The organism is Modicisalibacter sp. (genome assembly GCF_055145905.1).
Map to the genome: position 1 here is coordinate 1 of NZ_JBSREH010000010.1, position 56,315 is coordinate 56,315.

General features: G+C 64.2%; 55 protein-coding genes and 1 pseudogene (1 of these 56 running past the window's edge). 26 read left to right on the forward strand and 30 right to left on the reverse strand.

Going from position 1 to position 56,315, the window contains the following annotated elements; genetic code table 11:
• The coding region (gene dctP / locus ACTCB7_RS04300; RefSeq protein ID WP_463005676.1) for a TRAP transporter substrate-binding protein DctP at positions 1–893 on the reverse strand (893 nt) is incomplete at its 3' end.
• Positions 894–1,392: 499 nt separating this feature from the next.
• Here dctP and ACTCB7_RS04305 point away from each other — a divergent pair.
• Together ACTCB7_RS04305 and ACTCB7_RS04310 are read left to right on the forward strand one after the other, a co-directional pair.
• Positions 1,393–2,166, forward strand: a complete 774-nt coding sequence (locus ACTCB7_RS04305) for an EAL domain-containing protein (RefSeq protein WP_463005677.1) — start codon at positions 1,393–1,395, stop codon at positions 2,164–2,166.
• 157 nt (positions 2,167–2,323) lie between these two features.
• Positions 2,324–3,313: a lipid A deacylase LpxR family protein gene (locus tag ACTCB7_RS04310; RefSeq protein WP_463005678.1), complete on the forward strand. Its 990-nt coding sequence runs from the start codon at positions 2,324–2,326 to the stop codon at positions 3,311–3,313.
• On the opposite strand, the gene etfB is transcribed toward ACTCB7_RS04310, so the two are convergent.
• The 6 genes from etfB to ACTCB7_RS04340 form a co-directional block, all read right to left on the reverse strand.
• Entirely contained in the window at positions 3,308–4,126 is an 819-nt protein-coding gene (etfB, locus tag ACTCB7_RS04315) for an electron transfer flavoprotein subunit beta (RefSeq protein WP_463005679.1), read from the reverse strand. The genes ACTCB7_RS04310 and etfB overlap by 6 nt on opposite strands.
• Positions 4,116–5,399: an electron transfer flavoprotein subunit alpha gene (etfA, locus tag ACTCB7_RS04320; RefSeq protein ID WP_463005680.1), complete on the reverse strand. Its 1,284-nt coding sequence runs from the start codon at positions 5,397–5,399 to the stop codon at positions 4,116–4,118. The genes etfB and etfA overlap by 11 nt, the downstream gene beginning before the upstream one ends.
• Positions 5,396–7,366, reverse strand: coding sequence for a (Fe-S)-binding protein (locus ACTCB7_RS04325; RefSeq protein WP_463005681.1), 1,971 nt, complete (start codon positions 7,364–7,366; stop codon positions 5,396–5,398). Before ACTCB7_RS04325 ends, etfA begins: the two co-directional genes overlap by 4 nt.
• A gap of 264 nt (positions 7,367–7,630) precedes the next feature.
• Positions 7,631–9,715: a dimethylglycine demethylation protein DgcA gene (dgcA, locus tag ACTCB7_RS04330; protein WP_463005682.1), complete on the reverse strand. Its 2,085-nt coding sequence runs from the start codon at positions 9,713–9,715 to the stop codon at positions 7,631–7,633.
• A gap of 10 nt (positions 9,716–9,725) precedes the next feature.
• The gene (locus ACTCB7_RS04335) at positions 9,726–10,271 is read right to left on the reverse strand and encodes a DUF5943 domain-containing protein (RefSeq protein ID WP_463005683.1); all 546 of its coding nucleotides are present in this window, start codon (positions 10,269–10,271) and stop codon (positions 9,726–9,728) included.
• A 164-nt stretch (positions 10,272–10,435) separates the two neighbouring features.
• Positions 10,436–11,413 (reverse strand): dipeptidase, encoded by a 978-nt coding sequence (locus ACTCB7_RS04340; RefSeq protein ID WP_463005684.1) that lies wholly within the window; start codon positions 11,411–11,413, stop codon positions 10,436–10,438.
• Positions 11,414–11,701: 288 nt separating this feature from the next.
• On the opposite strand from ACTCB7_RS04340, the gene ACTCB7_RS04345 reads away from it, so the two are divergent.
• From ACTCB7_RS04345 to ACTCB7_RS04365, 5 genes are all read left to right on the forward strand, one after another.
• Entirely contained in the window at positions 11,702–12,229 is a 528-nt protein-coding gene (locus ACTCB7_RS04345; protein WP_224420021.1) for an XRE family transcriptional regulator, read from the forward strand.
• Positions 12,226–12,960, forward strand: a complete 735-nt coding sequence (locus ACTCB7_RS04350) for an AzlC family ABC transporter permease (protein ID WP_224420022.1) — start codon at positions 12,226–12,228, stop codon at positions 12,958–12,960. The genes ACTCB7_RS04345 and ACTCB7_RS04350 overlap by 4 nt, the downstream gene beginning before the upstream one ends.
• Positions 12,957–13,307: an AzlD domain-containing protein gene (locus tag ACTCB7_RS04355; RefSeq protein ID WP_224420023.1), complete on the forward strand. Its 351-nt coding sequence runs from the start codon at positions 12,957–12,959 to the stop codon at positions 13,305–13,307. Before ACTCB7_RS04350 ends, ACTCB7_RS04355 begins: the two co-directional genes overlap by 4 nt.
• A gap of 151 nt (positions 13,308–13,458) precedes the next feature.
• On the forward strand, positions 13,459–13,824 hold the full coding sequence (locus tag ACTCB7_RS04360; protein ID WP_224420024.1) for a hypothetical protein: 366 nt from the start codon (positions 13,459–13,461) through the stop codon (positions 13,822–13,824).
• 11 nt (positions 13,825–13,835) lie between these two features.
• Positions 13,836–14,243 (forward strand): hypothetical protein, encoded by a 408-nt coding sequence (locus ACTCB7_RS04365; protein WP_224420025.1) that lies wholly within the window; start codon positions 13,836–13,838, stop codon positions 14,241–14,243.
• A gap of 25 nt (positions 14,244–14,268) precedes the next feature.
• Here the strand turns inward: ACTCB7_RS04365 and ACTCB7_RS04370 are convergent.
• The 5 genes and pseudogenes from ACTCB7_RS04370 to ACTCB7_RS04390 form a co-directional block, all read right to left on the reverse strand.
• Positions 14,269–15,079, reverse strand: a pseudogene (locus ACTCB7_RS04370) (ISL3 family transposase); the annotation flags it as partial.
• A gap of 128 nt (positions 15,080–15,207) precedes the next feature.
• Positions 15,208–15,729, reverse strand: coding sequence for a signal peptidase II (gene lspA / locus ACTCB7_RS04375; protein WP_008930575.1), 522 nt, complete (start codon positions 15,727–15,729; stop codon positions 15,208–15,210).
• A gap of 53 nt (positions 15,730–15,782) precedes the next feature.
• Entirely contained in the window at positions 15,783–17,222 is a 1,440-nt protein-coding gene (lnt, locus tag ACTCB7_RS04380; protein ID WP_463005685.1) for an apolipoprotein N-acyltransferase, read from the reverse strand.
• Between the two features lie 294 nt (positions 17,223–17,516).
• Positions 17,517–18,278: a ZIP family metal transporter gene (locus tag ACTCB7_RS04385; protein ID WP_009686175.1), complete on the reverse strand. Its 762-nt coding sequence runs from the start codon at positions 18,276–18,278 to the stop codon at positions 17,517–17,519.
• A gap of 142 nt (positions 18,279–18,420) precedes the next feature.
• Complete coding sequence (locus tag ACTCB7_RS04390) at positions 18,421–19,317, reverse strand: cation efflux transmembrane domain-containing protein (RefSeq protein WP_463005686.1); 897 nt, start codon at positions 19,315–19,317, stop codon at positions 18,421–18,423.
• A gap of 98 nt (positions 19,318–19,415) precedes the next feature.
• On the opposite strand from ACTCB7_RS04390, the gene cadR reads away from it, so the two are divergent.
• Positions 19,416–19,850: a Cd(II)/Pb(II)-responsive transcriptional regulator gene (cadR, locus tag ACTCB7_RS04395; protein WP_152478302.1), complete on the forward strand. Its 435-nt coding sequence runs from the start codon at positions 19,416–19,418 to the stop codon at positions 19,848–19,850.
• A 157-nt stretch (positions 19,851–20,007) separates the two neighbouring features.
• On the opposite strand, the gene ACTCB7_RS04400 is transcribed toward cadR, so the two are convergent.
• The gene (locus ACTCB7_RS04400; protein ID WP_224420028.1) at positions 20,008–20,730 is read right to left on the reverse strand and encodes a cytochrome c biogenesis CcdA family protein; all 723 of its coding nucleotides are present in this window, start codon (positions 20,728–20,730) and stop codon (positions 20,008–20,010) included.
• A 221-nt stretch (positions 20,731–20,951) separates the two neighbouring features.
• Between ACTCB7_RS04400 and ACTCB7_RS04405 the strand changes: the two genes are divergently transcribed.
• A complete protein-coding gene (locus ACTCB7_RS04405) occupies positions 20,952–21,584 on the forward strand; it encodes a peroxiredoxin (RefSeq protein ID WP_152478303.1) in 633 nt (210 codons plus the stop codon).
• A gap of 154 nt (positions 21,585–21,738) precedes the next feature.
• Here ACTCB7_RS04405 and ACTCB7_RS04410 read toward each other — a convergent pair whose 3' ends face one another.
• Positions 21,739–23,040 carry an ISL3 family transposase gene (locus ACTCB7_RS04410; protein ID WP_008957405.1) on the reverse strand — a complete coding sequence of 434 codons (1,302 nt, stop codon included), beginning with the start codon at positions 23,038–23,040 and terminating at the stop codon, positions 21,739–21,741.
• 78 nt (positions 23,041–23,118) lie between these two features.
• Positions 23,119–23,565 (reverse strand): Hg(II)-responsive transcriptional regulator, encoded by a 447-nt coding sequence (merR, locus tag ACTCB7_RS04415; protein WP_006911920.1) that lies wholly within the window; start codon positions 23,563–23,565, stop codon positions 23,119–23,121.
• Between the two features lie 73 nt (positions 23,566–23,638).
• Between merR and merT the strand changes: the two genes are divergently transcribed.
• The 6 genes from merT to ACTCB7_RS04445 all read left to right on the forward strand — a co-directional run bounded on the left by merT (position 23,639) and on the right by ACTCB7_RS04445 (position 28,576).
• Positions 23,639–23,989, forward strand: a complete 351-nt coding sequence (merT, locus tag ACTCB7_RS04420) for a mercuric ion transporter MerT (protein ID WP_008957404.1) — start codon at positions 23,639–23,641, stop codon at positions 23,987–23,989.
• A gap of 13 nt (positions 23,990–24,002) precedes the next feature.
• A complete protein-coding gene (merP, locus tag ACTCB7_RS04425) occupies positions 24,003–24,299 on the forward strand; it encodes a mercury resistance system periplasmic binding protein MerP (protein WP_006911918.1) in 297 nt (98 codons plus the stop codon).
• A 2-nt stretch (positions 24,300–24,301) separates the two neighbouring features.
• The gene (gene merF, locus ACTCB7_RS04430; protein WP_008957403.1) at positions 24,302–24,559 is read left to right on the forward strand and encodes a mercury resistance system transport protein MerF; all 258 of its coding nucleotides are present in this window, start codon (positions 24,302–24,304) and stop codon (positions 24,557–24,559) included.
• Between the two features lie 73 nt (positions 24,560–24,632).
• Entirely contained in the window at positions 24,633–24,878 is a 246-nt protein-coding gene (gene merF, locus ACTCB7_RS04435; RefSeq protein ID WP_008957402.1) for a mercury resistance system transport protein MerF, read from the forward strand.
• Positions 24,871–26,520 (forward strand): mercury(II) reductase, encoded by a 1,650-nt coding sequence (gene merA, locus ACTCB7_RS04440; RefSeq protein WP_008957401.1) that lies wholly within the window; start codon positions 24,871–24,873, stop codon positions 26,518–26,520. The genes merF (ACTCB7_RS04435) and merA overlap by 8 nt, the downstream gene beginning before the upstream one ends.
• 316 nt (positions 26,521–26,836) lie before the next feature.
• Complete coding sequence (locus tag ACTCB7_RS04445) at positions 26,837–28,576, forward strand: outer membrane protein assembly factor BamB family protein (protein WP_463005719.1); 1,740 nt, start codon at positions 26,837–26,839, stop codon at positions 28,574–28,576.
• A gap of 58 nt (positions 28,577–28,634) precedes the next feature.
• On the opposite strand, the gene ACTCB7_RS04450 is transcribed toward ACTCB7_RS04445, so the two are convergent.
• The 5 genes from ACTCB7_RS04450 to pcaH all read right to left on the reverse strand — a co-directional run bounded on the left by ACTCB7_RS04450 (position 28,635) and on the right by pcaH (position 33,367).
• Entirely contained in the window at positions 28,635–29,564 is a 930-nt protein-coding gene (locus ACTCB7_RS04450) for a Gfo/Idh/MocA family protein (protein WP_463005687.1), read from the reverse strand.
• A 116-nt stretch (positions 29,565–29,680) separates the two neighbouring features.
• Positions 29,681–30,385, reverse strand: coding sequence for a monofunctional biosynthetic peptidoglycan transglycosylase (gene mtgA, locus ACTCB7_RS04455; RefSeq protein ID WP_463005688.1), 705 nt, complete (start codon positions 30,383–30,385; stop codon positions 29,681–29,683).
• Positions 30,386–30,535: 150 nt separating this feature from the next.
• Complete coding sequence (gene gbdR / locus ACTCB7_RS04460; RefSeq protein ID WP_463005689.1) at positions 30,536–31,675, reverse strand: choline metabolism transcriptional regulator GbdR; 1,140 nt, start codon at positions 31,673–31,675, stop codon at positions 30,536–30,538.
• A gap of 320 nt (positions 31,676–31,995) precedes the next feature.
• Positions 31,996–32,625 (reverse strand): protocatechuate 3,4-dioxygenase subunit alpha, encoded by a 630-nt coding sequence (gene pcaG / locus ACTCB7_RS04465; RefSeq protein WP_463005690.1) that lies wholly within the window; start codon positions 32,623–32,625, stop codon positions 31,996–31,998.
• A gap of 4 nt (positions 32,626–32,629) precedes the next feature.
• Positions 32,630–33,367: a protocatechuate 3,4-dioxygenase subunit beta gene (gene pcaH / locus ACTCB7_RS04470; RefSeq protein ID WP_463005691.1), complete on the reverse strand. Its 738-nt coding sequence runs from the start codon at positions 33,365–33,367 to the stop codon at positions 32,630–32,632.
• A 208-nt stretch (positions 33,368–33,575) separates the two neighbouring features.
• Here pcaH and ACTCB7_RS04475 point away from each other — a divergent pair, with 208 nt between their 5' ends.
• Positions 33,576–33,824: a hypothetical protein gene (locus ACTCB7_RS04475; RefSeq protein ID WP_463005692.1), complete on the forward strand. Its 249-nt coding sequence runs from the start codon at positions 33,576–33,578 to the stop codon at positions 33,822–33,824.
• A gap of 18 nt (positions 33,825–33,842) precedes the next feature.
• On the opposite strand, the gene pcaQ is transcribed toward ACTCB7_RS04475, so the two are convergent.
• From pcaQ to ACTCB7_RS04525, 10 genes are all read right to left on the reverse strand, one after another.
• The gene (gene pcaQ, locus ACTCB7_RS04480) at positions 33,843–34,757 is read right to left on the reverse strand and encodes a pca operon transcription factor PcaQ (protein ID WP_463005693.1); all 915 of its coding nucleotides are present in this window, start codon (positions 34,755–34,757) and stop codon (positions 33,843–33,845) included.
• A gap of 124 nt (positions 34,758–34,881) precedes the next feature.
• Positions 34,882–36,174, reverse strand: a complete 1,293-nt coding sequence (locus ACTCB7_RS04485) for a TRAP transporter large permease (RefSeq protein ID WP_463005694.1) — start codon at positions 36,172–36,174, stop codon at positions 34,882–34,884.
• Positions 36,171–36,689 (reverse strand): TRAP transporter small permease, encoded by a 519-nt coding sequence (locus ACTCB7_RS04490; protein ID WP_463005695.1) that lies wholly within the window; start codon positions 36,687–36,689, stop codon positions 36,171–36,173. Before ACTCB7_RS04490 ends, ACTCB7_RS04485 begins: the two co-directional genes overlap by 4 nt.
• A gap of 14 nt (positions 36,690–36,703) precedes the next feature.
• A complete protein-coding gene (locus tag ACTCB7_RS04495) occupies positions 36,704–37,723 on the reverse strand; it encodes a TRAP transporter substrate-binding protein (RefSeq protein ID WP_463005696.1) in 1,020 nt (339 codons plus the stop codon).
• Between the two features lie 308 nt (positions 37,724–38,031).
• Positions 38,032–39,213, reverse strand: coding sequence for an alpha/beta fold hydrolase (locus ACTCB7_RS04500; RefSeq protein WP_463005697.1), 1,182 nt, complete (start codon positions 39,211–39,213; stop codon positions 38,032–38,034).
• A gap of 24 nt (positions 39,214–39,237) precedes the next feature.
• Positions 39,238–40,554 (reverse strand): short-chain fatty acid transporter, encoded by a 1,317-nt coding sequence (locus ACTCB7_RS04505; protein ID WP_463005698.1) that lies wholly within the window; start codon positions 40,552–40,554, stop codon positions 39,238–39,240.
• 44 nt (positions 40,555–40,598) lie between these two features.
• Positions 40,599–41,804 (reverse strand): 3-oxoadipyl-CoA thiolase, encoded by a 1,206-nt coding sequence (pcaF, locus tag ACTCB7_RS04510; protein ID WP_463005699.1) that lies wholly within the window; start codon positions 41,802–41,804, stop codon positions 40,599–40,601.
• Positions 41,805–41,807: 3 nt separating this feature from the next.
• Positions 41,808–42,581 (reverse strand): CoA-transferase subunit beta, encoded by a 774-nt coding sequence (locus ACTCB7_RS04515; protein WP_463005700.1) that lies wholly within the window; start codon positions 42,579–42,581, stop codon positions 41,808–41,810.
• A complete protein-coding gene (locus tag ACTCB7_RS04520; protein WP_463005701.1) occupies positions 42,581–43,399 on the reverse strand; it encodes a CoA transferase subunit A in 819 nt (272 codons plus the stop codon). The genes ACTCB7_RS04515 and ACTCB7_RS04520 overlap by 1 nt, the downstream gene beginning before the upstream one ends.
• A 162-nt stretch (positions 43,400–43,561) precedes the next feature.
• The gene (locus tag ACTCB7_RS04525) at positions 43,562–44,899 is read right to left on the reverse strand and encodes a class-II fumarase/aspartase family protein (RefSeq protein ID WP_463005702.1); all 1,338 of its coding nucleotides are present in this window, start codon (positions 44,897–44,899) and stop codon (positions 43,562–43,564) included.
• A 137-nt stretch (positions 44,900–45,036) separates the two neighbouring features.
• Here ACTCB7_RS04525 and ACTCB7_RS04530 point away from each other — a divergent pair, with 137 nt between their 5' ends.
• The 10 genes from ACTCB7_RS04530 to ACTCB7_RS04575 all read left to right on the forward strand — a co-directional run.
• Positions 45,037–45,828, forward strand: a complete 792-nt coding sequence (locus ACTCB7_RS04530; protein WP_463005703.1) for an IclR family transcriptional regulator domain-containing protein — start codon at positions 45,037–45,039, stop codon at positions 45,826–45,828.
• A 40-nt stretch (positions 45,829–45,868) separates the two neighbouring features.
• Positions 45,869–46,816: an AEC family transporter gene (locus ACTCB7_RS04535; protein WP_463005704.1), complete on the forward strand. Its 948-nt coding sequence runs from the start codon at positions 45,869–45,871 to the stop codon at positions 46,814–46,816.
• Positions 46,817–47,120: 304 nt separating this feature from the next.
• Entirely contained in the window at positions 47,121–48,071 is a 951-nt protein-coding gene (locus tag ACTCB7_RS04540; RefSeq protein WP_463005705.1) for a PDR/VanB family oxidoreductase, read from the forward strand.
• A 26-nt stretch (positions 48,072–48,097) separates the two neighbouring features.
• Positions 48,098–49,303, forward strand: a complete 1,206-nt coding sequence (locus ACTCB7_RS04545; protein WP_463005706.1) for a Gfo/Idh/MocA family oxidoreductase — start codon at positions 48,098–48,100, stop codon at positions 49,301–49,303.
• A gap of 43 nt (positions 49,304–49,346) precedes the next feature.
• Positions 49,347–49,832: a MarR family winged helix-turn-helix transcriptional regulator gene (locus ACTCB7_RS04550; protein WP_463005707.1), complete on the forward strand. Its 486-nt coding sequence runs from the start codon at positions 49,347–49,349 to the stop codon at positions 49,830–49,832.
• 40 nt (positions 49,833–49,872) lie between these two features.
• Entirely contained in the window at positions 49,873–50,619 is a 747-nt protein-coding gene (locus tag ACTCB7_RS04555; protein WP_463005708.1) for a class II aldolase/adducin family protein, read from the forward strand.
• Positions 50,620–51,160: 541 nt separating this feature from the next.
• Positions 51,161–52,474 carry a Rieske 2Fe-2S domain-containing protein gene (locus tag ACTCB7_RS04560; RefSeq protein WP_463005709.1) on the forward strand — a complete coding sequence of 438 codons (1,314 nt, stop codon included), beginning with the start codon at positions 51,161–51,163 and terminating at the stop codon, positions 52,472–52,474.
• Between the two features lie 39 nt (positions 52,475–52,513).
• Entirely contained in the window at positions 52,514–53,506 is a 993-nt protein-coding gene (locus ACTCB7_RS04565) for an ABC transporter substrate-binding protein (RefSeq protein WP_463005710.1), read from the forward strand.
• 54 nt (positions 53,507–53,560) lie between these two features.
• Positions 53,561–54,556, forward strand: coding sequence for a TAXI family TRAP transporter solute-binding subunit (locus ACTCB7_RS04570; RefSeq protein WP_463005711.1), 996 nt, complete (start codon positions 53,561–53,563; stop codon positions 54,554–54,556).
• A 41-nt stretch (positions 54,557–54,597) separates the two neighbouring features.
• Positions 54,598–56,315, forward strand: partial view of a TRAP transporter permease gene (locus ACTCB7_RS04575; RefSeq protein ID WP_463005712.1) — the 5' portion only. It continues 196 nt past the right edge of the window; 1,718 of the gene's 1,914 nt are visible here — the first part of the coding sequence; it begins with the start codon at positions 54,598–54,600; its stop codon lies beyond the right edge, outside the window.

Genomic DNA, 56,315 nt, shown 5'->3' on the forward strand with positions numbered 1-56,315 from the left:
TCGTGCATGAGGTCCTGGGTCTGCGGCGACATGCGCTCGTAGACGCGCCGGTTGACGGCGATGTCCATCAGGTCGACGGCCTGGTGCAGGCAGGGTGTGGAGGGCGGGCCCATGATGATGTACTTGGCCACCTGCCAGAAGCCCAGCTCATAGTTGACCGCCGCACCGGTGTAGTCGGCGGCGTCGATGGTGCCCTTCTCCAGCGCCGGATAGACCTCGGAACCGGGCAGCAGCGTGGTCCGCGCGCCGATCGAGGCGAAGGTCTCGGCGACGATCCCGCCGGGCATGCGCAGCTTGATGCCCTTGAAGTCGTCGAAGCTTCTCAGCGGCACCTTGGAGTGGATCAAGTTGAGGTCGTGGTGGACGTAGCCCAGCAGTTCCTGCCCCTGCTTGTGATAGAGATCCTTGGCGATGCCGAAGCCGCCGTAGGCACCGAACATGATGTCCCACTGGTGCGGCATCGACAGCCCCATCGGGTAGGCGGTCAGGAACACCCCGGCGGGCATCTTGCCGGGCCAGTAGACGGTGAACCAGTTCTGGCCGTCGAGCACACCGTTGCGCACGGCATCGGCAACCTCGAAGGCCCCGGCGACCGCACCGGCCGGGAACGGCTTGATGGTCACCTCCCCTCCCGTCAGCTCCTGGACACTGTTGGCCCAGGTCTCGAAGGTCTTGTACCCGGTCGTCCCCGGCTGCCAGGAGGACTGCATGCGGATCTGGATTCCCTGCTGGGCCTGGACATTGCCGACCCAGGGGGCCGCGACGGCGGCGGCGGACCCCACGGCGGCGCCTTTCAGGAAGCGGCGGCGTGTGGTGGATTGCGATACCGCCGCGTTCAGGGTATCGGTCGTAGAGGTCTCGGTAGCGGGCGTCTTGGGCGTTTTATCTTGCATGGCAAGGTCTCCTGGGAATCAGGCCACCCTGACTGATGCAGGGTGATATGGCTTGTTGTTCTACCCGTTCTGCCTGGCGCGGCAGTACGTCCCGCTGTTCACAGTAGCCGAGTTGCGTTGGCTGGCCACCGGGGTCGTCAACGCTGAACGCCCCGGCTGACGGGCTCCGCCCCCGTTATCGCGCCGCCGGCCACGCCCCGTGCGGGCTGCTCTGGTCATACCAGTTACCCTGCCAATTCAACCTTTTAGACCAAAGCACGACCTTATCGGGGTTGCCCTTTGCCCCCGCCCCGTCGCCAAGGAGGCAAAACAAGGCGCAAAACCACCCCTTTTATCTCGCCTGCGCCGGTGCGGCCCCGTCAATCGACCACCGTGGGCGCGGCACACCGGCCGGGCGCGGTATACTGCCGCGTATCCGATCTGCCACTATCCACCCTTGCAAAAGCACACGACGAGCGGTCGCCCGACACCGCCTCCGTAGCCACCAGGGAGCGTTACCATGACCCACTGTGCACGCGTCGAGGGCCGCTGCGGTCGCTGCGACCAGCCCCTGCCGTTCGATTTCACCATGGCCTTTCAGCCCATCGTCGATGTCGGCGAGCGCCGCGTCGTGGCCTACGAGGCCCTGGTACGCGGCAACCAGGGCGAATCGGCCTGGCAGGTCCTGCAGCAAGTGAACGACGCGCTGCTCTACCGCTTCGACCAGGCCTGCCGTGTCAAGGCCATCGAACTGGCCAGCCGCCTTAAAATGCAAGCCATGCTGTCGATCAACTTCCTGCCCAACGCCGTCTACGAGCCGGCCGCCTGCATCCAGGCAACCATGGAAGCCGCCCGGCGCCACGCCTGGCCGACCGAGCGAATCAACTTCGAGATCGTCGAGAGCGAGGCCGTTACCGACCGCCAGCACCTCAAGCGCATCGTCGACGACTACCGCCAGATGGGGTTTTCCACCGCGCTGGACGATTTCGGCGCGGGCTACGCCAATCTCGACCTGCTCACCGAACTTCACCCCGACACGCTCAAGCTCGACCGCCAGCTGGTGATGGGTATCGACAGCGATCCACGCCGGCAGGCCCTGGTCGAGACGCTTGTCGCCCTGGCCGACCGCATCGACTGCCGACTGATTGCCGAGGGTGTGGAAACCCCGGCCGAGTCACGCTGGCTCCATCAGGCGGGCATCTCCCGGCAGCAGGGCTACCACTTCGCCCGACCGGCCGTGGAGAGCCTTCCGAACGTCCCCGCCGAACGCTTCAGCGCCGTTCTCGGCGGCTGACGACCGGCGGGGCGCCCGGCGGGTTGCGATGCTCTGGCGGCAAGGCGTCGCAAGACAATGAGCGTTTATATAATTAGCACGCCATGGAAAGTTGCCCGATCAATACATACACTGGTGTAGGTACCAAGAGACCTCCTGGAAAAGAAGCGCCGAAACCATGCTCATGTCACGCTACGTCACGCCGCTCGCCCTGCTGTGTACCGGCCTGCTCGCCTCGCCGTTCGCCGCCGCGACCGACCTCTATTCGCTCAAGGTCAGCAACGACCTGTTCTCGTCCAGCGAGGATGGCCACTACTCCAGCGGAGTCGAGCTCAGCCGCACCACCCTGCCCGAGGCCGACCACTGGTCGCGGCGCTTCGCCGACTGGCTGCCCGGCTGGCAGGCCGACGATGTCGATGCCGTCAGCTATCACCTGGCGCATCAGATCTACACTCCCAACGACATCAGGCGCCGCCATCCACGCGGCGACGATCGCCCCTATGCCGGGGTGCTGCTCGGCGGGGTCTCGTTCTTCGCCGATGAGGAACACGATGGCTGGCGCGAGGCCTCGATGCTCGACCTGCAGCTCGGCTGGGTGGGCCCCGCCGCGGGCGGCGCCGTGCTGCAGGACCGCGTCCACAAGATGACCGGCAGCGACGACCCCAGGGGCTGGAGCCACCAGCTCGACAACGAGCCGCTGCTCGGGGTCGCCGGCAACAAGGCCTGGTGGTGGCAGGACCGGCTGGCCGGGCTGGAGTGGGAGTACGGTCCCAGCACCTCTTTTCAGGTCGGCAACCTCTACGACTACGTGGGCGGCGGTGGGGCGATTCGCTTCGGCGAGGGTCTCGACAAGAGCTTCGGTATCCCCAGCGTCGCCCCGGCCCTGGGCGGACGCCAGGGCTTCCGGGCCGGTGGCGGCTTCGGCTGGTACGGTTTCCTCGGGACCGAGGCACGCTACATGGCCCACAACCTGCTGCTCGACGGCAACTCCTTCAAGGATGGCCCCAGCGTCGACCGGCGCGAGTGGGTGGGCGACCTGAGCGCCGGCCTCGTCGTCAGCTGGGACAACTGGCAGATCGCCCTTACCCACATCTGGCGCACCCGCGAATTCGAGACGCAAACGAGTGCCGACCGCTTCGGGTCGATCACGCTGTCGAAATGGCTATAGCAAGCGCCGCAGCACACCCTCGTCCTGCAGCAGCTTGACGATCGCCTCGGCGCCCTGCTCGGGCGTCGCGTCGGTCAGCACCTGCCCACCACCGCCTTCCGCCTTGGCGGCGGCCGCCTTGAAACGATCCCGCGCCGAGGCGGCCTTGACCACCTTGAGCCGCTTGGGGCGCGGCCGGGCAGGCTCGAGCGTCCAGCCGGCCAGCGCCGCATCGGGCCGCGACACCTGTTCGCTGACGACGAGCCGGCCACGGCGGGCCGGGCCGAACGCGCTCTGGCGGGGCGCCGGCGCCGCCTCGTCGACGGTAATCACCGCCGGCAGGCGAACGCGCAGTCGGCGGCGCTGGCCACGCGGCAGCGCCTGCAGCAACGTGACATGCTCCGGCTCGATGCGCTCGATCTCGGCCAGGCCGGTGACGATCGGCCACCCCAACGACTCGGCCAGCAGATAGGGCAGCAGCCCCGAGCCTTCACCGGTTTCCGCCCGGGTGCCGCAGAGCAACAACCGCGGCGGGGCCTCGCGCAACGTGCTCGTCAACGCCGGCAGCACATCGGCGTCACGCGTCTGCTCGATCAACGTCAGGCCCTCGAAGCCCATACCCAGATAGCCCCGCAGGGCGGTCTCGCTGTCGGTCTCGTGGCGCCCGGCATGAATCAACCGCACGTGGGCCTTGTTCAGGGTCAGCGCCGCCTCCACGGCGCGGGCATCCTGATCGGCCCGCCGGGTCCGCCCGGTCACGGGGTGGCGGCCGACCGAAACCAGCACCGCCACGTCCAGCGCCCCGGCGGCGTTCTTCGTCGTCTCATGCGGCATCACGCTTGCCTCCGTCTTCCTGGCGCGCCTGCTCGACGCGCGTCACCAGTGCCTCGAGAATCGCCGCGCTGTCGCCGATCACGGCCAGATCGGCCCGCTTGATCATGTCGCAGCCGGGGTCGACGTTGACGGCCACCACCTTGTCGCAGCGCTGGATCCCCTGCAGGTGCTGGATGGCGCCGCTGATGCCCACGGCCACGTAGACCCGCGCGGTCACCCAGGTGCCGGTGGCGCCCACCTGGCGGTCGCGCGGCATGAAGCCGTCGTCCACCGCCACCCGCGACGCCCCCTCGGTGGCGCCGAGCGCCGTGGCGGCCCGGTGGTAGCCCTCCCAGTCGCGGATGCCGTTGCCGGCGGCGAGGATGAACTCCGCCTCGCCCAGCGCCACGCTGGCCGGATCGACGGCCACCGCGCCCAGGTCCTCGACCCGCGAGAAGGCCTCCGGCAGGGCCGGCGGCGCGAGCGGTCGCGCCGCATGCACGGTCTCGCTGACCGGCTCGGCACACTCCGCCAGCGCCAGCGCCACCCGCGGCAGGTCGCGCCGGATGTCGAGCGAGCCCGCCGCGCCGCGGCAGGTGGCATGCCAGCCCAGGGCGCTGCCGGCGTCCGGCTCGATCTGCCAGAGTCCGGCGGCCGGTCGCTCGCCCAGCCGCGCCGCCAGACGGCGGCCAAGCTCGCCACCGCCCAGCGCGGAGTCCGGCAGCAGCCAGTGGCGCGGTGACAGCGACTCCTCGATGGCACTCAGCGCCGCGATCCGCGCCTCGGGCGCATAGCCGGCAAGGCGCGGTTCATCGAGGGTGACCAGGCGATCGACCCCGGCCTCGGCGAAGCCGCTCTCGCGGGCCTCGCCGAAGACGATCGCCACCACCGCCCCGGGGGCCTGCGGATCGGCATCGGCCAGCCGGCGGGCCAGCCCCAGCAGGTCGCGGTCGTGGGACGACAGGCGGCCCCCGGCGAGGTCGGGCACCACCGCCACCAGGAACGCCGGCGACTCGATCTCGACACGCTGCCGGGCCGGCTGGCCGTCGCCACGGTCGCCCGCCGACGACCGGCCGGCGCCCTGCTGCACGCCGCTGCGATCGATGCGCTTGATGCCGTTGGGGCCGGTGAAGCCGACGGCATGCGGATCGCGGCGTATCCGGCCGTTGGGGCCCGGCCACTCGCTGGGCGCGGCGCCCTCGCCCAGCTCGGCGAGCACGTCGAGATGCTCGGGGTGCAGACGGTTGCGGGCGATCCACTCCTTGCGGGGATCGCGACGAACGATCTCGCTCATGCGGCCTCCTCCTCGGTGACACGCCGCCGGTCCTTCGCCGGCGCACTCTCGTCCAGCGCATCGGCGACCAGCTCGGCGATATCCTTGACCACGGCGCGGTCCTCGGCCACCACGCCCTCGAGCATGGCGGTGCACTGCGGGCAGCCCACCGCGACCAGATCGGCGCCGGTCTCGCTCACGTCGTTCATGCGCATGTCGGGGATCCGCTGCTTGCCGGGGATGTCGGTGATCGGCGCGCCGCCGCCGCCGCCGCAGCAGCGCGACCGGTAGCCGGAACGCGCCATCTCGACCCGCTCCACGCCAAGGGCGTCGAGCACCGCCCGCGGCGCGGCGTACTCGCCGTTGTAGCGGCCCAGGTAGCAGGGATCGTGGTAGGTCACGCGGCCGAGTCGGCTGGCCTTGAGTGACAGCCAGCCGGCCTCGAGCAGCTCGTTGATGTAGGTGCTGTGGTGGCTGACCTCATAGTTACCGCCCAGCTCGCCATACTCGTTGGCCAGCACATGGAAGCTGTGCGGATCGCAGGTGACGATGCGATCGAAGCGGTACTGGGCCAGGGTGGCGATGTTGCGGCGCGCCAGGCTCTGGAAGGTCGCCTCGTCGCCCAGCCGCCGCGCCACGTCGCCGCTGTCGCGCTCCTCGTTGCCGAGCACCGCGAAATCGACCCCGGCGGCACGCAGCACCTTGACCAGTGCCCGCAGGGTGCGCTGGTTGCGCATGTCGAAGACCCCGTCGCCCAGCCACAGCAGCACCTGGGCCTCGCCGCGCTCGGCCATCAGCGGCAGCTCGAGGTCCGCCGCCCAGTGCAGGCGCGAACCGGGATCGAAGCCGCCGGGATTGTCGGTGGCGATCAGGTTGTCGAGTACCTCGGCGCCCTTGTTCGGCGTGTTGCCGTGTTCCAGGGTCAGAAAGCGGCGCATGTCGACGATGGCATCGACGTGCTCGATCATCATCGGGCACTCCTCGACGCAGGCGCGGCAGGTGGTGCAGGACCACAGCGTCTCGGCGTCGACCAGCGCCGTGCCCTCGCGGGCGACGATCGGCCCGTGGGGGTCGCCGGCGTGCTCGCCGACGGCCTTGCCGGGATACGGCGAACCGGCGTAGGCGGCATCGCTGCCGCCCGCCATGCCCACCACCATGTCCTGGACCAGCTTCTTGGGATTGAGCGGCTGACCGGCGGCGAACGCCGGGCAGACTGCTTCGCAGCGCCCGCACTGCACGCAGGCGTCGAAGCCCAGCAGCTGGTTCCAGGTGAAGTCGGCGGGCGTCTCGACGCCCAGCGGCGCCTCGGCATCGTCGAGATCCAGCGCCTTGAGCCCCGTGGAACGCCGTCCCGGACCGGCCGCGGTGGAGAACCGCTCGGCCCGGCGATGAAAGGCCAGATGCAGGGCGCCGGCGAAGGCATGCTTCATCGGCCCGCCCCAGGTCATGCCGAACACCAGTTCGGCCAGCCCCCAGGCCACCGCCGCGGCAAGCAGCACCGCGACCAGCCAGCCACCGGCGTCGGGGGGCAGCACGCCCACCGCCGGCAGGGTGGCCACGAAGATGCCCAGCGAGAACGCCATCAGGCTCTTGGGCAGGCGCATCCAGGGACCCTTCGACAGCCGCGCCGGCGGGTTGATCCGGCGGCGGGCGACGAACAGGCTGCCCACGAACATCGTCGCGCTGGCCGCCAGCAGCAGCCAGCCCAGCACGCCCTCGGCCAGGCCCAGGCCATGGACGACGATCGCCAGCGCCATGGCGGCGACGAAGCCGCCGGCGGTGGCCACGTGGGTGCTGGACATCACCTTGTCGCGCGCCACCACGTGGTGCAGGTCGACCAGGTAACGGCGCGGCACCGCGGCCAGGCCACCCAGAACGGGCACCGGCGACGGTCGCCCCTGGCGCCACAGGCGAATGCGCCGCACGGCGCCGATCGCCGCCAGCGCCAGAGCGGAGAAGATCAGGATCGGCAGGAGGATATCGAGCATCTCGCTCACCTCGTGTTCGGAACCATAAGCGGAGGAATTCGCTTCGCCACCCTGCATGCCCCTGGGCTGATCCGGCGGCAGGCCTTCGCGAGGGCGCTGTGAACCCGTCCCTGGACGCTACCTTTGCCATCTGACCGCCATGGATGGCGGAAATGCCGGAATGGAAAGGAACACTTTCCGGCCATGGCAAAGGACCCTCGCTACACCCTGCCCCCGGCGCCCATCGGCCTGGGTGGCCAGGACCCTTCCGGCTTCAAGCTCGAGTTAAAAGTCCTTGCAAATCCGCAGGGCATCATAGATCGCCGCATGCGTATTGCGCGGTGCCGTGCAGTCGCCCAGCCGGAACAGCACGAAGCCGGCATTCGGGTCATCGTCCAGCGTGGCCAGCGCGGGCTGCGGCTGGATGGCGTAGAGCGCCTCGAGGTCGACCTGGCCCTTGTTGCGGGACTGCTCCTTGAGCGTGTAGTAGAGCGCCTCGTCGGGCCGCACGCCGTTCTCGACCACCACCTGGTCGACCACCCGCTCCTCCTGGGCGCCGGTGTACTCGTTCTCGAGCACCGCCACCAGCGAGTCGCCCTCGCGATAGACCTTGTGCAGCGCCAGGTCGGAGGTCATGATCACCTCCTTCTCGTAGAGGCTGCGGTAGTACGTCGGGAAGGTGGTGCCCCCCACCGCCGCGCCGGGCTTGATGTCGTCGGTGACGATCTCGACCTTGGCGCCCTTGTCGGCCAGGTAGTCGGCCGCAGAGACCCCGGCAAACTCGCAGATGGAATCGAAGATCAGCACATTCCTGCCGGGCTCCACGGCGCCGCTGAGGATGTCCCAGGTGCTGACCACCAGGCTCTGTTCGCGATCCTCGGCATAGCCCCATTCGGGCACCTGCGACAGGAAGGGCTGACCGCCGGTGGCGAGCACCACGATGTCCGGGCGCAGGTCGCCGATGGTCGCCGCGTCGGCGCGGGTGCCCAGGCGCAGGTCGACTTTGAGGCGTGCCAGCTCGAGCTGATACCAGCGGGTGATGCCGGCGATCTGGTCGCGCTGCGGCGCCCTGGCGGCCAGGGTGATCTGGCCACCGAGCTGGTCGGCGGCCTCGAACAGGGTGACATCGTGGCCGCGCTCGGCCGCGACACGCGCCGCCTCCATGCCGCCGGGGCCGCCCCCGACCACCACGACCTTGCGCTTCGGCCCGTCGCTGGGCTCGATGATGTGCGGCAGGCCCATGTACTCGCGCGAGGTGGCGGCATTCTGGATGCACAGCACGTCGAGGCCCTGGTACTGGCGGTCGATGCAGTAGTTGGCGCCCACACACTGCTTGATCTGGTCGACCTGGTCCATCTTGATCTTGGCGATCAGGTGCGGGTCGGCGATGTGCGCGCGGGTCATGCCCACCATGTCGACATAGCCGCCCTCGAGGATGCGGCTGGCCTGGTTGGGATCCTTGATGTTCTGGGCGTGGATCACCGGCGCACCGACCACTTCCTTGATGCCCGCCGCCAGATGCAGGAACGGCTCCGGCGGATAGGACATGTTGGGAATCACGTTGGCGAGGGTGTCGTGCGTGTCGCAGCCCGAGCCGACCACGCCGAAGAAGTCGACCATGCCGGTGGCGTCGTAGTAGGCGGCGATCTGCTTCATGTCGTCGTGGGTCAGGCCGTCCGGATGGAACTCGTCGCCGCAGATGCGCATGCCCACCACGAAGTCGTCGCCGACCTCGGCGCGCACCGCCTTGAGCACCTCCATGCCGAAGCGCATGCGGTTCTCGAAGCTGCCGCCCCACTGGTCCTCGCGCTTGTTGACGCGCGGGCTCCAGAACTGGTCGATCAGGTGCTGGTGGACGGCGGACAGCTCGATGCCGTCGAGCCCGCCTTCCTTGACGCGCCGCGCCCCCTGGGCGAAGTCATCGATGACGCGCCAGATCTCCTCTTCCTCGATGGTCTTGCAGGTCGAGCGGTGGACCGGCTCGCGGATCCCCGACGGCGACAGCAGGGTCGGCCAGTCGAAGCCGTCCCAGCGCGAGCGGCGCCCCATGTGGGTGATCTGGATCATGATCTTGCCGCCGTGCTTGTGGACGGCATCCGCCAGGTTCTGGAAGTGCGGAATGATCCGGTCGGTGGAGACGTTGACCGAGCTCCACCAGGCCTGCGGGCTGTCGATCGACACCGGCGAGGAGCCGCCGCAGATGGCGAGCCCCACGCCGCCTTTCGCCTTCTCCTCGTAGTACTTGACGTAGCGCTCGGTGGTCATGCCGCCGTCGGTGGCGTAGACCTCGGCGTGAGCGGTGCTGACCACGCGATTGCGGATCGTGAGATTGCCGATCTCGATCGGCTTGAACAGGGCGTCGAATGCCATCTCGGGAACCTCAGCCTGCCAAAGTATGACGGGGAATGACCGTGAAACGGCCGACGTCGCAGCCTTCCTCGGCGGCGCTCTGGGTCTGCTCGGCGCTGGTGCGCAGGTCGCTTCCGCAGGCCTCGAGGATCTGGTCCATGGCGCCGGCGAACCAGCCGGTGAACATGTACTCGACCTTGCGGTTGACCTTGCCGAGCTGATAGACGAAGGCGCTGTGCTCGAGGCGCACCTGGGCGGTGCCGGCCTCCAGGTCGATCGCCTCGGTGATGAAGCGTCCCCAGCCACGCTGGGAGAGGCGCTTCATGTAATGCTCGAACACCGCCACGCCCTCGAGGCCGTGCAGCTCGGCCTCCTTCTCGCACCAGTGCCAGGCGCTCTTGTAGCCGGCGTGGTAGAGGATGTCGGCGTAGGTCTCGACACCCAGCGCCTCTTCCACGGCGACGTGGTTGTTGATGAAGAAGTGGCGCGGCACGTAGAGCATCGGCAGGGCATCGGTGGTCCACACGCCGGTCTCGCTATCCACCTCGATGGGCAGTTCGGGGGCCGTCTTGGTCACGGTTGGGTTCCTCAATCTTGCTGATTGTTATGGCCTTCGGGCTTCGGGCTTCGGGCTTCGGGCTTCGGGCTTCGGTAGCAGGATTGTTCGCAGCTCTCAGCTCTCAGCTCGTGGCTCGTGGCTCGTGGCTCGTGGCTCGTGGCTCGTGGCTCGTGGCTCGTGGCTTATTGTCCCCAGACGTCCCTGAGCACCCGCACCCAGTTCTCGCCCATGATCTTGCGCACCTGGGCCTCGCTGAAGCCGCGACGCGAGAGCGCCTCGGTGAGGTTGGGGAACTCGCCGATGGTGCGGATGCCCTCGGGGTTGATGATCTTGCCGAAGTTGGTCAGGCGCCGGGCATAGCCCTTGTCGTGGGTCAGCCACTCGAAGAAGTCATGGCCGTGGCCCTGGGTGAAGTCGGTGCCGATGCCGATGGCATCCTCGCCGACGATGTTCATCACGTATTCGATGGCCTCGACGTAGTCGTCGACGGTGGCGTCGACCCCGGCGCGCAGGAAGGGCGTGAACATGGTCACGCCGACGAAACCGCCATGCTCGGCGATGAAGCGCAGTTCCTCGTCGGACTTGTTGCGCGGATGCTCCTTGAGGCCGGCGGGCAGGCAGTGGGAGTAGCAGACCGGCTTCTCGGAGGCCTCGATCACCTCGCGGGATGTTTTCTCGCCGACATGGGACAGATCGCACATGATGCCCACGCGGTTCATCTCGGCGACGATCTCGTGGCCGAAGCCGGAGAGGCCGCCGTCACGCTCGTAGCAGCCGGTGCCGACCAGATTCTGGGTGTTGTAGCACATCTGCACGATGCCCACGCCGAGCTGCTTGAAGACCTCGACGTAGCCGATCTGGTCCTCGAAGGCATGGGCATTCTGGAAGCCGTAGATGATGCCGGTCTTGCCCTCTTCCTTGGCCCGGGTGATGTCGGCGGTGGTGCGCACGGGCCGAACCAGGTCGCGGGACTCGGCCATCAGGGCATTGGTCCTGACGATGTTGTCGACGGTGGCCTGGAAGCCCTCCCAGACGGACACGGTGCAGTTGGCGGCGGTAAGGCCGCCCTTGCGCATGTCCTCGAACAGCTCGCGGTTCCACTTGGCGATGATGAGACCGTCGATGACGATGGCGTCGTCGTGCAGGGCTTGCGGGGTCATGGTCGGCTCCGATGGGGTTGGCGTCATGGCCGCAGAATAGCCTTGCCCCCGGGGCGCCCGGCGCTTGGAAGCGACGGGGGAAATTCCAAAAGCGTCATGGGTGTCGCGAATACGACGCTATCCGATTTGACGTCCCGGCCAACGGCGCCATGCCTAGCTCCCCGAACCGGCCATGCCGGCCCCGGGCAGCGTGTCAGGGTGCCGTAACAGCTTCGCGGGTTGACGACACGTCGTTCCTTTTATAGAACGTTCTTTATATAGAACATCTTCTGGAGACATCGACCGTTCATGGACAATCCGTCACTGACTACTCTGGGACGCCATCTACAGACGTTGCGTCGCACCCGCGGCTGGTCGCTGTCGCATCTGGCGGAGCGGGCGGGTATCGCCAAGTCGAACCTGTCGCGCCTCGAGCAGGGCGATGGCAACCCCACGCTGGATACCCTTTGGCGCCTGGCGATACGGCTCGAGGTGCCCTTCGGCGCTCTGGTCGCACCGATCACCGCCACGCTCGGCGAGGACGGCGTTACCGTGCAACTGATCGACCAGGGGCACGACGCGCCGGCCGTGGATGCCTACTGGATGCGCTGCGAACCGCACACCTGTCGCCGCGCCGAAGCGCATTCGCCAGGCACCCGGGAGTACCTGAGCCTGATCAGCGGTGCGCTGGAGGCCGGCCCGCTCGAGGCGATGCAGGCACTGGCCGTCGGCGACCAGTACGCCTTCGCCGCCGATCGACCGCACGCCTACCGTACCGGCGACACCGCCGCGACCTGTCTGCTGACCATCGTCTACGGCGGAGGGGAACACGGATGACCGATAATACCCCGGTCCACCGCCAGCCCCCGGCCTGGCTGACTGGCCTGCGCGAGGCATTGCCACTGCTCGGCGGCTACGTGCCGGTGGCAGTCTCGTTCGGCCTCGTCGCCACCCAGGCCGGCTTCTCGACCACTGAGGTCGCGGCGATCTCGACACTGATCTACGCCGGCGCCTCGCAGTTCCTGTTCGTCGGCATGGCCGCCGCCGGCGCGCCATTGTGGCTGACGGTGGCCATGACGCTGCTGATCAATATCCGCCATCTGGTCTATGCCCCCAACCTGGCACCCTGGCTGACCCGCAGCCGCTGGTGGCCCTGGCTAATGCACGGCCTGACCGACCAGATCTTCGCGCTGGCGCATACCCGCCTGCCGCAGATAGCGCCGGAACGACGCCTCGGCTGGTTCAGCGGTGCCGCCGGGCTGGCCTGGCTGAGCTGGATCGCCGGCAGCGTACTCGGTGCGGTGGCCGGCGAGTGGCTGACCCGCCGCTGGCCGCTGCTCGGCGAGGTGATGCCGTTCGCCCTGCCGGCGCTGTTTCTGGTGCTGTTGGCGCCCCACTTCACGTCGCTGCGCTGGTCGCTGGCGTTGGGTATCAGCATGGCGGCGGCGCTCGTCCTGGCGCTCGGCGGATTCGCCAACGTCAGCATTCCGCTGGCCGCCGCCGCCGGCGCGCTGGGTTTCTATGCCATCGGCAACCGTCCAGGCGGTGATGGCGAGGCGGCCTCATGAGTGCGTCGATGTGGCTGGCGGTGGTGATCGCCGCCCTGGGTACCCTGGCCCTGCGCCTGTTGCCGCTACTCTGGATGCGCCGCCGCCTGCATCGCTCCACCAACGACGGCGAGGGCAGCAACACCCTGCCCCCCTGGCTGCGCCTGCTGGGGCCGCTGATGATCGCCGCCCTGTTCGGCGTATCGCTGATCCCGCAGCGACAGGATTCCGTCGGCTGGTGCGCGACACTGGTGGGTATCGGCGCTACCCTGATCGTGTGGCGACGCACCCGCACCCTGGGATGGCCGGTGATCGTCGGTGTCGCCACCTTCGGCCTGGTGGTGGTCGCGGTCCGGATAGCCGGGTGACTGCTGGTTCGCGCCGGTCCCGGAGACTACCCCTGAAAACGGAGCACGGCTTTCTGCTAACATCACGGGCTCATCGTTTACCGACTAACGATCTTTTGTCGGACAGGACGCCTCACATCGTCATTCGGTTTCCCAAGGAGAGAGAAACGACATGTCGCAACCTCTTGTGTCCCGAACGGGGGCCATCCTGCTGCTGCTGGCCTCGCTCGTCGGGCTCGCCTTCGCCCTCTATGCCTATTTCACCCCGCTGACCGGCGTCAACGGCACGCTGGGCGCCATGGTCGCCATTCTGGCCTGTATCGTGCTCGCCATCCTGGCAATCGGGCTCGCTGCCGTACCGGGGCGCGGAGCCCGCATCGCGCTGCGCGTGCTGATCCTGCTGGGCCTTGCCGGCACCTTCTTCGCCGGCCTCCTGCTGCATCAATGGTGGGTCGCCATCGCCATGGTAGTGGGTCTCGTCGGGCTGATCATCGACATGATCCGCCCGCCCCGTACCACTCGCCCCACCCACGCCTGAGGAGCCGCGCCATGTTGACCACCCGATTCGCCTTGCCGCGTCTCGTCACGGCCACCGCCCTGACGCTTTCCGTGGTTCCCCTGACGGCCTCGGCTCAGGAGCAGTCCACCGCCCAGGAACAGACCACCAGCCAGGACCAGGCGCGGACCGGCACCCAGGCATCCGACTCCCAAGAGCAAACCGCCAACCCGGATCAGGCCGCCACCGCACAAGACCAGGCCAGCGGGCAGGCATCGAACGCTCAGGCCGACGAATCCGTCGGCCCACCGATTCCGCTGGTCCCCGAAAAGCCGACTTGGGACAGCTTCCACGGCCAGCTCAATGCGCAGAAGTACAGCCCGCTCGATCAGATCACGGCCGATAACGTCGGTGATCTCGAGAAGGTCTGGGAAATCCGGGTATCCGGATTAAGTGGTTGATGGGCCTTCCAGCCCCATCCAACCCTTAGTCCTTCCAGAAGGTTGATAGATCGACACCGAAGTTCTTCTCAGGCTCGGGGAGTCCCATGTTGTAGGTCATGGTGGCTCTGCCCAGAAACGGGGATTCCTTGACTTGTGGCGCCTTCTTCTTGTGCTTGGTGGTATAGAGCATCCGGGCTCGCATTACCTCGAACGAATAGCCCCGGCCATCACGGTTTTTGTCCTTGGCTAGGCGGTTTATCGACTACGTGAAAGCGTTGGTGATCGGGATGTCGGTCTCAAAGTAGGTCAGCATCTCTTCACGCCAGCCACTGACGGCGCTGACGAGATCCTTCCAAACCTCCTTCTGCCCCTGAGGGATGTTGTCAATCCAGGTGGCGAGAGCCTGTTCGGCACCACGCCGATTGGTACAGTCCCAGATATGGTAGAAGCGCTCCTTGTGCTCGTAAGCCGCCAAGAGCTGGGGGGAATGCTCCTGTCCAGGTCTCCATGATGAGCCGTTCGCGGTCTGAAACGTCGTGAGCGCGCTTCAGCAGGATTTTCCGGTCACCTTTGAGGGTCCGGCGCTGATTGGGCTTCAACTCCTTCCTTAGGCCTTTGCGGATCTTCTCTAAGGCCTCGTTGGCCATGCGCACGACGTGGAACTTATCGACCACGATACGGGCCTGTGGCAGCACCGTCTGGAAGGCGCGGCGGTAGGGCTTCCACATGTCCATGCTGACGATCTCGACCTGGTGGCGGTTGGCCATGCTCATGAGGCGTCTTGTCACCCTCTCTTGCTGACGACCGGGTAGCAGGTCCAGCAGGGTGCGCTCTTCCAGATTGGTTAGGATGCAGCAGAGCCCTTGGCAGCAGTCGTGCATCAGGAACGTACAGCTGGCTCATGAAGGCGTGCCGCCTTATCAAGGCCCAGGACGCGCCTATTCCGGAAGTCAAGCATGCGATAGCGAAGACGCTAGGCGATTCAGCGGCGGCGGCTGCCTGGTTGATGTCGTATTTCCGCCCAAATAAAGAGGGCGACACCGAGGAAGATCCATACGTCCGCTAGGTTGAACGATGGCCAGTGCCACTGGGCATAGTGAAAATCGAGAAAATCCTCTACGTAGCCTAACCGCAAGCGATCTGCGACATTGCCCAACGCGCCGCCGAGGATCGCACTGAGGGCGAGCCGATAACTCAGTACGCGTGGTGAACGCCAAAGCCAGTACACCAGTAATATCGAGATAACCAGGGCCAGTCCGATGAAAAGCGGCTGCTGCCAACCGCCGACATCCGCGAGAAAGCTGAAGGCCGCCCCCGTATTGTGGCGGTGGACCCAATTGAAGAAGGGTGCGGCAGGCACGCTTTCACCATGCGCTAGCATGGTGCTGGCAAGGTACTTGCTCGCCTGATCGACAAACAGTAACAGGAGCGAGAGCCACAGCCAGCGCATCGCCTTTCCCGGCTCGTGGGCTTTCTCTGCGAGCCGACTGCCATAAGTAGACATATCCCCTTCCTCCTGACCCAATCTAGAATTTGCTCGCTGCTAAATAACAAGCGTCATGTACCCAACCGATGATGCCGACGAATTCGACGGAGCAGGAGCAGGCCGAGTCCGAGTGCGGTCAGGCCAAGGACAGGCCAATCCCGCCAGCGCACATAAGGGGACGCGCCAGTTCGCGGTGTCACTTCGGCGCTGAGGGTGGCCACTTCGAACTGCGGAGCACGCTTGAGCACTTTGCCCTCATGATTGATGGCTGCTGTGATACCGGTGTTCGTGGCTCGAAGAAGGTCACGTCCGGTTTCGATGGCACGCATGCGTGCCATCTGGAAATGCTGGAGGGGGCCGAGCGAGCTGCCGAACCAGGCATCGTTGCTGACATTCACCAGTAACTGCGCTTCGGGCAGAAGCTCAGTGACTTCGGCACCAAAGACCGCCTCGTAGCAGATGAGTGCCCCTACGGGCACCCCTGCTGCATTCAGGACGTGCGCTTCCCGTCCCGGTGTGAAGTCGGACATGGGCGCCCCGAGCACGTCGAGGGCCGACCCCAAAAGATCCCGAAACGGAACATATTCACCGAAGGGCACCAGGTGGCGTTTGTAGTAGAAGCCTGAGGGATCGGAGAGGCTTACCACGGCGTTGTAGGTACGGCCCTCCGCCTCGCGTACCGGGACGCCAATCATTAACGATGTGCCTGCCTGATCGGCTAACGCCTCAAGCTCAGCAAGATATGCTTTGGCCTGGTCATGCCACATCGGGATTGCCGCTTCTGGCCAGATCACGATATCGGCTCCGAGATGCTGCGCGGTAAGCGCCTGATAGCGCTCAAGTGTGATGTCCCGGTATCTCGGGTCCCATTTCTTGTCTTGCGCGATGTTTCCTTGCAAGAGGACGACATCGATCGGGTCAGCGGCTGGCTGCGTCCATTCACGATCCAGCAGTTGCAAGCCGGCGAGGGTAGCGACTAACACGGCACCGACTACCGCAGCACGGCGCAGGCTTGGCCCCTGGACAACCCAGGCAAGCCCGCCAGCGAGAAGTGCCACCAGTAAACTCACGCCAAGCACGCCAAAGACGGGAGCGATAGTGGCAAGTGTGGTGTCGGTCTGGCTGTAGCCAATGAAGAGCCAGGGAAAGCCGGTCAAGAACCAGGTGCGCATCCATTCACTCAGCACCCATGCCGCAGGTAGCCCTAGCCAGAGTGCCATTGCATCCATCTCAGGGCGCAGGCAGCGCACGAGGTACGCGACGCCCCATGGAAAGAGGGCGAGCAGCGAGACAAAGGCCGCCGTGACTAACACCGCCACCACGGGGCCATTGCCGTACTGGCTAATGCTGATAAAGACCCAGGAGACACCCACGCCGAAGTAGCCAAGGCCAAAGAGGTAGGCCGACCACAGCGCCTGACGCCTTGAAGACTGCGCGGTCAGGACAAAAAATGTTGCCAGAGCGATCACCGCAAGCCATGCCCAGCCCACAGGGGCAAAGGCAAGCGGCATGGCGCCTCCAGCAAGTAGAGCCATCCCCCCTGTCAGAAGCGGCTTATAGCGCACGCCCGTGTATAGGCTAGAGGGTAGCGCGCACTTATCACCCAATGCTCTCTCGCCTCCGAATCCAGGATCAACCCTGTGGCTCATGCTTTCTTGCTCCGCTTAATCAAGCTGCGTCAATTCATTCGGCCGGCTGGCCAGGGTGGCAAAGTGAATGTTTCTGGACTCGACTAGGTGCGCCGTAAGCTGGGAGCTGCTTCGTATTCGGCCAGCACGACAGTGGCTGTGTTGGGGAGCAGTACGTTAGCTTTGCGATACCACCCCTTCCAAGCCCGCTGATACCAGAACGAACAGGACGAAGCCGCCTATGAAAGCCAGCGGTGAGATGTGCGTATCGTCACCGCTCTCGTGAGCCTCGGAGACCATATCTTCGATGGCAGCGACCGTGAGAAGGCCTGCCGTGAACGTCAGTGCCGCTAGCTTAAATGCCTCCGGCTGGTTCCTGAGTACGAAGTAAGCAAAGACGGCTGCCGAGAGCACAGGAATCGCGAAGGAAGCAGAGAGCAGTATCCGCTTGCTACGAGGGATTCCTTTATCTTTCATGGTGGCGATCGTCGCAAAGCCCTCAGGAACATCGGCGAGAACCTGACCCGCCGCCAGGATTATCGCGACCGACGGTGAGACCGCCGACCCCGCCCCGATCAGGAGGCCATCGCTGAACAGGTCGATGGATACGGCGATATAGATCATCCAGACACTCGTCTGACCGCCTTCTCCCTGCTGGCCTTGTCGCTTCTGGAGACTCTCAACGAGCTTCTCGATACCTACGTAAGCAATGCCGCCCAGCGCGAAAGCGAGGGCGATTACCCAGGCTGAGAGGTTCTCTAGCACGCGCGGCATGATTTCAACCGCCACCACCGCAATGACGAGGCCGGCAGCGCCGTGAAGGGCGTAATTGAGACGGCGCCCGGTAGTTCGGGAGGCCTCCGCAGCGAGCCCACCACTAAAATTGCCTAAGGCGGGCAACAGCGCCAGGCCGAGTACCAGCCAGATACTATCCATCATCTTCCTTCCTTGGTTGATTCCTAGATACGCTACCTTGCTGGCTCCGAGCCTTCGCGCTATATGCTGTCGTTCAGGCCTAGCGCGCTTGTACAGCCACTTCGATCAAGTGTCCCAGGCATCGATAGCTGCGTACCGTGCAGCCTCACCCCTTGAGCGCCAGGATGCGCCGAGCGCCGTTGAGGACGATCAGGCCCACGATGGTACCGATAATCAGATCCGGATAATTGGATCCGGTCCACGCCACCAGGGCGCCTGCGGCGATGACGCCCATGTTGATCACCACGTCGTTGGCCGAGAATATCCAGCTTGCCTTCATATGCGCACCGCCCTCGCGATGCTTGGATATCATCAGCAGGCAGGTGGTATTGGCAATCAGTGCGACGAATGCAATCGCCATCATCATCAGCGATTCAGGCTCACTACCGAAAACAAAGCGTCGCACCACCTCGACGAGTACGCCGATAGCCAAAATCAGTTGCAGTACCCCTGCCAGATGCGCGGCACGCACCTGCATCTTCGCACTGTGCCCTACGGCATACAGGGCGAGCCCGTACACGGCCGCATCGGCAAAATTGTCCAGGGATTCTCCAATCAGGCCGGTGGAGTGCGCGATCAGGCCGGTCGTCATTTCCACCACGAACAGGACGGCATTGATACCGAGTAACCAACGCAGGGTGCCGGACTCTTGCGCGGCAGAAGCCGCCGAGCTCTCAGCGGCCCTGATTGTCTCTGGGTCGGCAATGACGGTTTCCTGAAGAGAGGCGCCTAGCCCCAAGGTCGCTAGTTTCGCGGTAATGGGCTCAGCCTCGCCGTCATGCACGACCTCCAACCGACGGTTCGACAAGTCGAAGGACAGCGTTCGAATCTCATCAAAGCCGTTCAGCGCCAAGCGGATCATCCGTTCTTCTGAGGGGCAATCCATCTTCGGCACGGCATACACGCTGACCCATTCCCCTGACGCTTCGGAAGAGACCGGCATATCGGTATCCGCTGCAGGCGTTGCATCGCAGCCACATGGGCCATCACAGGATTTACTCACGATACGGCTCCAGTTAACCAACATAGATTGCTAGTATTAAAAACCATATAGCCACCATAAGGTCAATGGGACAGATGATTCGTTGAGGAGAAAGCCTGATGCGCATTGGTCAGTTAGCACAGATAGCGGGTGTCGACCCCCAGACGATCCGCTTCTACGAGCAGCGGGGCCTGTTGCCATTGCCAGACCGGCAGGAGAATGGTTACCGTATCTACACGAAGCGGCATATCGAGCAGCTTGCCTTTATCCGTCGCTGCCGAATCCTGGACCTGTCACTGGCAGAGATTCGCGAGCTACAGAGCTATCAGGACGGCCCTCACCAGCCTTGTACCGCCGTCAACGCCATGCTCGATGACCACATCTCTCATGTGCGGTCGCAGATAACCGCACTGCAGACGCTTGAGAAACAGCTCGTTGCCCTGAGGGCGAGTTGCAATGATGGACGAGAAATCAGTGCCTGCGGCATCCTGGCGGGTATCAGCGAGGAGAGCAAACAACAACTATGTAGGGCTGGCTCAGGCAATAAGCGCTGAGCAGAGACACGCCGGACCTTGCAGCGACATTGTGAATGCATGGTGTGTTGGTCGCGGCGACTCATTGCGCTTCTCGGCATGCGAGCTTGGGTTACTGCTGCAACCGCAGTATCGCCCTGTCAGACGTTTCGCTTCCGCCATGCTTCGCTATTCCCGCTTATCCCAGCGTCGCCAGGGAGGGAAACAGGCCGATCATGAAGCTGGAGAGCCGTGTCATGGTGCCCGAGACGATGGCGATGCCCATGAGAATCAGGATTATACCGGCGACCGGCCGGGTGTAGGCGCTCCACCTGCCAAGCTTTTTGCTATGGCGGCTGAGGCTGTTGACGCAGAGCGTACTCGCCAGAAAGGGCAACGCCAACCCGGCGGAGTACACGCTCAGATAGATCATTCCATGCTGTGCACTGGCGGCATTGGAGGTAGCCATCAGAATCGCACCGAGGATGGGGCCGATACAGGGCGTCCAGCCAATGGCGAACGATACGCCGAAGGCCGTGGCCGACAGCGGCGATCCGCCCTGAAAACGAGGATTGAATTGTAAGGTACGCTGAAAGATCGGGACGTTGAACAGGCCGGTCATGAAGACCCCTAGCAGGATGACCACCGAGCCTGTGATCCAGTTGAGCTCCTGACGGTAGCCTCGCAGGAGCTGACTGAGTGAGCTGGCACCTAGCCCCAGGATGATGAATACCAGTGTGAAGCCAGTCACAAAGAAAACGCTCAGTATCAGCGCCTCGATTTTCTTGTCCCGTTTGTTGACGCTGCCGCCCGTGACGACGGAAAGGTAGCCCGGCAAGAGCGGCAACGTGCAGGGCGAGAAGAAGGAGATCAAGCCACCTGCAAACGCGCCAATCAGACCGATAGAAGAGAGAGATTCCAAGGGCTATCGCTTCCTGAGGTAGTGAGGGCCATGAGTCGGCCGGCTGAGTCCAGCCCTTGATTCTAAAACCCTAATCTGGCCCTAAGGCAAGCACATCGTTTGATTAGCTACACGCCAGACTGCTGGGCTGTAGCCTTTTCAAAAGAGGCTTGACCTTATGGTGGGTATAAGGATTAGCGTTTAAGCTGCATCTTCCAAATATCTAACCTGAGGATAGCGTGATGGCATTGCAACTTGGAGAGACAGCCCCCGATTTCACGGTCGAATCAACGGAAGGCACCGTCAGCTTCCACGAATGGCTTGGTGATAGCTGGGCCGTGCTATTTTCTCACCCGGCCGACTATACGCCTGTCTGCACGACAGAGCTTGGCGCGTTTGCCAAGCGCAAAAGTGAGTTCGACAAGCGTGGCGCCAAGCTGATCGGTGTGTCCGTCGATCCGCTGGATTCGCATACCGGCTGGGCCAAGGATATCGAGACCACCCAGGGTGCGGCGCTGAACTACCCGTTGCTGGCCGACGACGATCAGGTGGTCGCTGAGCTGTACGGGATGATTCATCCCAAAGCCGATCCCAAGGTGACGGTACGCACCGTTTTCATCATCGACCCCAGCAAGAAGATACGCCTGATGCTGACCTATCCGCCGAGTACCGGGCGCAACGTCGACGAGATCCTACGGGTTATCGACTCGCTTCAGCTGACCGACACGCACAAGGTGGCGACCCCCGTGGATTGGCAGAGCGGTGAGGACGTCATTATCTCCCCTTCACTATCGAGTGATGAAGCCAAAGAGCGCTTTCCCGAAGGCTGGGACGAGAAGACACCGTATCTGCGTGTTGTGCGACAGCCTAAATAACTAGCGGAATCCTTTGGCAGCCCGGGTAAGCCGGGCTGCCCGTTGTCTCGCTGAGGTAAGGTTTTGAGGAAGCGCATGGATGGCTAAGTTCCTGACTAGTTAAGGCGGGTATCCGGATTAAGTGGTAGATGGAGCCCCTTGCTCCTTCGAACCCTTAACTCTTCCAGAAGGTTGATAGATCGACGCCGTAGTTTTTCTCAGGCTCGGGAAGACCCATGCTGTAGGTCATGGTGGCCTTGCCCAGGAAGGGGGATTCCTTGGTCTGCGGCACCTTCTTCTTGTGCTTGGTGGTGTAGAGCATCCGGGCCCGCATCACCTCGAATGAGTAGCCACGGCCATCGCGGTTCTTATCCTTGGCCAGCCGGTTGATTGACTCCGTGAAGGCGTTGGTGATCGGGATGTCGGTCTCGAAGTAGGTCAGCATCTCCTCATGCCAGCCACTGATAGCACTGACGAGATCTTTCCAGACCTCCTTTTGCCCCTGTGGGATGTCGTCAATCCAGGCAGTCAGCGCCTTCTCGGCGTCACGCCGGGTTGTGGCGTCCCAGATGTGGAAGAACCGCTCCTTGTGCTCGTAGGCCGCCAAGAGCTGGGGGAATGCCCCTGTCCAGGTCTCCATGATGAGCCGTTCGCGATCTGAGACATCGTGAGCGCGCTTCAGCAGGATCTTCCGGTCACCCTTGAGGGTTCGGCGCTGGTTGGACGTCAGCTTTTTCCTGAGCCCCTTGCGGACCTTTTCCAAGGCCTCGTTGGCCATTCGCACGACGTGGAACTTATCGACCACAATGCGAGCCTGCGGCAGCACCGCCTGGACAGCACGGCGGTAGGGTTTCCACATATCCATGCTGACGATCTCGACCTGGTGGCGCTCGGTCATGCTCATGAGGCGCCTCGTCACCGCGTCCTGCTGGCGACCGGGCAGCAGGTCCAGTAGGGTACGCTCCTCCAGGTTGGTCAGGATGCAGCGGTAGCGGCGGTTCAGGTACAGCTCGTCGATCCCCAGGCAGCGGGGTGTCTCGAAGCGATGCCAGGCTGCCAGGAACTCAGCCTTCTTCTTGAATATCTCGCGGACAGTCTTCTCGTCGAGGCCCGTGGTATCAGCCACGTAGGCGTAGGGGTGATTGAAGGCTTCCTTCTCGACGTGGTTGTAAAGCCTCCGCGTCATGCGGTGATCGTCTACCATTTCCGGAAGAGCTGGCCGGAACGTCCTTCCACACGCCCGGCAGGTGTAGCGGCGACGGACCACCCAGAGGGTGACCCGCCTTCCGTGGATGGGTAGGTCGCGATAGGCCACATCGCGCTTGCCGAACCTGACAAACTCACTCTCAACGCCGCATTCCTCGCAAGCTAGAGGCTCAGGAGCTTCGACCTGGTAGTGGAGATCATGCTCTTCCATCTTGGTGGCTAGGACGTGGTACTCGGGAAGGTGCAGGATGTTGTCAGGCAAGCTGGTCATGCAAACTTTCCTTGTCGACATGGTCCATAGATGATTGCGACTCTTTGACCGCGTTGTTTTCTACGAACTGAAGGTGATTTACTCCCTTGGGTCTTCTGCTTCTCTGAGCCCTTCATGCAATGACGCAATTAGCGGGCAAGTGATATTGCCTTGTTGTGCATGGCATCGGTCGACCATTTCGCTCAGCACCTTCTCAATTCTTTCAAGCCTGTCGATCTTCTCGCGAACGTCCCCTAACTTGTGCTCTGCGAGAGCACTGGCTTCTTGACAGTGGGCGCCATCTTCCAGCCGAAGTAGGTCACTGATCTCATCCAGACTAAAGCCCAGCTGCTGCGCCGTTTTCACGAACGTCAACCTGTCGATATCGGCGGCACTATAGCGTCGAATACCTCCGGGAGGTCGTTCGGGCTCCGATAATAGCCCTCGTCGCTGGTAATAGCGGATTGTCTCGACATTGACGCCGGCCGCCTTGGCCAGGCCGCCAATGGTCATGGTGTCCGCCACTTTATCTGCATGTCTCTTCATGATGCTTGACTCCGTACCAAGCTACGGAAGTAACCTTATCGTAGCTCCCCCCATCCCGAAAGGAGAATCGTCAATGCGGACACCTAAAACGGGGCGAGGGCCCCTGGCCGCCGGAGGAGTCGCGGCCCTCCTGGCCTCGGCGTGTTGCCTCGGCCCGCTGGTTCTGATCACGCTGGGCGTTTCCGGCGCCTGGATCAGCAATCTGGCGTCGCTGGAGCCCTATCGCCCGCTCTTTATCGGCGTCGCGCTGGTGGCGATGTTCTTCGCCTGGCGTCGCGTCTTTCGGCCAGTGGAAAAGTGCCAGCCGGGAGAGGTGTGTGCCGTGCCACGGGTCAGGACGGGCTACAAGGCGATCTTCTGGCTCGTATCGCTGCTGGTGCTAATCGCCCTGGTATTCCCCTACGTCTTGCCCCTGTTCTATTAAAAGGAGATCTACCATGAAAGCTCGTTTCGCCTTCATCGCGCTACTCGCCCTGCTCAGCACGCCCGCCTTAGCGGCCTTGCAGACCGTGAAGCTGTCGGTGCCGGGCATGACCTGTGCCGCCTGCCCGATCACCGTCAAGGCCGCCCTCAACAAGGTGGACGGCGTCTCGCAAGTCGACGTGAGCTACGCGGATCTCGAGGCCGTGGTCACCTTTGACGACGCCCGAACGTCGGTGGAGGCATTGACCGAGGCCACCACCAACGCTGGGTATCCATCAACCCCGACATCCTCGCAAGCGGATCGAGAGTGATCATGAAGAATCCCAAGACCCTGCTGCGCGTGAGCGTGATCGGCACCGTCCTGGTGGCATTGTGCTGCTTTACGCCGATCCTGGTGATCCTGCTTGGCACGGTGGGCCTGGCGGCGCTGACGGGCTATCTCGACGTTGTGTTATTGCCGGCCCTGGCCTTCTTCATCGGCCTGACCATTTATGCGATTTGGCGTAAGAAGCAGTTCGACGCCTGTTGTGACAACGGCTCTATCAAATCAAGGAATACGCCCCCTGAGTGACATCAAGCAGCTGCACATCGCGGTCATCGGGTGAGTTGTTTACGAGCTTGTCCGTCACGGTGAAGGAATAAGCGTGAAAGATTCGCAGAAATTTATAAGCGTCGTGCTTGGCACCGGGTTGATGGTGCTGTGTTGCGCCGGGCCAATCGCCCTGGTGCTATTCGGTACGGCGGGCCTGGCCGCGTTGGCAGGCTATCTCGATTACCTGCTGTTTGCCGTCCTGGCCATCGTCATCGGCTTACCTCTCTACGCGCGATACCACAAGCGGAAGCAGGATGCCGGCTTTACTAATGAAGACTCGGAGAAACGTGATGATTGAACTCAACGTGAGCGGCATGACCTGTGACCGCTGTGCGGATCATGTCAGGGAAGCCTTGGAGAAGCTGCCCGGCGTGCAGTCGGTGGAGGTATCCTATCCTCAGAGGACGGCATCGGTAGCCGTTGATCCGGGGACACCGGCCTCGGCGTTGACGTTTGCCGTGACCCGACTTGGCTACCAAGCTCGACTGGCCAACAGTGGGCCCACTTCCCCGGCAGGCGCATCGGTGTCCAAGGGCCGTGATGAAGACGCCCCGCACATCGCGGTGATCGGCAGCGGCGGCGCCGCCATGGCGGCGGCCCTGAAGGCCGCCGAGCGCGGCGCCCGGATCACCCTGATCGAACGCGGCACCGTCGGCGGTACCTGTGTCAATACAGGCTGTGTGCCTTCGAAGATCATGATTCGCGCGGCCCATATTGCCCACTTGCGTACGGAAAGTCCCTTCGATGCAGGCCTGAGCGCCCAGGCGCCGGTGGTGGATCGGGCCAAGCTGCTCGAGCAGCAGCAGCGACGTGTCGAGGAACTGCGTGACGCCAAGTACGAGGGGATTCTGCGCGACCACCCGGCCATCACTGTCCTGCACGGCGAGGCCCGGTTTATCGATGCCCATAGCCTGATGGTCAAGCTGAACGAGGGCGGCGAGCAGGTCGTCCACTTCGACCGCGCCTTCATCGGTACTGGCGCCCGACCGGCAGTACCGCCGATCCCGGGTCTTGCCGACACCCCCTACCTGACCTCTACCAGTGCTCTGGCCCTGGACACTCTTCCCGAGCGGCTGATTGTGATCGGCGCCTCGGTGGTGGCCCTGGAACTGGCCCAGGCCTTCGCCAGGCTGGGCAGCCGGGTCACGGTGCTGGCCCGCAGCCGCCTGCTCTCCCAGGAAGACCCGGCGGTAGGGGATGCGGTGGAGGCGGCGTTTCGCCGCGAGGGCATCGAGGTCCTCAAGCAGACCCAGGCGAGCCGTGTGGACTACACCGACAATGAATTCATTGTCGACACCAACGCCGGCACCTTGCGGGCGGATCAACTGCTGGTGGCCACCGGACGGACACCCAATACCGAGGCCCTGAACCTGGCGAGCCTCGGCGTGGAAACCGCACATGGGGCTATTCTGGTCGATGAGCATCTGCACACCACGGTGCCGGGGCTCTATGCCGCCGGTGACTGCACCGATCAGCCGGAGTTCGTCTATGTCGCCGCCGCCGGGGGCAGCCGGGCTGCCGTCAACATGACCGGGGGCGAAGCCACCCTGGACCTGAGCGCCATGCCGGCGGTGATCTTCACCGACCCCCAGGTGGCCACCGTCGGCCTGACGGAAGCCGAGGCCATCGAGCAAGGCTTCAGCGTCGATACCCGTGAGCTGGACCTGGAAAACGTGCCGCGTGCGCTGGTGAATTTCGACACCGGTGGTTTCATCAAGCTGGTGGCCGAACGCGACTCGGGCCGGTTGCTGGGGGTGCAGGCGGTGGCGGGGGAAGCCGGTGAGCTGATCCAGACGGCGGTGATGGCGCTACGCGCACGCATGACCGTACACGACATCGCCAATGAGCTGTTTCCCTACCTGACCATGGTGGAAGGGCTCAAGCTCTGTGCCCAGACTTTCACCAAGGATGTGACGCAGTTGTCCTGCTGTGCCGGGTGAACGATATGAGCGCGACCGTGGTGCCACTGGGCGGCGGCACCACGGGTTTTGGGCATGGACACCACAGGGAGCCCTGTCACGATGAACACGACACTACCAGATTGCGGGATGATGGGGGCGATGGGCTGGATAATGCCAGTGATCGGAATTGCCCTACTATTGCTACTGGTCCTGGGCATCGCCTGTTTGGTGAAGTATCTGCTCTCTAGCAAGTGAGCGTACTCAGCGAGCCATCAACCAGCTAATCCGTTGTGGGTTGAGTTTGTCGGCCACCTTTCGCTCTCGCATACCAACCAGATAATCCGGATACCCGGAAATCCATACCGGCGACGTCTCGGACGGCTCGGGCGAGTTGCCTGCCACAGTCTGGTCGGCGACGCCCATCTTCGCCAACGACACGCTCTACATCGGCACACCGTTCTACCGCATCCTCGCGCTCGACCCGGCCACCGGCGAGCAGAAGTGGAGCTTCGATACCCAGTCGACGCTCGAGGCCATGACCCAGCCCGCGCTGAAGAATCGCGGCGTGGCCTACTGGGAAGCGGACGACCCGGTCGCCGGCGAACCGTGCCAGAAGATCGTCTACATCGGCACCATGGATGCCCGCCTGTTCGCCGTGGATGCGGACACCGGCAAGGCCTGCCAGTCGTTCGCCGACAACGGCGTGCTCGACGTCAATCAGTGGAACGACACCCACGACAAGTGGCCGCTGTCGGTACTGCAGCCGCCGACCGTGGTCGGCGATCACCTGATTCTCGGCTGGGCCGGCAAGGACTGGGTCTTCGAACAGGCCCCGCCCGGCACGGTGTTCTCCATCAACGCCCGCACCGGCGAGCGTGAGTGGACCTTCCAGGCACTCTCCGACGCGATGCGCGAGAAGAGCGGCACCGCCAACGTCTGGACGCAGATGTCGGCCGATGAGGAGCATGGTCTCGTTTATCTGCCGGTGTCCTCGCCCTCGCCCAACTACTGGGGCGGCAACCGCACCCAGAAGGTGCCGCTGGCCACGTCCACGACGGCGCTCGACGTCGACACCGGCAAGGTGGTCTGGTCGCGCCAGTGGGTCCATCACGACGTCTGGGATTACGACATCAACGCCGCGCCGACGCTGATGGACATCACCGTCGACGGCGAGCAGATTCCGGCGCTGATCCAGTCCACCAAGATGGGCTTCCTGTTCGTCGTCAACCGGCTGACCGGCGAAGACGTGTGGCCCATCGAGGAGCGCCCGGTGCCGCAGGGCGACGGCTCCGTGAAGGGCGAGAAGTACGCGGCGACCCAACCCTTCCCCACCAAACCCAAGCCACTGCTCGACCAGGCGAAGAAACCCAAGGTCTGGGGACTCGCCGATGCGGTGAGCGGCGGCGAGTGCTCGGCACTGTGGGACAAGCTGACCTACGAGGGCATGTACACGCCGCCCACCACTCGGGGCGAGGGGACGCTGGCCTATCCCGACAGCGCCGGCGGCGTGCAGTGGGGTGGCGTGGCCTTCGACCCGGAGAGCCAGACCGCGATCGTCAACACCTCGCACATCGTACAGACCATCAAGCTCTATGACCGCCAGGCCTACGAGAAGGCCGACAGCGGCTCGGGCAACGAAAGTGGCTTCGCGCCGCAGACAGGCGCGCCCTACGGGCTGCGGCTCGAGGTGGCCCGCAACTGGCTCGGCATGCCCTGCTGGGAGCCGCCCTACGGTGAACTGGTCGCGCTGGACATGACCACCGGCAACGTGAAATGGCGCCGGCCCGTCGGCGCCTCCCAGCAGTACGGCTTCTTCATGCCCGAAAGCTGGGGCTCGCCGACCATCGGCGGCCCGGCGGTGACCGCCGGCGGCGTGGTGTTCATCGGCGCCTCGATGGATGCCAAGGTGCGTGCCTACTCGCTCGAAAGCGGCAAGGAACTGTGGTCGGACCAGGCCCAGGCGCCCTCCGTGTCGAACCCGGCGGTCTACGAGTACCAGGGCCGCGAGTACGTGGTCTTCATCGGTGGCGGCAACACCATTCTCAAGCAGCAGGTCGGTGATCAGGTGGTCGCCTACGCGCTGCCCGAGGAGTAAGGCCCAAGACCAAAGCCGATACGAGCCAACGCCGGGCGAGTCGCCCGGCGTTGGTCTATCAGGCGAAATGAAAGGCCGCCACCGCCTCACGCCGTCCCAGCAGGCAAGCGTCGGCGACGTGGCGCAGCGGGGTGGGATCGACGTCGGATGCGCCGGTGTCGAGAAGCTCGGCGAAACGCGCATACAGGGCCGGGTACTCCCCGGCCGGGCCCACGGGTACCGACTCGCCGGCGATCGTCAGCTCGCTGCCGCCCTTCGTCAGCGTCAGCCGGCCGGCGTCGGTTTCCACGTGAATGTCCCAGGTCTGGGGCCCGGTCTGCAGGAAGTCGAGATCGGCCTCGACCGGCGCTCCCGCGGTGTCCGTGAAGCGCAGCTGCGCGGCGATCGGCGCCTGGCGGTTGGCCGGCACCTGCAGCAGCGCATCGCGCAGGAAGAACGGCCGCGGGAGGATCGCGGTGACGATCGACAGGGCGTTGATGCCGGGATCGAACACGCCCATGCCGGCGGGCTCGAAGATCCACTCCTGACCGGGGTGCCAGACGCGCACGTCCTCCTTCCACACGATCTGCACACGGTGGATCTCGCGGTCGGCAAGCCATTCGCGGGCCGGCGCCACCCCCGGCGCATGGCGGGAATGCCAGCTGGCGAACAGGGTCAGGCCGGCGCTCTCGGCCTGCCGGGCCAGCAGTTCGACCTCGCTGAGCGTGGCACCGGGCGGCTTTTCCAGCATCACGGGCTTGCCCGCGGCGAGCGCCTCAGAGGCCAGCGCATGGCGCACGCCCGGCGGCGTGCACAGGGTGATCGCGTCAAGCTCGGGACGCGCCGCGAGCATCGCCGACAGCGACTCGAAGCCGTCGACGCCGTCCAGGGCGGCGCCGGGGCTGGCCACCGCCACCAGCTCGAGATCGGGGTTGGCGGCAAGCGCCGGCAGGTGCTGATCGCGGGCGATCTTGCCCAGGCCGACGAGGCCGATCTTGCGTGCAGTCATGAGAAGCGCCTCGTTGATTGGCGAAAGGGGCCACACCATAACGGGGCGCCGTCGCGGCTGCCAGCCATCGCCCGGGCCTGCCGCGATAACATTCCGGTCATCGAGCCGATCGTGGCCTACAGCCGCTGCAGATAGGCCGTGCCACCCAGCTGGCGCATCTGCTGGCGAATCCAGCGGCTGCGACGCGCGACATGGGCGGATGGCCGCGAGGCGCTCCAGCCGCGCGGATTGGGCAGGATCGCCGCCAGCCGGCTGGCCTGCAGCACGCTCAGGTTGTCGGCGGAAACCCCGAAGTAGTGCCGGGCCGCCGCCTCGAGGCCGAAAACACCGTCATCCCATTCGACGATGTTGAGATAGACCTCGAGGATGCGCTGCTTGGGCCACAGCGTCTCGAGCAGCACCGTGAACCAGGCCTCGAGCCCCTTGCGGACCCAGCTGTGCCCGGTCCACAGGAACAGGTTCTTGGCGGTCTGCTGGCTGATGGTACTCGCGCCGCGCAGATCCCCGCCCGACTGCCAGGTGGTGAGGGCCTTGCGCAGCTGGTTGAAGTCGAAGCCGAAGTGGTCGGGAAAGCGCTGGTCCTCGCCGGCGATCACCGCCAGCTTGGCATTGTCGGAGAGCCGCTCCCAGGGCATCCAGGACTGCTGAATGTCGAGCGACTCGCCTGCCGTCCAGGCCTGCACCTGGCGTTCGACCATCACCATCGAACCGAACACCGGCACCACGCGAAAGAACAGGACCATTGCCAGCGAGGCCAGCACGAAGGCGGCCAGGCCCAGCAGGATGTAACGCAGCAGCCTGCGCGACCAGTCCCTTGTCATGCCAGCGCGTTCCCGGGTAGCGAAGGTCGCGCCAGTATACAGGGCCGGGCCGGATTATCGGCAAGGGCTCTCTTTCGCGCCCGATGATGGCAGCCCGGCCCGACATGCCGAACGGCGAGCCGGGCCGTCAGACAACATCACCGGCGGGGGCTACAGAGGCACGCTGGCGTAGGTCGGCTCGCCCTGCGCCTGGTTCAGCGCCAGCACGGCACTCGACATGGGTTCCGGGGACGTCTCCAGCAGGGCACGACGCACCACCCGGGATCGCTCGCCGTCGTCGCCGCGTCCCTGCCGCGTGCCGATGCCGCCCCGCTCGTCGCGCGGGGGCATGCCGAAGTACTCCCGGTAGCACTTCGAGAAGTGCGGCGTGGACACGAAGCCGCAGGCCGAGGCCACCTCGATGATCGACATCGAGGTCTGCTTGAGCAGCTGCCGGGCCCGGGTCAGGCGCAGCTTGAGGTAATAGCGCGACGGCGAGCAGTTGAGGTACTTCTGGAACAGCCGCTCCAGCTGGCGTCGGGACACGTCCACGTAGGTGGCCAGTTCATCGAGCGCGATGGGCTCCTCGAGATTGGCCTCCATCAGCGCGACGATCTCCAGCAGCTTGGGCTGGGTGGTGCCCAGTACGTGCTTGAGCGGCACGCGCTGCTGGTCCTGCTCGCCGCGCACCCGGTCGTAGATGAACATCTCGGAGATGCCGGCGGCCAGCTCGCGACCGTGGTCCTGGCCGATCAGGTTGAGCATCATGTCCAGCGGAGCGGTGCCGCCGGAGGCGGTGAAGCGGTCGCGATCGATCGAGAACAGCCGGGTGGTCAGCGGCACCCGCGGGAAGGCCTCCTGCATCGCGGCCAGGCATTCCCAGTGGATGCTGGTCTCGTAGCCATCCAGCAGGCCGGCCTTGGCCAGGGCCCAGCTGCCGGTGCACACCGACCCCAGGCGACGGGACTGGCGGGCCTGGGCCTGCAGCCAGGCGATATGCTCGCGGGTCACGCTGCGGTGCGGCGCCACGCCCCCGCAGACCACGACCCAGTCGAGCGACAGCGGAATCGACGTCGAGGCATCCGGCGTGACCTGCAGCCCGTCACTGGCACGCACCGGCTCCCCGTTGACGCTCAGGGTATACCAGCGATACAGCTCGCGCCCCGCCAGCTGGTTGGCCATGCGCAACGGCTCGATCACCGAGGCCAGGGAAATCAGGGTAAAGTTGTCCAGCAGCAGAAACCCCAGGGTCTGGGGAGCGGGGGTGCGGCCGACCGTCGGTGATGCGCTTGCTGTCCGGGAGGATGCCATGCGGGTTCTCTCCTCTGTCCACGGATTCACCCCGGAACAGGCCGGGGAGTCTTGTGCTTGTTGTGGGTTGTGGAGCGGTTGCCAATGGCCGACATGGAGAGAGTACCTGCCGACCCGAACAGGGTTAAATGGCCTCCGCCTGTCGGTCATTCTTGCGGATAGGCAGGGAGGAACGCACGCAGAAACGACATCGATGTCGCAAATTGGCATTGCGACGTCGCTTCGCCTGTCGTGATGAGACAGTCGTCGTGCACGACGACACGGCCCGACGCCACAGGGCGCCGGGCCGCAAGGGATACAGGGTTGGCGGTCACTTCGGCTCAGATGTCGAAGAAGACCGTTTCCCCCTCGCCCTGCAGGCGGATGTCGAGACGATAGCGGATCTTGCCGTCGACCTCCTCGCGCCGGGCGATCAGCGTCTCGCGCCGCGCCGGCGACTCGACGGCGTTGAGCACCGGACAGGCGGCATTGGCCTCGGCCTCGTCGTCGAAGTACAGCCGCGTGTTCAGGTGGATATTGATGCCGCGGGCGAACACCGCCAGGCAGACATGCGGCGCCATCGGCTTGCCGTTGGCGGCCGGCACGCGCCCCGGCTTGACGGTGGTGAAGGACCACTCGCTGGCGCCGTCGGCGGTGGTGGCGGAGCGCCCGAAGCTGTTGAACGGCTTTTGCAGGTCGAAATCCGGCTGGAAGTCGCCGTTGGCGTCGGCCTGCCAGGCCTCGAGGAAGGCGTCGCGCACCGGATCGCCGTTGCCGTCGATCACCCGGCCGACCAGCTCGATGGCCTCGCCCTCGGCCTCCGGTGCAGCCATGCGGCTCCAGATCTCCTCGTCGCGCAGCGGCAGGCCGGCGACATCCAGCGCCAGGCCGATGTGCACGTAGGGGCCTGCGGTCTGCGACGGTGTCTCGCGGTACAGCAGGCCGCCTTCACGGGTCGGTTGTTGACTCATGCTCTCACCCCTGATTCTCGAAATAGGTCTGCAGTGCGCCGCGCGTGACGATGTCGAAACGATAGGCCAGGTAGTCCATCGGCCGACTGCGCGCCATGTCCAGGCGGCCGGTCAGCGTGTCCACGGCCTCGGGGTCGCCGAGGGTCTGGACGATCGGGCAGCGCGGAATCAGCGGGTCGCCCTCGAAGTACATCTGGGTGATCAGGCGCGTGGCGATCGCCGGCCCCATCACCGAGACGTGGATGTGCGCCGGGCGCCAGGAGTTGGGATCGTTGGGCCACGGATAGGGGCCCGGGCGGACGGTGCGGAAGTGATACCAGCCCTGTGCATCGGTCAGGCAGCGCCCGACGCCGCCGAAGTTGGGGTCGAGCGGCGCCAGGTAGCCGTCCTTCTTGTGGCGATAGCGGCCGCCGGCGTTGGCCTGCCACATTTCCACCAGGGTATGCGGCACCGGCTTGCCGAACTGGTCGACGACGCGGCCGAACATGACGATACGTTCGCCGATCGGCAGACCGTCCTGCCCCTGGCCCTCGCGGTAGTTCATCAGCAGGTCGTTGTCGTGCGGCCCCAGGCGCAGCGCCTCGAAGCGGGGCCCGGTCAGCTCGCTGCGGCTGGGATGCTGCAGGCTGACCAGCGCCTGATTCGGCGAACGCGGCACGCTGGTCTTGTAGCCCGGCGCATAGGCGGGCGGATGCCAGTTACGGTCGCGCGGCACGAAGCGCTTGTTATCGGAGTCTTGCATGGCTGGCGTCTCGTGAAGTCGGTGGAGTGCCCCTCGGGGCACAGGCGTGGCCCAGTGTCGCCGCGGCATCGCCCGGGGTGAAATGAAATCTCGCGCCGCCGCCATAACCCAGGGGTTATGGCCTGATCGGCGAGCTCCTCGTCAGCGCCGCCCCGGACTGCTAGACCTATCGCTGACAGCGTGAAAATCCTATCGGGAGGCGACCCCCATGTCCCATCACGAGAAAACCATCATGGCCTTCGACGACCTGGGCCGCGAGTACATGATCGACGTGTTCGACGACGCCCGCGAACTCGGCCCCCTGCATGCGCACGGCGCCACCCGCGGCGGGCTGCCGAGCTTCCGCACCCATGACGGGCATGTCGCCACCTACCTGGGCAACGGCGAGTTCTCGATCACGGTGCCGGGCGAGGCGGAAGCCGTGACGGTGAGGACGAGCGATCCCGAGTACGTGTGACGCATCGTGCCGCGTCCATCAGCGATACGCTGCCGCCACCTCGCGCAGCATCTCGCAGAAGGCCTCCAGGGCCAGCGAGGGGCGCAGGCTGGCGTTGATGCACAGGCCGACCGATCCGCCCTGGCGTTCCAGCCCCACCTCCAGCACGGCCAGCCGCCCGGCCTCGACGTCCTCGCTCACCGCCTCGCGGGGCGCGACCCAGAGGGCGTCGCTGTCCAGCACGTAGCGGCGGCTGACGGCCAGCGAAAGCGTCTCCAGCACCCGCCCCGGCAGGACCAGCGCATGGCGCACGCAGAAGCTGTCGACCTGCTGGCGTAGTGTGGTCTGGGGCGGCGGCAGCACCCAGGGAAACTCGCCGAGCCGTTGCAGCGGCGGCGTCCGCTGGGACGCCAACGCATGGCCGGCGCGGACCACTACCACCAGCGGCTCGTAGTAGAGGTGCTCGAAGGTCAGGTCGCGGATCTCGCGGGCCTCGGTCATGCGCCCCACCACCAGATCGAGCTCGCCGGCGCGCAGCCGCGACAGCAGGTAGGCGCTGGGGCCGTCGACCACCCGCACGCCGATGTCGGCGTGCCGGGCATGCAGACGCTCGATGGCCTGCGGCAGGAAACGGCTCTCCACCGTGGACAGGGCGCCGACCCGGATGCGCCGCTCGCCTCCCTGGCCGTCGCCGATCGCCGCGATGCCCTCGTCCAGCGCCCGCAGCGCCGGCCCGGCGTGACGCAGCAGGGTCAGCCCGGCCTGGTTGAGCGACACCCCCTGCGGGCTGCGCTCGAACAGCGTCGTGCCGAGGTGATCCTCGAGTTCGCGAATCGCCTTGGAGAGCGCCGGCTGCGAGATCGCCAGGCTCTCGGCGGCACGCACGAAGCTGCGCCGCTTGGCCAGCTCGAGAAAGGCCTGCAGGTGGCGCAGCTTGACGCGCGGATTGAGCATGGTTCGGCGAGCCCCCGATGAGATGGGTCCCGACTGTACCCCAGCCGCGGGCCCGGGTCAGCCAACCGGAAACCGCCGCGGCCCGGAGGCGCGCGGCGGCCGGTTGCCGACGGTGGCCTGCCGGCTACACGGTCAACAGATAGGTCGTCAGCGCCGGGAACAGGATCAGCAGCGTCAGCCGCACGAAGTCGGAGACGATGAACGGCGACACGCCGCGGAAGATCTCGCCGAGCCCCACATGCGGCGCCATCGCCTTGATGACGAAGACGTTCATGCCCACCGGTGGCGTGATCAGCCCCAGTTCCACGGTCAGCACGGTGACGATGCCGAACCAGATCGGATCGATGCCCAGCGTCTGGATGATCGGGAACACCACCGGCACGGTGATCACCAGCATGGCGATCGAGTCCATGAACATCCCCAGCACAAAGTACAGCAGCAGGATGCACAGCACGACCAGCATCGGCGACAGCGACAGCCCGTAGATGAAGTCGCTGATCGAGAACGAGATCCGCGATACCGAGATGAAATAGCCCAGGGTGTCGGCGCCTACCAGCATGAAGAACACCACCGTCGACAGGCCCAGGGTTTCCTGGATCGCCGTCCACAGCTCCCGGCCGCGCAGCCCCTTGACCACGGCGTAGACCAGGGTGGCGAAGGCCCCGACGCTGGCCCCTTCGGTAGGCGTGAACAGGCCGAAGTAGATCCCCAGGATGATCACCAGGAAGACCCCGAAGAACGGCAGAAGCCCGGCCAGCGAGGCCAGCTTCTCACCCCAGGAAGTGCTCTCGCCCGGCACCGCCAGCGACGGCTTGAGATGCACCACGACGGTCACCGTCAGGGCATAGAACAGCAGCCCCATCAGCCCGGGCACGAACCCGGCGATGAACATGTCGCCCACCGACTGCTCGGTGAGAATCGCGTAGATCAGCAGGGCGATACTCGGCGGAATCATGATCCCCAGAGTGCCGCCGGCGGCCAGCGCGCCGGTGGCCAGGCCGCGGTTGTAGCCGAGGCGTTCCATCTCGGGCAGGGCCACACGGGTCATGGTGCTGGCGGTGGCCAGCGACGAGCCGGAGATCGCCGAGAACATCCCGCACGAGCCGACGGCGGCGATCGCCAGACCGCCCTTCCAGCCGCCGCACAGGGTCCGCGTGGAATCGAACAGCTTGCCGGCCATGCCGGAATGCGCCGCAAGTACCCCCATCAGGATGAACATGGGAATCGCGCTGAAGCTGTAGTTCGACAGCACCTCGACGGGGACCGACTTGACCATCGAGATCGCGGCGCCCCAGGAGATCACCTGCGAGAAGCCGCCGACGCCGACGATCAGCATGCACAGCGCCACCGGCACGCGCAGCACCATCAGCACCAGCAGCAACCCCAGCCCCAGCGCACCGATCATTTCACTACTCATTCGACGCTCTCCACCCGGTGAGCGAATACCGTGCCGAGCACGGCGTGCAGCAGACAACGCAGGCTGAGCAGAGCGCACAACCCGGCTGCGACGTAATAGATGGGCGCCATGGAGATGCGCAGGTCCTGGGTGGTTTCACCGTGGGACGCCGCGCTCGCCGCCGAGTCCCACAGGCCCACGCACAGCACCGCGCCCAGCGCCACGAAGCCCAGCAGATAGACACCGGCAACGCGCGCCTTGATGGTTTCGCTCAGCCCATGACTGAAGGCCTCGACGACCACCTGCCCCTTCTCGACGTTGGCGGCCATGGCCGCCAGCAGTGCGAACAGCATCAGATAGCTGACCAGTTCGACACTGCCCGTCACACTCAGCGACAGCGCGCCGTCGCTGAGGCGATAGAGGTAGCGCAGGGCGACGTCGATCACCGTCACCGCCAGCATGGCGACGAGCGCGGCACCGGCGATGATCCGGCACAGGCCTTCCAGCCAACGACTGATTCGCAGAAGCGCTTGCATGCCGCGTCTCCGGATTACTGGCCGCAGGAGCGGCTGGCATCGAGCGCCGCCTGATAGACGTCACGCGCCTGATCGAGACCGCGCGATTCAAGATCGCTCAGGTAATTGTCGATCCCGTCCTGCAGCGGCTTCTGCCAGTCGGAGTCCTGCAGCGGATTGTCGATCACGCGGATGGTGTCACCGGCCTTCTCGGCCTGGGCCTTGCCCGCCTTGTCCTGAGCAGCGAACACGGCGCCGGCCTTTTCCGCCCACTTCATGCCGGAGTTGGCATCGATCACCTTCTTCGCCTCGGGGCTGAGACGGTCGTAGGTGTTCTGGTTCATGGTGGCGACGAAGATCAGCGTGTAGAACGGCACCTGGGTGTGGTAGTGGAGCTGCTCGCCGAGCTGGAAGCTCTTGATGCCTTCCCACGGGAAGCTCAGGCCGTCGATCACGCCACGCTGCAGCGAGGTGTAGATGTCCGGCGCGGGCATGCCCACCGGCTGCGCGCCCATGTTCTTGAGAATCTCGCCGGCCACCGCCGTCGGGCGGCGGATACGCAGCCCCTCGAGGTCGCCGGGCTTCTGCACGTCGGTATCCTTGGTGTGGATATAGCCCGGACCGGTAGTGAACATGAACAGCACGTGAGAATCGTCGTACTCGCTGGCGATCTTGTCCTCGTCGTAGAGCGTCTGCAGCACGCAGGCACCCTGCGGCGCGGATTCGGCCACGCCCGGCAGCTCGACGATCTGGCTCAGCGGGAAACGGCCATTGGTGTAGCCCTGCGCGGTAATGCCGATATCGGCAATGCCGTTGACCGCGGCGTCATAGGTCTCGTCCGCCTGGCTCAACGTCTGCGAGGGGAAGTTCTGGACCTTGATCTCGCCGTTGGACTCCTTCTCGACGGTCTTGGCCCATTGCTCGAAGATCTGCTTGTTGATCGCCGAGGCCCCGGGCCAGAAATGCGATAGACGCAGGGTGGTCTCGGCCTGAGCCGTGGTCGCCAGGCCGGCGACGGAAAGCGCGAGAAGACAGCGTGCAAAAGTGCGGTTCATGGCTAGCCCCTTGATTATTGATTGGGTGATGGGTCGAGGCGACACGAAGGTCGAATTTCACGTCAGGATTACCGAGGCCGGCGGATTTATCCATTAGACGAACGTTAGTTCGTTTTGCGAACCTTCGGTAATGCTGCCTATTCTGTCATGCCCGCCCGTCGCGAAAGTGGCAAATCGCAAGCGGTAACCTGTCAATTCCCAAGATCCTCCCCCGACCTTGGTCGTAATGGCGAGTCACCTCATCGAGAACGCCCGACCATGAGGTCGGGCGTCGGGTCCGGCGGAAACGGCTATTTCACGTCGTTCTATCAGCGCGGCTCGCCCCAGCCCAGCGTCTTGGCCAGCGCAAAGGCGTGGTTGGCCGCCGGCACCCCTGCGTAGATCGCCACGTGCATCAACACCTGACGCAACTCGGCTTCGCTCAGACCGATGCGCCGGGCGGTCTTCAGGTGCAACTCCAGCTCCTCGCGGCCCAACGCGGCAAGAATACCGGTGGTGATCATGCTGCGCTCGCGGCGCGTCAGGTCGTCGTTGCTCCACAATTCGCCCCAGGCCAGCCGGGTGATCATCTGCTGGAAGGGGGCATCGAGGCTGGTGGCGTTGTCGGTGGAACGCGCGACATGTTCCTCGCCGAGCACCTGCTTGCGTGTCTCGAGGCCGGTGGCGTAAGCGACACCGTGGGCGCCCACATCGCCCAGATCCATCGCCAGCCCCGCCAGCAGCGCCGCCGCGAAGCGCTCGGGTGCCTCCACCGAGGGCACGTGGCCGACCCCGTCGAAGATCGTCAGCGGCGCGCCGTCGCACTCTCCGGCGAGCGTCTCGAGGGTCGCCGGCGGGGTCGCCGCGTCCTCGCTGCCGCCGAACAACTGGATAGCCACGTCCTTGCCGCTCAACTGGCCGGTGAAGGTGTCACGCCCCAGCATTTCGCACAGCCGCGCGTAGGACTCATCGTCGCCGCGGCCCATCTGCACGCACCAGCCATCCTTCAGTGCCGGCTCGGCCTCGACCAGAGCGGGGGCAAACCAGCGCGGCACGATCTCGCCGGCCATCGCCGTCAGCCCTTCCTCGCGCACGCGCCGGGCCCGGGTGTTCCACAGCTCGGCGTTGCCGATCACTGCGCCGGTGTTGGTCAGGGTCGCCGACAGCAGCCGCTCGCCGTGAGCGGCGATCAGCTGCTGACCGACCACCCCACCGATCGAGGTGCCGGCGAAATGAAAGCGCTCGGCACCGGCATGGTCCGCCAGGGCCAGCGCCTCGAGGGCCAGGTCGGCCGGGGTGATGTCGCCCGAGTCCGCCGGCCAGGCCTGGCTGGCGCCGTGCCCGGGCAGATCCCAGGTCAGCACGCGGAAGCGCGGCAGCAGCCGCGGCAGGATGTCGTCCCACACCGCCTGGGTCATGCCCAGTGGATGCGCCAGCACCACCAGCGGATTGGCCTCGGCGCCCAGCAGGCGGTAGGCGACGCTGCGGCCGTTGATTGTCAGAAAAGCCATTTCACACTCCTCACGAGCCGGTTCTCATCCGAAAACCGACAATGCAACGAAAGTCCCGGCGATGGTGACACCGGAGATCACCAGCCAGATCAGCAGATACCCCATGATGTCACGCGCGGAAAGACCGGCGACTCCTAGCAGGGGCAATGCCCAGAATGGCTGAATCTGATTGGTCCAGCCGTCCCCCCAGGTGAAGGCCATGATGGTCTGTGCCGGATCCGCCCCCAGCGCGTGGGCCGCCTGCATCATGATCGGCCCCTGAATCGCCCACTGTCCGCCCCCGGAGGGAATGAAGAAGTTCACCACGCCGGCCGACAGGAACGTCAGCAGCGGGAAGGTTGCCGAGTTCGACAACGAGATGATCGCCTCGGAGAACTGGGTCACCAGATCGGCATGGGTCATCATGCCGGCGATGCCGGCGTACAACGGAAACTGCACGATGATGCCGCGTGCCGCGCCGACGGCGCGCTCCGCCGCCTGCAGATAGGCCGCCGGGCTATGGTGCAGGATCAGCCCCAGGGCCAGGAATACCAGGATGATGGTGTTGAGGTTGATGCTGACCCCGTTCTCAACGACCTTGCCGACCAGGTAGGCGGCCGCCAGCAGGCCCAGAAAGAGCGTCGGCAAGCGGCTGTGCTCGAGTCGATCGGAAAAGCTCCGCCCGCCCCCCTTTCCCGGGGCATCGTCATCCACCGCCTCGTTGTCCGCCGTGAAACGGGCGATGCGACTCGGCTGGCGCTGCAGCATGAAGAAGATCACCAGCAGCGCCAGCAGGCCGAGGGTCAGGGCGATGTTCCAGACCGAGTACAGCGTCTCGGACACCGGCACGATGCCGATGGCGTCCTCCATGAAATGCCCGGGCGTCGCGATCACCAGGGGAATCGACGAGGAGGGTCCGCGAACCAGCTCGCCACCGTAGGCGGCGGCGACGATCAGCGGGAAGTGCACCGCCACCCGGCGCCCCATCTCCCGTGCCAAGATCGCCCCGGCGATCATGCCGAAGCCCCAGTTCAGGTAATAGCAGGTGAAGCTGACGACGATCGTCAGCAGCAGCGCCTGCCGCGGGGTGCTGGCCTGGCGAGTCAGGCGGGTCAGCAGCGATTGCATGACCGGCGTCAGCGCCAGCACATAGCCGGTCAGCAACACCAGTACCATCTGCATGCCGAACTTGAACAGCGACGAGAAGCCCTCGCCCCAGTAGCCGGCCATGGCCATCGGTGACTCGCCGCTCGCCGCCATGCCGAGCACAAAGACAATGGCGGTGAGAATCACCGCCAGGACGAAGGCACTGGGCAGATAGCGCTGCACAACGCGTACGGAAAGGTTGGTAATCGCCTCCATCAGAGGACAGTTTCCTTTTTTGGGTGTTCTTGTGAAGCGGCCGTTCAGACCCGTTCGATCACCGTGGCGATGCCCTGCCCCACGCCGATGCACATGGTGCACAGCGCGAAGCGCTTGTTGCTGCGCGAGAGCTCGTAGGCCGCCGAGCTGATGATCCGTGCGCCGGACATGCCCAGCGGGTGGCCGAGCGCGATGGCACCGCCGTTGGGGTTGACCCGCGGGTCGTCGTCGGCGACGCCGAGTTCGCGCAGGCACGCCAGCACCTGGGCGGCGAAGGCCTCGTTGAGCTCGAGCACGTCCATCTGGTCGATACTCATGCCCAGCTTGTCGAGCAGCTTGCGCGTCGCTGGCACCGGGCCGACGCCCATGATCCGCGGCTCGACGCCGGCGGTGGCCATGCCGTGGATGCGCGCGATCGGCTCGAGGTCGTAACGCTTGAGCGCCGCTTCGCTGGCGACGAACATCGCCGCCGCGCCGTCGTTGACCCCGGAGGCGTTGCCGGCGGTGACGGTGCCGTTCTCACGAAACGGCGTGGGCAGCCTGGCGAGCTTCTCGAGGGTGGTCTCGGGGCGCGGATGCTCGTCGCGATCGAAGATCAGCGGCTCCTGCTTGCGCCGCGGGATCTCGATCGGCACGATTCCTTCGCCGAGCCGGCCGGACTCCTGCGCCGCCTGGGTCAGCTGCTGCGAGCGATAGGCGTAGCGGTCCTGGTCCTCGCGCGAGATCTTGAACTGCTCGGCGACATTCTCGGCGGTCTCGGGCATCGAGTGGGTGCCGTAGCGCTTCTCCATCAGCGGGTTGACGAAGCGCCAGCCGATGGTGGTGTCCTCCATCTGCTGGCCGCGCGAGAACGGCGTCTCGGCCTTGCCGATCACGTAGGGGGCGCGCGACATCGACTCGACGCCACCGGTCAGGATCAGGTCGGCCTCGCCGGCGCGGATCGCCCGCGCCGCGGTGCCGATGGCGTCCATGCTCGAGCCGCACAGCCGGTTGACGGTCGACCCGGGCACCGAGGTCGGCAGCCCGGCGAGCAATGCCGCCATGCGGGCCACGCTGCGGTTGTCCTCGCCCGCCTGGTTGGCGCAGCCCATGATCACGTCGTCGATCGCCGCAGGATCGACCCCGGGGTGCTGAGCCAGCACCGCTTCGAACAGCCGCGCCGCCAGATCATCGGGGCGCACGCTGGCCAGGGTGCCGCCGAAGCGGCCCACCGGTGAACGCAGCGGCCGGCACAGATAGACGTCGTTCATCGCTCACTCTCCTGAATGATGGCGTTCGGTGCGCGCCTTGAGCTCGCGCAGCACCTCGAGCTCCTTCTCGCTGGGCTCGGCGGTGGTCTCGAGCTGCTCGGCGAAGCGGATCTCCCAGCCGGTGGCCTCCTGGACCTGCTCGGCGGTGACGCCCGGATGCAGCGACACCACCACCAGCTCCCGGGTCTCGGGGTCGGGCTTCATCACGCACAGGTCGGTGATCACCCGCGTGGGGCCCTTGCCGATGTTGGGCACGCCGTCGCGGCCCTTGCCGTCGCGGCCGAAGCCCAGGGTGGTGACGAAATCGACCTGATCGACGAAGGTGCGCTTGGAGTGCTTGAGGGTGATGAACACCTCACCGGCGTTGGTGGCGATCTCCGGCGCCCCGCCACCGCCCGGCAGGCGCACCTTGGGCGCGGTGTAGTCGCCGATCAGGGTGGTGTTGAGGTTACAGTAGCGGTCGATCTGCGCGGTGCCCAAGAAGCCCACGTCAACCTTGCCGCCCTGCAGCCAGTAGCGAAACATTTCCGGGACCGAGACGGTGGTCAGCGCGGTCTCGCACAGCTCGCCGTCACCGATCGACAGCGGCAGCACGTCGGGCTTGGTCTGCAGTGTGCCGGACTCGTAGATCAGCACCACGTCGGGCGCATGGGTCAGTCGCGCCAGGTTGGCCGCCTCGCTGGGCAGGCCGATCCCCACGAAGCAGGTAGTGCCGTTTTCCAGCGCCCGCGCCGCGGTGACGGTCATCATTTCCGCAGAGGTGTATTCGAGACTCATCAGGACGCTCCTCCGGCGTTGTAGACGTTTTCCTCGAGCCAGACGTTGAAGCTGTCGCGGTCGCGGGCGATGGCGTCCCACTCCTTGTAGAAGCGGTTGTGACGCGGGTAGTAACCGTGGGCATAGGACGGATAGGCGCCCTTCTCGGCGACGGCGATGGCATCGATCGCCCAGCCGGGAATCACGCAGGCGTTGGGCGTGGCCTCGAGGTCGTCGACAATCTCCTCGACGGTGACGATGCTGCGCCTGGCCGCCAGCACCGCTTCCTTCTGCACGCCGATGATGCCCTCGACGAGCACGTTGCCCTTGCGGTCGGCCTTCTGGGCGTGGACCACGCTGACGTCGGGCCGGATCGACGGCACCGCGGCGAGTCGCTCGCCGCTGAACGGGCATTCGATGAACTTGATCTGGTCATTGACCTTGGGCAGGTCACTGCCGATATAGCCACGCAGCACCGCCAGCGGCAGGCCGGCGGCGCCGGCCTCGTAGGCGCACGCCATGGCGGCGTGACTGTGCTCGAGGATCTCGACCTTGTGCGGCCAGCCCTTCTCGACGGCATCACGCAGGCGGTGCAGCGAGCCCACCCCGGGATTGCCCCCCCACGAGAAAATCAGCGACTTCGCGCAGCCGGCACCGATCAACTGGTCATAGATCAGATCCGGCGTCATGCGGATCAGCGTCAGATCACGCCGGCCCTGACGGATGATCTCGTGGCCGGCGGCGAAAGGGATCAGGTGGGTGAAGCCTTCCATGGCCACGGTGTCGCCGTCCTCGACGTGACGGGCTACCGCGTCATGCAGGCTGAGAAACTCGGCCATGATGTTGCCTCTCTCGACACGAAATGTTCGTTGAGTGAACACAGGTTTGTGATACGAACAAAATAAGCGCTCCAGCGCCGCGCCGTCAAACCCTCCTGGAAGCCGAGGGCCCGGCACCGAAGCGGTGCGAGCCGAGAAAAGCTCTTTCCATACAAGGCGTTACTACGTATCCAGACGCGCCTCGACACGCGCGACCAGCTGACGACTACTACCAATGTAGGATTCCGGACGTACCGCCCGGCGCAGCGCTTCGGCATCGATACCGCGATCCACCACCTGTTCATGGGCCAGCAGCGCTTCGGCGTAATCCATGCCCGCGCGGCGTGCCATCTCGGACGCGTCACGGGCCACCCGGCGGGCATCATCGCTGGACAGCACACTCTGCAAGGCCCGGGCGGCCGGCTCGGCCATGATCGCCCCGCCGGTGACCGCCAGGTTGCGCACCATCGCCTCGGGGTGGACCTCGAGGCCATCGAGCAGGTGGCGCAGGGTCTCGAGCGCGCCCTCGAGCAGCAGCACCGCATCGAGCAGCGGTGCCCACTCGGCATGCCACTCGCCCAGACCGCGCTCGAGCGGTTGCGCCCCCACCTGGCTGATTACCCCCAGCGCCCCATGAATCTGCCGCGCCGCCGCGCGGATACGGGCACAACCCACCGGGTTACGCTTGTGGGGCATCGACGAGGATTCGCCGACCCCGGCCTCGGCCGGTTCGGCAAGCTCACCGATCTCGGTCTGGGTCATCAGGGCGACATCGAGCGCGATCTTCTCGGCCGCCACGCCCACGGCGTCCATGGCGCAGCCCAGCGCGTGGATCGGCTGACGATCGGTGTGCCAGGGCAGCCACGGCTCGGCCAGCCCGAGACGCCGCGCCATGCCGGCCATGATCGTCACGCCGCTGTCGTCGAGGCCCGAATGCACGCCCACCGCGCCGCCGAACTGCACGTAGAGCCCCTCACCGAGTACCGTGTCCAGGCGCTCGCCGGCCTGGTGCAGTCCCCACAGCCACTGCGCGACCTTGGCGCCGAAGGTGATCGGAAGGGCCTGCTGCATCAGGGTGCGCCCGACCATCGGCGTGTCGCGATGAGTCGTCATCAGCACCCGGCCAGCAGCGATGGCTTCCGTCAGCAACGTGCGGCAACGCATCAGTCGTGGCTTGAGCACGAGCATCAACGCGCTGTCGACGATGTCCTGACTGGTTGCCCCGCGGTGGAAATGCGGCTTCAATGCATCGGGCAGGGCCGCCTTGGCCTGCTTGACGAAGGGAATCGTCGCATTGCCGCCCTTGGCGGTGTCGGCTGCCAGCGTCTCGATGTCGAAGGCCTCGAGCGGCAGGTGCCGACCGAGCGCTTCGGCCGTCCCGTCGGGCAACATGCCCAGACTTTCCTGTTCGGCGGCCAGCGCCAGTTCTACCTCCCGCATCGCCGCGACCAAATCCCGGGCCCGGCAGTGGTCTCGACCGGTAGCGCTCGTGAAGGGATGACGCAACAGTTGCTCGTACATGGGCTATCTCCATTAGCTGGGCATCCACGCTCTACCACCAATGGCGCATCGGCGGACACGTGTTCGCATTTCGAACTCTATGCTAGAATCAGCCTTCCAACCGAGCAACGCAACAGGATCAAGGTGGCGCCACGACGATGACCACACAGCCGAAGGACGAACGCCTCAGCCCCGACGACCGGGACTTCGTGACCGCACTGGCCAGCGGCCTGGACGTGATTCTCGCCTTCGACCAGGAACATCCGCGCATGACGCTGAGCGAGGTCGCCGCCCGCACCGGCATGAACCGGGCCCGCGCCCGGCGCTTTCTGCTCACGCTCAACGCCCTGGGCTACGTGCGCAAGCAGCACCGCCACTTCGAACTGGCCCCCCGCACGCTGCAGCTCGGCTACGCGTACCTGTCGGCCAACAACTACCGCACGGTGATCCAGCAGCATCTGGAAGACATCACCCGGGAAACCGGTGAGTCGTCGTCGCTGGGCGTGCTCGACGGCAGCGACGTGATCTACGTCGGCCGCTCGGCGGCGCCGCACCGCCTGATGGCGATCACCCTGGCGGTCGGCACCCGCCTGCCGGCCGTGCTGACCTCGATGGGCCGCGTGCTGCTCGCGCAACTCCCCGACGACGAACTCGACGCCCTGCTCGAGGCGGTGACGCTGGAGCGACACACCGAGCACACCATCACCGACAAGACCGAGTTGCGTGACTGTCTGCGCCGGGTCCGCGAGCAGGGCTACTGCATCGTCGACCAGGAACTCGACTCCGGTCTGCGTTCGCTGGCCGTGCCGGCCTTCAATGCCCACGGCAAGCTGCTCGGCGCGATCAACGTCAGTACCAACGCCGCCCGCATCGACCTGGCCACGCTGAACGAGCGCTTCCTGCCACTGCTGCAGGAAAAGGCCCGCCAGATCGCCACGCAGGTCAGCTGAGCGTGCGGCCCCGCTCTCGGGGCCGGCTCCGGTAATCGACATGCTCGATATTCTCGCCATCACTACGCCCATCTTCCTGCTCATCGGGATCGGCTTCCTGGCGGTCATGCTGCGCCTGTTCAGCAAGGAGCAGGTCCAGGGCCTGAGCGGCTTCGTGATCAACTTCGCGCTGCCGGCGCTGATCTTTCGGGCCCTCGTCCAGCGGCCGCTGGACGAGGTCTTCAACCCGATCTACCTCGCCGCCTACGGGGGCGGCTCGGCGGTGCTGTTCCTGGGCGCCTGGCTGCTGGCCCGCCATCGCGGCAAGCCGCTGGGCGAAAGCGGGATCCTGGCACTGGGTGTGTCGGCGGCCAACAGTGGTTTCATCGGTTACCCCGTGGCCGCGATGGTGGTGGGCTCGAGTGCGGTGGTCGCCCTGGCCCTGAACATGATGGTCGAGAACCTGCTGATCATCCCCACGGCCCTGGCTATCGGCGAGGCAGGTCGCCAGAGCGGTGTTTCCTTCTTCACCGCCCTGCGCCGCACCGTAGTTCGGCTGACCCGTAACCCGATCCTGATCGGCATCTTTGCCGGCATCCTGACCGCGCTCAGCGGCATCACCCTGCCCGCCCCGATCTCGCGGACCATCGACATGCTGGCCACCGCCGCCGCACCGACCGCGCTGTTCGTGATCGGCGGCACCCTCTACGGGCTGCGCATCGGCGGCATGCTCGGCGATGTCGCCCAGGTGGTGACCGGCAAGCTGCTGCTCCATCCGCTCATCATCTTCCTGCTGCTCTGGTGGCTGCCGCCCATCGACCCGGCGCTGGCCACCGCTGCGGTGGTGATCGCCAGCGCGCCGATGATCAGCATCTATCCGCTCCTCGGCCAACGTTACGGCCACGGCGAGGTATGCACCGCGGCCCTGATGCTGGGCACGCTGCTGTCGTTCGTCACCATCAGCACCCTGCTGTGGGTGCTCGAGGCTTACCCGCTCCCGCTCTATTGACAGTTCCCCGCCGTCTCCCGACGGCCCGGCTCGCTCTTGCCCTACCTCGATTATCGTTGATCGCCGATACAAGCACCGTCGTATGCGCAACGAGAGCTTGAGCGCTCCATTCTCGAATGGGTCCGACTGGTACTGATGACCAGCCGACGCCTGACGGCTCGTCAAACCACTCGTTTCCTACCCCTAAAGTCGAATGCTATCGGGCTTGCATCTGTATTGCTAAAATACTTAGATATAAAAGTATTTTAAAACTGACGACAAAAAATGGTGCTTTCCCATGGCCTCCCCATCCGATGAAATCCCCATGAGCGCGCTTGAAGTCAAGGCACTGGATGCCATTGCCGACGGCATCTACCAAATTGAATTCGCGCATCCCGAGGGTGATGACCTGCCAGAATTCACCCCCGGGGCCCATGTCTACATCGAGGTACCCAACGGCCAGGTAAGACGCTACTCCCTGTGCAACGATCCCGAGGAGCGCCACCACTACGTGATCGCGGTCAAGCGTGAAGAGACCGGCACCGGTGGTTCGAAGAGCCTGACCGACGAAACCCGCGTCGGGGACAAGCTCCAGGTCTCCGAGCCGCACAACGATTTCGAGTTGAAGGGCAATCCAGCGCGTTACATCTTCATCGCCGGCGGTATCGGCATCACGCCGATCATGGCGATGATCCATCACCTCAGAGCCACGAGCGGCAAGCCGTTCAAGCTCTATTATCTGACACGCGACGCCGACCAGACGGCCTTTCTCGAGGAGCTCAGCGGTCCTGAATATCGTGGCAAGGTGGTCATTCACCATGATCAGGGCGACCCCGACAACGCCTTCGACCTGTGGCCTGTCCTCGAGCAGCCCAAGGGAGCGCACGTCTACTGCTGTGGACCGCGTGGCCTGATGGAAGCGGTACGCGACATGACGGGGCACTGGTCATCCTCGAGCGTGCGCTTCGAGGACTTCGGCACGCGCAAGCCAGCAAACGAGGAAGATGACAAGCCCTTTACCGTGCGTTTGGCCCAGACCGGCGAAGCCGTGCCTGTCCCGGCGGGCGTGTCGATCCTCGAAGCTTTGAGGACCAATGGGCATCACGTTCCCTACTCCTGTGAAAGTGGCACCTGTGGCTCCTGTCGCACGCGCCTGGTGGAAGGTGAGGCCGATCATCGCGACCTGGTGCTGTCGGAGGCCGAACATCAGGACAACATCATGGTCTGTGTCTCGCGTGCCGTCTCGGAAGAACTGATCATCGACCTTCCAGAATGAGCCGTCCGTTTTCGCCGGAGAGTCCCATGACACCACCGCCCTTGCGACTCGGGATCGCCGGTCTCGGTCGCGGCTTCATGCTGTTGCTGCCGACCCTGGCGGCACACCCTGGCATCCGCCTCGTCGCGGCCGCCGATCCTCGAGAGGCGGCCCGTCAGCAATTCACGAGCGACTTCGACGCCGTGACTTACGCCGACGTCGCCGAGTTGTGCGCCGACCCCAACGTCGAGGCCGTCTACATCGCCACCCCGCACCAGTTTCACCGTGAGCATGTCGAACTGGCGGCAGCATGTGGCAAGCACGTCCTCGTCGAGAAGCCCATGGCGCTCTCGCTCGAGGACTGCCGGGCCATGATAGCGGCAATGCGCCAGGCCGGACGCTGGCTGATGGTCGGACACAGCCACAGCTTCGATGGGCCTTACCGACGTACCCGCGAGTTGATCGATAGCGGCAAGTTCGGCGCAGTACGCATGATTCATGCGCTCAACTTCACCGACTTTCTCTATCGTCCGCGACGCCCGGAGGAGCTGGATACAGCGCGCGGAGGCGGCGTGGTCTTCAGCCAGGCCGCCCATCAGGTCGATATCGTGCGCCTGCTCGGCGGCGGTCGCGCGAGCAGTGTTCGCGCCAGCACCGGCAGCTGGGACGCCACCCGCCCCACCGAAGGCGCCTACGGCGCACTGCTGAACTTCGAGGACGGCCCCTTCGCCAACCTGACTTACAGCGGCTTCGCGCATTTCGACAGCGACGAGTTTTGCGGCTGGTCGGGCGAGCTCGGCCAGCCACGTGCCCCCGATCAATACGGTCAAGCCCGACGCCGGCTCGCCCAGGTGCAGAGCCCCGAGGAAGAGACGGCTCTCAAGAACACCCGCACCTATGGCGCCGGCCTGTCGCTTGCCACCAGCAGCCTCGAGGGCATCACGCACAACCATTTCGGCTTCGTCCTGGTCTCTTGCGATCACGCCGACCTGCGCCCCACCCCGGAAGGCGTGCAGATCTATGCGGACAGCCGCCAGTACCTGGAACCGCTTGCACCACCAACCATTCCCCGTCGAGAGGTGCTGGATGAACTGATTGACGCGGTACGTCACGACCGAGCGCCAATCCATTCCGGAGAATGGGGTCTGGCGACCATGGAAGTCTGCCTGGGCATGCTCACGTCCGCAGCCACGGGACGCGATGTGACGTTGTCCCAGCAAGTGGGACTACCCCACTCCCCTGCGTTAAGGTGAACATTGGCTGGGAGACCCACCGGAGCGTCAAAAGGAAACCACGATGGCAAGAAGCGACACCCAGGAAACGAAAACGGTGCTTCGGCACTGGCAGGAGGACGTCCCCGACGACCGCCTGGCCCACTTGGTACGCGATGCCGGGCGCGTACTCACCAAGAGTCTTCAGGCCAAGCTGGCAGAGCACTCCATCAGCTTCGGCCATTGGTCGTTTCTGCGCATTCTATGGGTGACCGAGGGGCTGACCCAGCGGGAGCTCAGCGAACAGGCGGGACTCATGGAGCCCACGACCTACACCGCCCTGAAAGCCATGGAAGCCAAGGGGTTGATCGAACGTCGCCAACTCAACGGCAATCGCAAGAACATCCACATCTACCTGACCCAGAAAGGTCGCGATCTCAAGGAAACGCTGATCCCCCTTGCCGAGGCGGTCAACGAGCGCGCCGTGCGCGGCATCGACGAGGACGACCTGCTCGCGACACGGCGCACCCTGCTTGCCATCATCAGCAACCTGGCGGAGGCCAACGAATAACCTTGCAGCCAGGCCCCCTCCCCAGCCATCAGGACCCACGATGAATACCCATACCCCCCAAGCCGCTGCTGCAGCGTCGGATAGCGATGACCTGCTGCAGGATCTGGTACACGCCAACCACATCCTCTTCGATGAAGGGGTACTCGATGCCTTCGGCCACGTCAGCGTCCGTCATCCCGACAGGCCCGATCGCTTCCTGCTCGCGCGCAACATGGCCCCCGGCCTGGTCCGTGCGGAAGACATCATCGAGTTCGAACTGGACGGCACACCCGTCGACGCGGCTGGACGCAAGGTCTATCTCGAGCGCTTCATCCATGGCGAAATCTACCGTGCCCGGCCTGACGTCATGGCGGTGGTACACAGTCATTCCCCCTCGGTAGTGCCGTTCAGTGCGGTCAAGTCGACACCGCTGAGACCCATGTGCCACATGAGCGGCTTCCTCGGCGAAGGCGCTCCGATCTTCGAGATCCGCGACGTTGCCGGTGACGCCACGGACCTGCTGATCCGCAGCGCCCCGCTCGGCAAGGCCCTGGCGGACTCGCTGGGCGGCAACAATGTCGTGCTGATGCGAGGCCATGGCGCAACCATTGCCGCGCCGACGCTCAAGCAAGCCGTCTATCGCGCAGTCTACGTCGAGGTCAATGCACGCCTGCAGGCCGACGCCCTGCGCCTCGGTCCCGTCGAATACCTGACCCCGGGCGAAGCCAAGACGGCCATGGAGATGGTCGAGGGGCAGGTCGAGCGGCCCTGGCAGCTGTGGAAGCAGCGCGCCGAGGCGCGCCGCTAGCCACTCACCTGCGCCATTACGAGGGCGGCGCCGGACCAGAGCCATTGCCATGACTCCGGCACTCATCGACCTCATCCATGTGTTCGATTCGATCGAGCCGGCTTGCCCCCGGCAGTGACGCTCCGCTCTACTGACCGGTGAGCGGGGCGCCACGGCCCCATTGAACGCGTACCTCCTTCAGCTTCCCGATAGCTTCCGGAGCGCCAGGGACGCAGTGCATAGGCTGTGCTCCTCGCCCGGCACTCAACTCTTCACGATCCGGGAACATCGCCCAGACCGGACAGATACAGGCTTCCTACCATAGACGCGGGAGATAACCGCATCAGGGGCGACAGGCACACGAAGACGGGTTGCCGCCCCCCGCAGATTTCGCCTTGAAAGAAGGTCTCAAAAGAGTGCGAATGCAGCATAAATTACGACTTTCGCCGTATTTGACGATGCGGGATCTTGGACTAACTTAGATATGTAAGTTAGATATCTAAGCATTTTCCCTGCACAAGACTGGGATCGTGTCGCAAACCCTATCTGGAGATTTCGTGCAATGTTGACTCACGAAGAGAACGAGCTCCTCTGCCGTGTCGAAGGTGATGCCCCCATGGGGCAGATCATGCGTGGCCACTGGCTGCCTGCCTGCCTCTCCGAAGAAGTCGCCGAGCCGGATGGCGATCCCGTCCGGGTACGCCTCTTGGGGGAAGACCTGGTTGCCTTCCGCGACACTGACGGTCGCGTTGGTGTCATGGACGAGATGTGTCCCCACCGTCGTGCATCATTGGCACTGGGCCGCAACGAGGAGTGTGGACTCCGCTGCCTTTATCACGGCTGGAAGATGGACGTCGATGGCAACGTACTTGAGATGTCGTCCGAACCATCGGCCTCAAAAATGACCGAAAAGGTCAAGCACAAAGCATACCCGACTCATGAGGAAGCCGGTTTCGTCTGGGTCTACATGGGGCCCGCCGAGGAGAAGCCGGAATTCACCGCACCGGTATTCCAGCCGACGCCGGAAACCAAGGTGTCCATATCCAAGGTCATCGTCGACTGCAACTGGGCCCAGATTCTGGAAGGAGCCATCGATTCGGCACACTCGTCGTCACTGCATTCCACCGATATGGTACCGGCTCGCATCGGTGGCGCCGAAGCCAATGATAAGCTTTGGTTGCGTCCGTCAACGGACAAGGCTCCGCGTCTGCAGGTACAGAAGACCCGCTTCGGATTCCGCTACGCAGCCATCCGTCGCCCGATCACTGATGCCAAGACGCACGACTACATACGCACGACCCTGTTCATTGCTCCTTACACGGTACAGATTCCTCCGAACAATCTTTACGATATCGCGATCCTCCACGTTCCAATCGACGATACGCATACCGCATTCCATTTCATCGCCTGGGGCGACGAAGCAACCACACCGGATACCGAGTCCTGGCGCAAGTTCCTCGGCACCCAGATTGGCATCGATCTGGACGAGCGTTTTCGCAAATTCCGCACTCGCGAAAACAACTACTGGCAGGATCGTCGGATCATGCAGCTCGGCACAAGCTTCACCGGCATCCGCGGCATCCCCAACCAGGATATCGCCATGTGGGAAACCATGGGTCCCATCGCCGACCGTACCCACGACCGCCTTGGTGCCAGCGACCTTGCCATCGTCGAATTCCGCCGGCAGATGGTCCAGGCGGCCAGGACCATGCAGCAGGGTGGACCGGTTATCGGTACTGAGGAGCCGCGTATTCCACATTACAAGCTGAAATCCTTTCAGGGCGTCGTTCCCAAGGAAACAGACTGGCGTGAGCTGGGAACCGCTCCCGAGGAAGCCGAACTCTATGCGGAAGAAACAGATACCCAAGCCCAGTAAGGTATCCAGCTGATAAACGACGACCGACCAGGAATGCCGATGAACAAGCTAGAACTCTCAATTGCGGTAGGCAACTATGATCGCATGCGCCCACTGATCGACGGGGAGGTGCAGATTGACGGCGTGGATCCGGTATTCATGCTTCACGACCCGGAAGAGATATTCTTCCGTGCTTTTCGCCATGCCGAATTCGACATCACCGAGCTTTCACTGAGCAGCTTTTCGGTGAAGACCGCGGCAGACAATTGTCCTTATGTGGGGGTCCCCGTGTTCCCCTCACGCGCCTTTCGCCACACCTCGATCTATATCCGCACCGACCGCGGCATCGAAACTCCCGCGGACCTACGCGGCAAGCGCATCGGGGTACCGGAGTACCAGCTCACTGCCAACGTCTGGGCACGACTGTTTCTCGAAGAAGATCATGGGCTGAAGCCCAGCGATGTTACCTGGCTGCGCGGCGGGTATGAGCAACCGGGGCGGGTCGAAAAGATCAATCTCGATCTGCCGGAGGGGGTAAATGTAGAAAACATCCCCGAGGGGGAAACGCTTTCCGGTATGCTGGCCTCGGGAGAACTGGACGCAGTGATGGGGCCTCGCGCGCCGTCTTGTTTCGATCGTGGACATCCTCATGTGGGCTATCTCTATGCCAACCCGCAGCAGGCAGCATCGGATTGGTACCGCCGTACCGGTATCTTTCCGATCATGCATCTATTGGGTATTCGCAAGACCTTGGTCGACCGCCATCCATGGTTACCATTCTCGGTCTACAAGGCTTTTGAGCAATCCAAGGCGTTGGCCGTAGCCAAGCTCAGTGACACTGCTGCCACAAAAGTGACGCTCCCCTTCGTCGAGGACCAGCTCCGTTCTGCAAGAAAACTGATGGGAGATGACTTCTGGTCATATGGCTTTTCGAAAAACCGAAAAACCCTCGAACGCTTCTTGGAACAGCACTATTCTGAAGGCCTCTCAAGCCGGCAACTAACACCGGAAGACCTTTTCCACCCATCCACTCTGGAAAGCTTCAAAATATAAAGAACAACTCATTCACAACAACAAATTATCAAACCTGACAAAATGGTGAATACAATGAACAAGCTCATCAAGAAGGCACTCTGCACGGCAGCCATTATCGCTCCAAGCCTTCTCCTGAACCCTGCCTCAGCACAGACTTACGACATGACAGTAGCCGGTGCTTCACCAGGTGGATTATGGTCACTTTTGGGGGCCGGCATCGATTCAGCAATGAAGGCCGAGTATCCTGGCTCGACAATCACCTACCAAACATCTGGCGGTGGCCTTGCCAATGTTGCCGTCCTGGAGCGTGACGATGCCAGCCTCGCGATCATCGAGGATGCGGTATTGAAGTTGGCACAAGATGGGTCGGCACCGTTCCGGGAGCCGATAAAGGACATCAGAGTAATTGCCAACCTTTATAATTGGGCTCCCATGCAAGCCGTCATGCGGAAGGATTTTGCCGAAAAGTACGGAATCAAGACATTTTCAGACATTGCCAAGGTCAAGCCACCGATCACGATCGCTATCAACAAGCGAGGCAATATCGCCTCCAGCGTTGCCATGGATATGCTGAATGAAATCGGCGCAGGACCTAACAAGATTAAGAGCTGGGGTGGAAAAATCATTTATGCAGCTTCCGGAGAGCAGTCCAGTCTCATCCAGGATCGCCGCATCGACATGTTCCTGAACAGCCTGTTTGTGCGCCAGAGCTCAATTCTCCAGGCAAGCAACAGTATTGACCTGACTCTGTTGCCTCTTTCAGAGAAGACGGTCAAGGCGGTGGATGAAAAATCAGGAACCAAGCCCTTTATCATCCCCGGCGGTGCCTACAAGTGGGCTCCCCAAGCTATTCCTACCGTGACGATCAGCGCCGCTCTGGCAGTACGCAGCGACATGGACGACAAGACTGCATACAACATCACCAAGGCCCTGTTTGAAAACTACAAGAAGATTGCCACCGTTCATCCCGCGATGAAAGGGCTGACACCCGAGGTCATGGCTTCCTCTGAAGGCGTCCCCTATCACGAAGGCGCCATTCGCTACCTGAAGGAAGCGGGGCTTCGTTAATTCATTAGCCCGGCATACTTTCGCTGCTGAGGATGATTCCGATGATTCCGTTTTTCCAACTCCTGGCCGGCACGGGAACGAGGCGGCCACTGACGGGTAAACTGGGCATGGCAGTACATGGATGTGCTGCCTTGATAGCCATAGCGGTCATTTACACCACAACCATTGTGTACGTTGACCTGTATACAATGACTGTCGTTTTCCTGTCCGCAATGCTTGCAGTACTGTTCCTGACCATTAGCGCAGGCCCCAATAGCCGCACTGATCGCCCCAGCATTCTGGATTGGCTATTTGTGGCGGCCAGCATTGCGGTAGGCATCTATTTCTTCATAGAAAGCGATCGTATTGCTGAAAGAATAACCCTCCTTTTCCCGCTGGGGAAAGAGGACTTGATTGCTTCCAGCATTCTGCTCTTTCTTACCATAGAAGCGACACGCCGCACGGTCGGGATGGGATTGACCAGTGTCGTTCTCCTTTTTCTGGTCTACAACCTGTTCGGCCACGGACTGCCCGGGGCTCTTGGGTTCAGAGAAGTGGGTTACAACCACTTCATGGATATCATGATGTTCACATCGGACGGCTTGTTCGGTGTCCCCCTGCGTGTGGCTGCTACTTATGCGTTTCTCTTCGTCATGTTTGGCACCTTCCTTTCTAAAGCGGGCGGTGCCGAATTCTTCTATAACTTGTCTTCCTCCATCGCAGGCCATAGAACGGGGGGGCCCGCCAAGATTGCAGTAATCTCCTCAGGGCTCTATGGCACCATGTCCGGTAGTCCGACCTCGGATGTGGTCACGACCGGCTCTGTTACCATCCCCATCATGCAGCGCCTGGGATACAACAAGGCCCTCTCGGGTAGTGTCGAGGTTGCCGCCTCGACGGGGGGGAGCTTGCTGCCTCCCGTCATGGGGTCAGCGGCCTTCATCATGGCAGAGTACACTGGCATCGATTATCGGGATATTGCCATCGCGGGGATTATCCCTGCCCTGCTGTACTACCTTTGTGTCTACAGCCAGGTACATATCCGATCGAAAAAACTGGGCCTAAGCGGGCTTCCCAAGGATGAAACTCCGGCGTTCAGAAGCACCCTAAAAAACGGTGGGCTCTTCATTGTCCCGCTCGTGGCCCTGTCGACCGCACTGGTCATGGGATATTCGCCCACTTATGTGGCCGCCATTTCAACCTTCATGGTCCTGGTTGTTGCCGCCTTTCGAAAATCAACCCGCATGGGACCCAGGGCGGTCTGGAATGCACTCGCGGTTACCACGCTACGCATGGTGTCGGTGGTGGCCGCCTGTGCGGCTGCCGGGCTGGTTATCGGCGGCATATCGATGACCGGGCTGGGCAGCAAGTTTTCCGATCTGGTCTTCCTTCTGGCCGGCAACAGCGCGTTCCTTGCCTTGGTAATTTCAGCCATCCTGGCCATCATTCTCGGCATGGGCATGCCAACGCCGTCTGCCTTCATTCTTGCCACGGTCCTGGTTAGCCCGACGTTACTGTCGCTAGGATTCAGCGTTTTGCAGACCAACATGTTCATTCTGTACTTCGCTGTTCTTTCAGCAATGACGCCTCCGGTAGCCGTCGCCGCCTTTGCGGCTTCTGCGATAGCCGATGCCAAGCCCACGGAAATCGCAATTGGCGCAGTCAAATTGGCCATAACAGCCTTTATCGTTCCCTTCGCGTTTGTATATGGCGAAGGACTTCTGCTGGTCGGGAACTGGCTTGACATCGCCATCTCCTGTCTGACGGCAGTCATTGGGGT

Bases quoted from the DNA above. Each gene is read 5' to 3' on its own strand.
- ACTCB7_RS04495 (WP_463005696.1), bottom strand. From the start codon at position 37,723: ATGAACCGCACTTTTGCACGCTGTCTTCTCGCGCTTTCCGTCGCCGGC.
- ACTCB7_RS04545 (WP_463005706.1), top strand. From the start codon at position 48,098: ATGACACCACCGCCCTTGCGACTCGGGATCGCCGGTCTCGGTCGCGGC.
- ACTCB7_RS04405 (WP_152478303.1), top strand. From the start codon at position 20,952: ATGGCATTGCAACTTGGAGAGACAGCCCCCGATTTCACGGTCGAATCA.
- ACTCB7_RS04525 (WP_463005702.1), bottom strand. From the start codon at position 44,899: ATGTACGAGCAACTGTTGCGTCATCCCTTCACGAGCGCTACCGGTCGA.
- merT (WP_008957404.1), top strand. From the start codon at position 23,639: ATGCGGACACCTAAAACGGGGCGAGGGCCCCTGGCCGCCGGAGGAGTC.
- ACTCB7_RS04355 (WP_224420023.1), top strand. From the start codon at position 12,957: ATGAGTGCGTCGATGTGGCTGGCGGTGGTGATCGCCGCCCTGGGTACC.
- merP (WP_006911918.1), top strand. From the start codon at position 24,003: ATGAAAGCTCGTTTCGCCTTCATCGCGCTACTCGCCCTGCTCAGCACG.
- ACTCB7_RS04365 (WP_224420025.1), top strand. From the start codon at position 13,836: ATGTTGACCACCCGATTCGCCTTGCCGCGTCTCGTCACGGCCACCGCC.
- merR (WP_006911920.1), bottom strand. From the start codon at position 23,565: ATGAAGAGACATGCAGATAAAGTGGCGGACACCATGACCATTGGCGGC.
- ACTCB7_RS04505 (WP_463005698.1), bottom strand. From the start codon at position 40,554: ATGGAGGCGATTACCAACCTTTCCGTACGCGTTGTGCAGCGCTATCTG.
- mtgA (WP_463005688.1), bottom strand. From the start codon at position 30,385: ATGACAAGGGACTGGTCGCGCAGGCTGCTGCGTTACATCCTGCTGGGC.
- lnt (WP_463005685.1), bottom strand. From the start codon at position 17,222: ATGCCGCTTGCCTTTGCCCCTGTGGGCTGGGCATGGCTTGCGGTGATC.
- pcaQ (WP_463005693.1), bottom strand. From the start codon at position 34,757: ATGCTCAATCCGCGCGTCAAGCTGCGCCACCTGCAGGCCTTTCTCGAG.
- ACTCB7_RS04515 (WP_463005700.1), bottom strand. From the start codon at position 42,581: ATGAGTCTCGAATACACCTCTGCGGAAATGATGACCGTCACCGCGGCG.
- dgcA (WP_463005682.1), bottom strand. From the start codon at position 9,715: ATGGCATTCGACGCCCTGTTCAAGCCGATCGAGATCGGCAATCTCACG.
- pcaF (WP_463005699.1), bottom strand. From the start codon at position 41,804: ATGAACGACGTCTATCTGTGCCGGCCGCTGCGTTCACCGGTGGGCCGC.
- ACTCB7_RS04550 (WP_463005707.1), top strand. From the start codon at position 49,347: ATGGCAAGAAGCGACACCCAGGAAACGAAAACGGTGCTTCGGCACTGG.
- pcaG (WP_463005690.1), bottom strand. From the start codon at position 32,625: ATGAGTCAACAACCGACCCGTGAAGGCGGCCTGCTGTACCGCGAGACA.
- pcaH (WP_463005691.1), bottom strand. From the start codon at position 33,367: ATGCAAGACTCCGATAACAAGCGCTTCGTGCCGCGCGACCGTAACTGG.
- ACTCB7_RS04555 (WP_463005708.1), top strand. From the start codon at position 49,873: ATGAATACCCATACCCCCCAAGCCGCTGCTGCAGCGTCGGATAGCGAT.
- ACTCB7_RS04310 (WP_463005678.1), top strand. From the start codon at position 2,324: ATGCTCATGTCACGCTACGTCACGCCGCTCGCCCTGCTGTGTACCGGC.
- ACTCB7_RS04305 (WP_463005677.1), top strand. From the start codon at position 1,393: ATGACCCACTGTGCACGCGTCGAGGGCCGCTGCGGTCGCTGCGACCAG.
- gbdR (WP_463005689.1), bottom strand. From the start codon at position 31,675: ATGGCATCCTCCCGGACAGCAAGCGCATCACCGACGGTCGGCCGCACC.
- ACTCB7_RS04570 (WP_463005711.1), top strand. From the start codon at position 53,561: ATGAACAAGCTCATCAAGAAGGCACTCTGCACGGCAGCCATTATCGCT.
- ACTCB7_RS04560 (WP_463005709.1), top strand. From the start codon at position 51,161: ATGTTGACTCACGAAGAGAACGAGCTCCTCTGCCGTGTCGAAGGTGAT.
- ACTCB7_RS04360 (WP_224420024.1), top strand. From the start codon at position 13,459: ATGTCGCAACCTCTTGTGTCCCGAACGGGGGCCATCCTGCTGCTGCTG.
- cadR (WP_152478302.1), top strand. From the start codon at position 19,416: ATGCGCATTGGTCAGTTAGCACAGATAGCGGGTGTCGACCCCCAGACG.
- ACTCB7_RS04520 (WP_463005701.1), bottom strand. From the start codon at position 43,399: ATGGCCGAGTTTCTCAGCCTGCATGACGCGGTAGCCCGTCACGTCGAG.
- ACTCB7_RS04325 (WP_463005681.1), bottom strand. From the start codon at position 7,366: ATGCTCGATATCCTCCTGCCGATCCTGATCTTCTCCGCTCTGGCGCTG.
- ACTCB7_RS04475 (WP_463005692.1), top strand. From the start codon at position 33,576: ATGTCCCATCACGAGAAAACCATCATGGCCTTCGACGACCTGGGCCGC.
- ACTCB7_RS04500 (WP_463005697.1), bottom strand. From the start codon at position 39,213: ATGGCTTTTCTGACAATCAACGGCCGCAGCGTCGCCTACCGCCTGCTG.
- ACTCB7_RS04450 (WP_463005687.1), bottom strand. From the start codon at position 29,564: ATGACTGCACGCAAGATCGGCCTCGTCGGCCTGGGCAAGATCGCCCGC.
- ACTCB7_RS04530 (WP_463005703.1), top strand. From the start codon at position 45,037: ATGACCACACAGCCGAAGGACGAACGCCTCAGCCCCGACGACCGGGAC.
- ACTCB7_RS04410 (WP_008957405.1), bottom strand. From the start codon at position 23,040: ATGACCAGCTTGCCTGACAACATCCTGCACCTTCCCGAGTACCACGTC.
- etfA (WP_463005680.1), bottom strand. From the start codon at position 5,399: ATGAGCGAGATCGTTCGTCGCGATCCCCGCAAGGAGTGGATCGCCCGC.
- lspA (WP_008930575.1), bottom strand. From the start codon at position 15,729: ATGTCTACTTATGGCAGTCGGCTCGCAGAGAAAGCCCACGAGCCGGGA.
- ACTCB7_RS04535 (WP_463005704.1), top strand. From the start codon at position 45,869: ATGCTCGATATTCTCGCCATCACTACGCCCATCTTCCTGCTCATCGGG.
- ACTCB7_RS04490 (WP_463005695.1), bottom strand. From the start codon at position 36,689: ATGCAAGCGCTTCTGCGAATCAGTCGTTGGCTGGAAGGCCTGTGCCGG.
- ACTCB7_RS04540 (WP_463005705.1), top strand. From the start codon at position 47,121: ATGAGCGCGCTTGAAGTCAAGGCACTGGATGCCATTGCCGACGGCATC.
- ACTCB7_RS04565 (WP_463005710.1), top strand. From the start codon at position 52,514: ATGAACAAGCTAGAACTCTCAATTGCGGTAGGCAACTATGATCGCATG.
- ACTCB7_RS04340 (WP_463005684.1), bottom strand. From the start codon at position 11,413: ATGACCCCGCAAGCCCTGCACGACGACGCCATCGTCATCGACGGTCTC.
- ACTCB7_RS04350 (WP_224420022.1), top strand. From the start codon at position 12,226: ATGACCGATAATACCCCGGTCCACCGCCAGCCCCCGGCCTGGCTGACT.
- ACTCB7_RS04485 (WP_463005694.1), bottom strand. From the start codon at position 36,174: ATGAGTAGTGAAATGATCGGTGCGCTGGGGCTGGGGTTGCTGCTGGTG.
- ACTCB7_RS04385 (WP_009686175.1), bottom strand. From the start codon at position 18,278: ATGATGGATAGTATCTGGCTGGTACTCGGCCTGGCGCTGTTGCCCGCC.
- etfB (WP_463005679.1), bottom strand. From the start codon at position 4,126: ATGCCGCATGAGACGACGAAGAACGCCGCCGGGGCGCTGGACGTGGCG.
- ACTCB7_RS04345 (WP_224420021.1), top strand. From the start codon at position 11,702: ATGGACAATCCGTCACTGACTACTCTGGGACGCCATCTACAGACGTTG.
- merA (WP_008957401.1), top strand. From the start codon at position 24,871: ATGATTGAACTCAACGTGAGCGGCATGACCTGTGACCGCTGTGCGGAT.
- merF (WP_008957403.1), top strand. From the start codon at position 24,302: ATGAAGAATCCCAAGACCCTGCTGCGCGTGAGCGTGATCGGCACCGTC.